This is a genomic window from Ureibacillus sp. FSL E2-3493 (assembly GCF_038077515.1).
Lineage (GTDB): Bacteria > Bacillota > Bacilli > Bacillales_A > Planococcaceae > Ureibacillus > Ureibacillus halotolerans.
This window is the reverse complement of sequence record NZ_JBBOPK010000001.1, coordinates 2,738,601-2,796,271: the sequence shown is the minus strand read 5'-3', so window position 1 is coordinate 2,796,271 and position 57,671 is coordinate 2,738,601. Positions and strand designations below refer to the sequence as shown.

The window sequence follows — 57,671 nt, the reverse complement described above, 5'->3', positions numbered from 1 at the left end:
AGCCCCTTGTTATTGACCTCATATTCAGACCTCCTTCAAATTTGAATATTTTATAATTATAAAGATGGTTAAAATTCCTAGTAACGGCATCAAAGTCCAAACTGATATATATAGAACATAATAATTATTAAAATTAAAATATGACAGAACTATATATAATAAACCACAAATTATAGATATTAAACCAATTCTTCTTCTTAATCTATATTTATTCAAATGAACTGTTGTAAACATTCTTCCTATCTTTTTCCCTAAACTGTGAGTGAAATAATTCCTCAAGAGTAATAATAATAATCCTATATAGAAGGTGAGTAAGGAGTACAAAGTAACATTATTAGTTTTATTAGATAAATTAAAGATTAATGTTACGATTAGTATTAGTGAGATTAATGAGAATAAGTTATGTGCTCTTCCAAATCTATAGTAATTTAGCTGAAAAAATAAAAATGCACAAAGAAGTAAAAAAATTATTAAAGCATAGTAATTTAATATATCCAAAATTTACTCCTCCTTTTTTTGCAAAGACACCAATTTTAAGATGACATCCTCTACAATTGTTGTGTTTAAGGAATAATATACAAACTGTCCTTTTTTAATTTTAGTAACTAACCTTGCTTCATAAAGAATATTTAAGTGGTGTGAAAGACTTGCCATGGAAATTGGGAAGTGTTTTGCAATTTCACCTACATTTAAATCTCTATCTTTTAATAAAGAGAGTATTTCTCTCCTAGTGGGATCAGCTAAGCCTTTAAATACATCGGGCAATATAATACACCTTCTTTAGATATTTAGAATATTATCTAAATAAATTTTTGATTAATTTTAATCAATTGTCAAATACAGGAATTGATAAATGTTAAATAGTAAGTAAATTTAAATTCACGTTAGTGAAGTACACCTATTATTGTGCAAACTCCTTTTTATATGAACCGGTTAGTGATGTGAAAAATGAGAAAATGACGGTTTATAGATGAACATCGTTTTTAGAAAGTCTAATTTTCAAATTAGACTTAGAATATTGACAAAAGATCTGTAGAAGAGGCATATTCTAAGGCATTTTATTGGCAATCAGCAATAATAAAAATCTTTATAAATTTGGTTTGATTCAAAAGGCTGTGACTTAAGAAATTAAGTATTACACCTTTGATGGAGTCTTACAGTTTTTTTACCTTCAAAAAATAGTATTTTTAGGTTAGAGTGATCTGTCCGGTATGTAGACTTTATTAAATTTCTCTTTTTTTACTGCTTTTGTTATAATCATGCAGAGAAAATTGAGAAACGATGTGAGTGAGGAACTGTATGGGTAAACATAATAAGATTGTAATGAATTCGCCAAAAATAATCGTGATGGAATATATTTATGTTCTTCTTGGGGCTGCCATAATTGCCTTTGGATTTAATGCTTTTTTATTTCCAAATCAAGTTGCATCAGGCGGGGTTAGTGGAATTAGTACGATTTTGCACGGTCTTTTTGGATGGAATGCAGGGATTGTGCAATATGCTTTTAATATACCCCTTTTCATAGCTGGTGTTGTTATTTTAGGTAAAAACTTTGGTTTAAAATCGTTTATCGGAACAATCGCATTACCATTTTTCGTCATTTTGTTTGAGGAGATGGATGCGCTCACAACGAATTCGTTACTGGCTGCTCTTTTTGGAGGCATTGTTGTCGGATTAGGTATCGGCTTAGTATTTAAAGGAAAGGCTTCAACTGGAGGTACCGATTTATTAGCCCAAATTATTACAAAATATACCGGGCTCACATTAGGGACAAGCGTTCTAATGATTGATGGTTTGATCGCTTTAAGTGCTGCCATCGTATTTGATTTAGAAAAAGGCCTTTATGCATTAATCGGATTGTATGTGACGACGAAAACAATTGACATTGTTCAGTTAGGATTTAGTCAATCAAAAATGGTCTATATAATTACGAATAAACAAGATGAAATGCGAGATGCTATCTACAAGGAAATTAACCGGGGAGTAACGAAAATGCCAAGCTTTGGTGGATATACTGGTGAACAGCGACTTATGTTAATGGTAGTCGTCTATCAAACAGAGTTCACAAAGCTGAAACAGGTTATTCAAACGGTTGATGCCACTGCATTTGTCATTGTTTCTGATGCGTATGAAGTGTTAGGAGAAGGTTTTAAACGGGTTTAAACAGGTTTAAATTTGGTATAATGACCAATGGTATCCACCTATTTAAAAATTTTGGAGGGGTTCAAAATGAAGAAAACATGGTTAGCACTTGCATTCGGATCTGCACTATTTTTAGCTGCTTGTGGCGGCGGTGACGATGAAGCAAACGATACTAACACAGGTACAGACGAGACAACAACAGAAGAAACAACTGACAATGGGGGTACTGCCGACACTGGAGCAGGTGAAGAGATTGTAATGGACTCTTGTGTTACTTGTCACGGCGGTAACCTACAAGGTATGGGTAACACACCTTCATTAGCTGACGTCGGTACGCGTCTTTCTGAAGATGAAATTTTAGACGTTATTTTAAATGGTAGAGGTGGAATGCCTGGCGGGTTGCTTCAAGGAGAAGATGCGGAAGCAGCTGCAGCTTGGTTAGCTACACAAAAATAAGCTTGAATATAATGTGAAAGACAAAGTCATCCTTGTTGACTTTGTTTTTTTTATATGTTGTGATTTCGTGAAGTCAAGTATATTTTAAATACAAACTTCCTCTATCATGCTAAAATAGTTACTATATGCCAGTAAAAAGGTAGGGGAGTATACTGATGATTCAAGTAACAACAAAAGAGGTAATTGAAAAATTTAATTTAACGTTAGTAAGTGGGCATGAAGGAATCGGCCGATATATTACGACGAGTGATATTTCTAGACCTGGACTTGAAATGGCTGGTTATTTTACCCATTATCCGGCGAACCGAGTGCAGTTAATTGGTAAAACCGAATTATCTTTTTTTGAAATGCTCCCAACGGAATTGAAAAAAGAACGTATGTTAAAACTCTGCTCACAAGATACACCTGCTATTATCGTTTCTAGAGGGATGGAAGTGCCAAAGGAATTAATCGACGCTTCCAATGAAACGAATGTCCCAGTATTATTAACGGATATGAAGACGACTCAATTTTCAGGTCGATTAACGAACTATTTAGAAAGTAAATTGGCTCCTTACGCTGCTGTACATGGCGTTTTGGTCGATGTTTACGGAATCGGTGTATTAATTATTGGGAAAAGTGGAGTTGGGAAAAGTGAAACGGCACTGGAGCTCATTAAAAAGGGCCATCGGTTAGTTGCGGATGATTGTGTAGAAATTAGACAAGAAGCTGAAAATTTAATCGTTGGAAGTGCACCTCCTTTATTGGAACATTTGCTCGAAATTCGAGGTATTGGAATCATTGATATTATGACATTATTCGGAGCAAGTGCAATTAGACCTTATAAACGGATTACTTTAATTATTGAACTGGAAAATTGGGACCCAGATAAAACGTATGACCGTCTAGGGTTAGATGAAGAAAAAATGAAAATTATCGATACAGAAATAACGAAATTGACGATTCCAGTTCAACCTGGAAGAAACGTTTCCGTTATTATCGAAGTTGCGGCTATGAATTACCGTTTGAAAAAAATGGGAGTGAATGCAGCGCAAGAGTTTTCAAGAAGATTAGATGAGATGATTTCTTATCAAGATGAAATAGATGATTACTAACAAAAGGGTTTAGTAGTTTTAACTTGAGAGGGGCTTATGAATGGAACAAATATTACTAGCAATTGATCCAGTGGCATTTTCGATAGGTAGCATCGAAGTAAGATGGTATGGAATTTTAATTGCCAGTGGCATTGTACTAGCGTATTTCGTTGGTCAAAGGGAAGCGGTAAAACGAGGGTTACCTGATGATTTTCTTGCTGATATGTTAATTTGGGCAATCCCTATTTCAATCATTTGTGCACGGTTATATTATGTTGGAATGAAATGGGAATATTATGGCGCAAATCCGGAAAAAATTATTCAAATTTGGAATGGGGGGATTGCCATCCATGGTGCATTAATCGGTGCGGTTATTACTGCTTTTATTTTCTGTAGAAGTCGTGGAATTAGCTTCTTAAAAGTAGCAGATATTGTTGCACCAAGTCTTTTAATCGGGCAAATTATTGGTCGTTGGGGTAACTTTATGAACCAAGAAGCTTTCGGAGGACCGGTTTCCCGTGCGTTTTTAGAAAACTTAATGTTGCCAAATTGGATTATTGAACAAATGTACATTCAAGATTTAGGAACTTATGTACATCCGACATTTTTATATGAATCATTATGGAATGTTTTAGGGCTTATTATTTTACTTGTATTACGAAAAGTCAATTTGCATCGTGGGGAAATTTTCTTCTCTTATATGATTTGGTACTCAATCGGACGTTTCTATATAGAAGGTATGAGAACGGACAGCCTATATTTAGTTGGAGAATTACGTTCAGCACAAGTTGTATCGATTCTCGCAATCGTTATAGGAATTGTTGCCATTATTTATAGAAGAATGAAAGTAAGACCTGCAGTCCGCTATTTAGATCCAAAATAAATTCTATCATCTGTTGTTTTATAGCGATTAAAGGAGCTACGAACTATGAAAGCTTTACTGTTTGATTTTGATGGAACACTATTAGATACGAATGAATTAATCATACAAACCTTTATGCATGTTTTAGAAGAACGATTTCCCGGGCAATATTCGCCAAAAGATTGCATAAATTTTATCGGTCCGTCATTAAAAGAAACCTTTGAACAATTAACGCCAAACGAAGTTGAGGAAATGATTGAAAAATATCGACAATGGAATGAAGCACATCATGATGAATTAGTGAAAGAATTCGAAGTAGTCGTTCCAACTTTAGAACAACTAAAGGAACAAGGTATTCGATTAGTAATTGTTTCAACGAAAAGAAAAGATACGATTGAAAAAGGTTTAAACATAATGGGAGCAAAACATTTATTTGAATTTTGGATAGGCACAGATGATGTAAAACGGGTAAAACCTGATCCAGAACCGGTATTACTTGCCATTGATAAACTAGGTGTAAGTAAAAAGGATGTGATCATGATCGGGGATAACTATCATGATATCGAGGCGGGAAAAAACGCTGGTGTTAAAACAGCTGGTGTTGCCTGGTCGTTAAAGGGAGAGCAATTCTTACAACAATTTAATCCTGATTATATGCTACAACATATGTCGGATTTATTAACGATTGTGAAGGAGTCCTAATTGTATGAGAAGAACGGAACGATATCCTGTTCAAGGTGCAAACTCATTATGGAAAGTATATAAAACGGTATCCTTTTGGAAAGTAATGAAATGTTTTATCTTTATTCAAATTGGTCGTATTACTCCGTTTATGGGGATGAAAAATTGGATATATCGTACGTTTTTACATATGAAAATAGGTGAAAAAACATCTCTTGCTTTAATGGTAATGCCTGATTCGATGTTTCCTGAAAGAATATCAATTGGAAGGAATACAATCATTGGGTATAATACGACCATTTTAGCCCACGAATATTTAATTGAAGAATACCGACTAGGCGATGTGAAAATCGGAAACGAAGTGATGATTGGTGCCAATACTACAATTTTACCTGGTGTTGAAATTGGAGATGGAGCCATTGTCTCCGCAGCTACACTCGTTCATAAAGATGTTCCGCCAGGGAGTATGGTTGGTGGAAACCCAATGCGTATTATTTATACTGCTGAACAAATGGCAGAAAGAAAAAGGTCAGAAAGTTAAAAAAGCATCCAAAGTATTTTCAAAAATACTTTGGATGCTTTTTCTTTTCCTATAGCAATGCTTGATGCTTTAAGAAAAGGAGTATAATAAAATTATTACTATTTATAATTATCAATCTATTTAAAGAGCAATGATGTTGACTATTTATTGAAAATTAGATAAAATACTTTCATATACTAACTCTCTAATTCTCTAGTGTGTTAAAGTGAAATGATGGGAAGTGTCAAAGATGTCAGCGATAAAAATGTTCGAGAAACCATTAGGAATGCGGGATACATTCCCCGTTACATACGAAAAAATAGAAGAAGTTCGTCAAACAGGTCGGAAATTCCTACGTGCCCGTGGATTTGATTTCATTGAAACACCAAGTTTAGAATACTTCGATACTGTAGGAAAAGCATCCGCAATTTATGATGCTTCATTATTTAAGTTAGTGGATAGTCAAGGTAATACCCTTGTTCTTCGTCCAGATATGACAACGCCGATTGCCCGTGTAGCAACATCAAAACTTTTGAAAGAAAAAATCCCATTGCGTTTAGCCTATTTTGCCAATGTTTTTCGTGCTCAACAAACAGAGGGGGGCCGTCCAGCTGAGTTTGGACAAATGGGCATTGAAATTATCGGTGATTCTTCCGTTTATGCAGATGCTGAAACGATTATTACAGCGATTCATTTAATCCAGTCCTTTGGTATCCATTCCTTTAAAATTACAATCGGCCACGCCGGCGTATTAAATTGTATTTTAAAGGATTATACAGAAAGCGATGAGCAAGCAGAAAAACTTCGCACATTATTAGTGGAACGAAATTATGTAGGGTTTGAAGAAGCGGTTGAACAATTTCATTTACCAAAAACAAAGTCCGATGCGCTACTACAGTTTATAAGTGAAGCGACAAATATTGTTTCCATTGAACATATTGAAAAATACGTACGCAAAAATGATGCGTTGGCATATGTGCAACAATTAATGGAATTAGTTTCGAATGCCGATTTATCACCTTATGTTGCTTTAGATTTCACATTATCAAGTCATATGAATTATTACACAGGTATGTTGTTTGAAGTGTTCGCAGAAGGTAGTGGTTTTGCCCTTGGAAATGGTGGAAGGTACGACGGTTTACTTCATCATTTTGGAAGTGAAGTTGGGGCAACCGGCTTTGGAATTCGAGTGGATCGACTTTTAGAAGTTTTACCGACAAAACCAACTTTGGAACAACAAGTAGCGATCATCTTTGAGGAATGTCAATTTACAAAAGCATTGGAATTAGCAAACAGCTTACGACAAGAAGGAAAACTCGTTACAGTTCAATCGAAAAAAGGGCTAATCGATGAAGAAGCCTTTACGAAACAATTTGAAAAGGTTGTCTATGTCAGCCAGGAGGATTAAGTATTATGACTCATTTAACAATTGCGATGCCAAAGGGACGAATTTTTGAAGAAGCTTATCAAATGCTTATTGAAGCAGGTTTTAACTTACCGGAAGAAGTGGAAATGTCCCGCAAGCTTATGATTGAAATTCCCGAAGAAAAAATCCGTTTTATATTAGCAAAGCCAATGGACGTACCTGTATATGTGGAACATGGCGTAGCTGATATTGGAATTGCAGGAAAAGATGTATTACTTGAACTAAGACGTAATGTACATGAATTGTTAGATTTGAAGATTAGTCAATGTTATATCGCCTCTGCCGGATTACCAAATACAACGATGAACGAAATTGCACCTCGCATTGCGACAAAGTATCCGAATATTGCGATGAACTACTATAAAGAAATTGGCGAACAAGTGGAAATTATAGAATTGAACGGTTCCATCGAATTGGCTCCAATGATTGGGTTGGCCGATCGCATTGTCGATATTGTATCGACTGGAAGAACGTTACTGGAAAATGGTCTTGTTGAATATGAACATATAGCGGATGTGTCTTCGAGATTAATTGCAAATCCTGTTAGTTATCGAATGAAAAGTGGACGTATTCAACAATTAGTGACACGGTTAAAAAAATTGGTCAATTAGAGAGAAGGGCTTTTTGTGAAAATAACAAAATTATCGAACGCAATATCTTTAAAACGACAATTGGAGGGTGGCAACGAACAACAGCTATTAACCGTTCGCCAAGTATTGCAAGACGTGCGGAATTTAGGAGATGCAGCCCTTCGCAAATATAGTGAAATGTGGGACGGGATCCAAATAGAAGATTTTCGTGTATCGAAACAAGAAATCGAAGAAGCCGTTTTAAACTTTGACCCACAATTAAAATCAGATTTAGAAGAGGCTGCAGCGAATATCCGTTATTACCATGAAGCGCAAAAAAGGGAAGGTTACAAGCTTCCTTTAGAAAATGGTTCTTGGTTAGCCCAACGTATCGTCCCATTGGATGCAGTTGGATTATACGTTCCAGGTGGATTGGCAGCATACCCGTCATCGGTACTCATGAATGTTATTCCAGCCCAAGTGGCGGGGGTGGAGCGGATTGTGATTACTTCCCCTGCCGGAAAAGATGGGAAGCTACCTGAAGCGGTTCTTGTGGCAGCTTCTATATTAGGCATTACCGAAATTTATAAAGTTGGTGGAGCGCAAGCCATTGCGGCATTAGCCTATGGTACGGAAAGTATAGCACCAGTCGATAAAATTACAGGTCCAGGAAATATTTACGTTGCTTTAGCTAAACGGGAAGTGTTTGGAGAAGTGGCGATTGATATGATAGCCGGTCCGAGTGAAATTGCTGTATTGGCTGATGACACAGCCTTCGCAGATGAAATTGCAGCAGATCTCTTATCACAAGCAGAACACGATGCATTAGCGTGCGCCGTATTAATTACGACAAGTGAACGGTTAGCTCTAGCTGTGGCAGAAGAAGTTGAGAAACAATTAAGAAGTTTACCGAAAGAAGAGATAGCAAGAAAATCGATTGAAAACTTTGGTCAAATTTATATAGCTGACACGATGGAGCAAGCAATTGATGCAGTGAATTCCCTTGCACCAGAACATTTAGAAATTGTGACACAACATGCGGAAGAAGACTCGCTAAAAATCCGCCATGCTGGAGCGATATTTATTGGTAGATACAGTTCAGAGCCAGTAGGGGATTATTTTGCTGGTACGAACCATGTTTTACCGACAAATAGTACAGCCCGTTTTGCCAGCGGATTAAATGTCGATGATTTTATTAAAAGAACAAATGTTGTTTATTACACTGAAAAAACGTGGGAACAAAATGGACCGAAAATTGCCCGACTTGCTCGAATGGAAGGGTTAGAAGGTCATGCCCGTGCCGTAGAATCCCGTGGATGGACTAAAGGAGATTAATAAAATGACAGATGGAAGATTTGCAAAAAAAGAACGGAATACGAACGAGACGAAAATTTATGTTGAAATCAATTTAGATGGAGAAGGAAAAGCAGAGGTTAATACAGGTGTTCCTTTTATGGATCATATGTTGGATTTATTCCTAAAACACGGTTTGTTTGACGGGAAGATCGTTGCCGATGGAGATACGCATATCGATGATCACCATACGACAGAAGATATTGGAATCGTTTTAGGACAAGTAATACGTGAAGCCCTCGGCGATAAAAAAGGAATCAAACGATATGGGAATGCTTTTGTTCCAATGGATGACGCATTAGCACAAGTCGTAATTGATTGCTCCAATAGACCTCATTTAGAATTTCGCGTTGAACCGGAATTAAAACAAAAGGTAGGTACCTTTGACACAGAGCTTGTCCATGAATTTTTATGGAAGTTCGCATTGGAAGCCCGCATGAATGTCCATGTCATTGTCCCTTATGGTCATAATACCCACCATATTATAGAAGCAATATTTAAAGCGTTGGCAAGAGCGATTGATGATGCGGTACAAATTGATCCCCGCGTAAAAGGAGTACCGTCAACGAAAGGGTTGTTGACATGAAAATAGGCGTTATTGATTATGGAATGGGCAATTTATTTAGCGTTGAACAAGCATTAAAAAGACTAGATTGTGATGTTGTTGTATCATCCGATGTTCAACAATTGGCTAAAACCGACGGACTCATTTTGCCGGGGGTTGGAGCATTTCCAGATGCGATGAAACGGCTGGCAGAAACGGGGCTAGATCGATTTATTCAGGAACAAGTAAAGGCGAAAAAACCGCTATTAGGAATTTGCTTAGGTATGCAATTACTTTTTGAAGAAAGTGATGAAGTGACACCTACGAAAGGGTTTGGATTTTTTAAAGGAAAAATCGTCCGCTTCTCTGGTGAAACAGCTAATGGTGAGCAATATCGTGTCCCTCACATGGGATGGAATACGTTGGACTTCCAATCTATCCCGAAATGGTTAGAGGGGAAAGGATTACCGGAAAATCGTTTCGTATATTTTGTTCATTCATTTTATGGAACGAATACGGAGCCGCAACAATTAGTTGCAACTGCAAACTATTTTGATGTGAAAGTGCCAGGAGTTGTGCAAGGAGGAAATGTATGCGGCATGCAATTCCACCCTGAGAAATCTGGGAACTTCGGTGTATTTTTACTTCGCCAATGGTTACAAGGGGTGGGGGTGTCAACATGCTAACAAAACGAATCATTCCTTGCCTTGATGTGAAGGAAGGACGGGTAGTAAAAGGAGTTCAATTCGTAGAACTGCGCGATGCCGGAGACCCGGTTGAGCTGGCAAAATTTTATGATGAACAAGGGGCAGACGAATTAGTATTTTTAGATATTTCTGCTTCCCATGAAGGTCGAGAAACGATGGTAGATGTCGTAAGAAAGACCGCCTCTACCCTTGCCATCCCTTTTACAGTAGGGGGAGGAATTCGCAGTTTAGAAGATATGAAACGAATTTTACGGGCAGGGGCAGATAAAGTTTCCGTCAATACGTCAGCATTAGAGCGACCTGAGTTAATAAAAGAAGGATCTGATTTCTTTGGAGCCCAGTGTATTGTTGTTGCCATTGATGCAAGATTTTCAGAAGAAGATGGGACATGGATGGTTTATACCCACGGTGGACGTAACAAAACGGAATGGCAAGTGGTCGAATGGGCAAAAGAAGCTGTACGTTTAGGCGCAGGTGAAATTTTATTAACGAGTATGAATCAAGATGGGGAAAAAACGGGTTTCGATTTACAGTTAACAAAAGCAGTAAGGGATGCTGTTACCGTTCCAGTAATAGCTAGTGGTGGTGCTGGTAACGCCCAACACTTTGTTGATGTATTAAAAGATGTAGATGCCGATGCAGCCCTTGCAGCATCCATTTTCCACTATAAAGAAACGAGCGTAGCAGAAGTGAAAACTTACTTGCGCGAAAAAGGAGTTTGTGTCAGATGATAAAAGGATTAAAGTTTGATGACAAAGGGTTAATCACTGCAGTTGTGCAAGATGCACAATCTAAAGAAGTATTAACTGTTGCATATATGAATGAAGAATCTCTACAAAAAACGATCGAAACAGGTGAAACTTGGTTTTACTCCCGTTCAAGACAAGAACTTTGGCATAAAGGAGAAACAAGTGGCAATACACAAAAAGTAGTATCCATTAAAACTGATTGTGACAAGGATGCGTTAGTAGTAGAAGTATTGCCTGCTGGTCCAGCATGTCATAATGGAACAACTTCATGCTTTACTGAAACAATTGTACAAAAGGATCAAGTTGGTTCCGTTGACATTATTCCATATTTAGCAGAAGTTATCCGTCAACGTGAAATCGAAATGCCTGAAGGAGCTTATACGACCTATTTATTTGAAAAGGGAATCGATAAAATATGTAAAAAAGTAGGGGAAGAGGCGACGGAAGTTGTAATCGGTGCGAAAAATCGTGATGCGGAAGAAGTGAAATGGGAAGCCGCCGATTTACTTTACCACTTATTCGTATTGCTACAAGAACAAAAAATTAATGTGTATGACGTTTTAAAAGTATTAAAAACTCGTCATGAGGAAAAAAGAGCGAGTACTAAAAAATAATCGTTGAAAAAACAAATTGATTAATTCGAATTTAATGACGTTATTTGTAATTGTGGTATAATGAAAATTAATTTGCCTAGGAACGTACTATTACGTTCCTTTTGCTATGTTACAGTTCTTTTTTACTCGTAACGTATATGGTCGTTACGCCAAGGCGTAATGTATGAAGTTCGGAGGATTTACTTTGGAAAAACAACGTCAAAAAGAGAAATTAAATAATGTTGTATCCTTTATTCCAAATGGAGATTACTATTTTAATAAAGCGCTGAAAGCTATGGATAAAGATCAAATGGATAAAGCGTATAAATATATGAAACGAGCGGCAGAGCTAAGTCCAGATGATGCCCATGTTTTAATGCAATTTGGGATTTTAGAAATGGATGCCCAAAACTTCGAAAAGGCATATGAACTAATACATACAGCATATAGTTTGGATCCTAGTGAGCCTGAACACGTATTTTTCTTAGCGGAAATTTCAGGTTGTATCGGGATGGTACGCGATGCCCAAAAATATGCGGAAATGTATTTGCAAATGGAACCTGATGGAATGTATGTCGTAGAGGCGGAAGAAATATTGGAATTTCTTCAATATGAAGAAGAGGAAATGGAACATATTGATGAAGAAGATTCTGAGAAATTAATTGCCCAAGAAAAAGCTCGTCGTTTAATGGAAAACGGTCAATTTGATGAAGCGATTGAAGTGTTGGAACAATTAATCGAAACCTTCCCAGACTTATGGCCAGCTTATAACAATTTATCTTTAGCTTATTTCTATGTTGGAGAAACGGAACAGGCAAGGGCACTATTAAACAATGTTTTACGAGAAAGTTTAGGAAACTTACATGCCCTTTGTAATTTGGCTGTCATAGCATATTATGAGAAAAATGAATCCGAGTTATCCGCTTTAGTCGAAATGTTGAAGAAAATAAATCCCTATGATTGGGAAAATCGCTATAAGCTAGGAGCTACTTTAGCTTTAATCGGCGAATATGAAGTGGCTTATAAATGGCTACAAAGCATGAAAAGAAAAGGATTCCCGGGAGATGCAGGCTTTTACTTTTGGTTGGCACAATCGGCTTATTTTTCTGGTCATATAGAAGAAGGAAAAGCAGCTTGGAAGTTGTTGGTGGAAATGGATCCGACAAAGGATGGCTATGAACCATGGTTAAATGCATCGGAAGAACATGACGAATCATTAGAAAACAATCGGGAATTTATTATTGAAAAAATTAGTAGTAAATATAGCACCCATCGTATGTTTGGATTTTTCTTACTTAGTAAATCAGCTTATAAGCAAGAAATAATCGCACATCCTAAATTAATCGATCTATCAAAGTATAGTGGTATTGAAAAATTATGTTTAGCCTATGCTCTTCAACATCAATTTACAAACGATAACGATACGGAAAAATATTTTGTTCGTTCTATGGAAGTTGCGGAGGAATTATATAAAAGCTTGAACCCGATTACGTTAGAAGTACAATATTTATTCCAAATGTGGTTTGTATTAAGTGAACGGGCATTGAAAAATGATTATCCATTTAAAAATGTAAAAGCTTTAGCAGCAGCTGTTGAGTATATGTTCTTTTCAACTATTAATAGTAAAAAAGTGACGAAAAAGCATTATGCTGAAAAATATAATATTTCCGTATCAACGTTAACGAAGTATGTGGAGGAATTAATTCACTATTTACCTTTCGACTAACTAGGCAATATATTTGAAGTTAGTTGTGGAATGTCCTAGGATGAAAGATGTAAAGAACAATTTTTTATAACGGTGTGTGTAAAAAATTTTAGTAATACAATGAATGAAAGCGAAGGAAATTTGTCGCTTCTTTATAAGGAGGCTTTTTTAATGGCTGAAGAAAAAATATATGACGTAATTATTATCGGAGCAGGTCCTGCAGGGATGACAGCAGCGGTTTATGCTTCCCGTGCAAATTTATCAACTTTAATGATTGAGCGCGGAATTCCCGGTGGGCAAATGGCCAATACGGAAGAAGTTGAAAACTATCCAGGATTCGAAACCATTTTAGGACCTGAACTTTCTACAAAAATGTTCGAACACGCAAAAAAATTCGGCGCAGAATACGCTTATGGTGATGTTGCTGAAATTATTGATGGTGAAGAATATAAAGTAATTAAAGCAGGTTCAAAAGAATATAAAACACGTTCTATCATTATTACTACTGGTGCCGAGTACAAAAAAATGGGTATTCCAGGGGAAAAAGAACTTGGTGGCCGCGGTGTAAGTTACTGCGCTGTTTGTGACGGTGCATTCTTTAAACAAAAGAATTTAATCGTTGTAGGCGGTGGGGATTCAGCAGTCGAAGAAGGAGTTTATTTAACTCGTTTTGCTGATAAAGTAACGATTGTTCACCGACGTGATAAATTACGTGCTCAAAAGATTTTACAAGATCGTGCCTTTGCAAATGAAAAAGTAGACTTCATTTGGAATCACACATTAAAAGAAATTCATGAAAAAGACGGTAAAGTAGGAAGTGTAACATTAGTTTCAACAGTAGATGGTAGTGAACAAGAATTCCAAACAGATGGCGTTTTCGTTTATATCGGAATGGTGCCACTAACAGCTCCATTTAAAAACTTGGGCATATTAAATGAACAAGGATATATCGTAACAGATGACAAAATGGAAACTTCTGTAAAAGGAATTTTTGCTGCTGGTGATGTTCGTGATAAAATGCTACGCCAAATTGTAACAGCAACTGGTGACGGCAGTATCGCAGCTCAATCAGCACAACATTATGTTGAAGAACTAAAGGAAAAAATTGGGCAAAAGTAATGTGCTTTTAATTTTCCTGTAACTTCCTTGCAATAAAGAATATGTATAATCGGGGGTATAAACTTTGACCCCCTTTTTTTAGTATTTTAGTTGCTTCCGTTATGGAAGCAACTTTTTTTTGTTATTTGAAAATAGCATGAAATCTATTTTATAAACGTATTATTTTGTAAGGTAGTCTCAATAGAGGGTATAATAGAAAACAAAGGGAGTATCAAATGATTTGAGGTGGGTGTAATGCAGCGTATTGCAAATTTATTAGCAATTCAAGATGGGGAAGTATTACTTCTCCAAAAGCCTAGAAGAGGTTGGTATGTTGCGCCAGGTGGAAAGATGGAATTAGGTGAATCCATTTATGAGGCAGCTTTAAGAGAATTTAAAGAGGAAACAAATGTTACCCCAAAAAATTTACATCTTAAGGGAGTCTATACGATGGTTATTAAAGATGGGGAAACCGTTAAAGACGAATGGATGCTTTATACATTTGTCGCCCATGGTATCGAAGGACAACCCTTTGAACAGACAAGGGAAGGGGTTCTAGAATGGCACCCGGTTGATCATCTATCCAATCTTCCAATGGCTGAAGGCGATCGGAAAAATTTATTGTTTGCCGCATTAAATGAAGGGATTCAATATGGTACATTTATATATACAGAGGATTTTGAGTTACTAGATGAGCGGTTGCAAACGTCGAATGAACTTAAGTAGAGGAGATGATCACATGGGTAATAGTCATATCTATACACATGAGATAGTCATTATTACAGGGATGTCCGGAGCTGGTAAGACAGTCGCAGTCCAAAGCTTTGAAGATTTAGGTTATTATTGCATTGATAATTTACCCCCTGCTCTATTAACGACTTTTTTAGCATTAATGAAAGAATCCGAACGAAACATTACACGTATTGCCGCTGTAATGGATATGCGTGGAGGAGAATTTTTCGAATCATTAATCGATGCCCTAGATTTATTGGAAAAGGAAGCATATGTTAAAACACGGGTATTGTTTTTGGATGCTGATAATGAAACCCTCGTTCGACGTTATAAAGAAACAAGAAGATCTCACCCTTTAGCTCCTCAAGGATTACCCCTCGAAGGAATTGAAAAGGAAAGAGCAATGCTTGCTGAACTAAAAGGTCGAGCAAAGTTTGTCTATAATACTTCCCATATGAAACCGAGAGAATTACGAGAACGAATTGGCAATGAGTTTTCCAATACGAACAGGCCAAAGTTCTTTATTAATGTCATGTCCTTTGGATATAAAAATGGAATTCCGATTGACGCAGATTTAGTATTCGATGTCCGTTTTTTAACGAATCCGTATTATGTGGAGGAATTACGTCCAAAGACAGGTTTACAAGAGGAAGTATCATCCTATGTATTAGCTTCTGAAGAAACACAAATGTTAATAACGAAATTAAAAGATTTGTTTGAGTTTATGATTCCGCAATATATCCATGAAGGGAAAGCACAATTAGTGATTGCTTTTGGATGTACAGGTGGTCAACATCGTTCTGTAACATTAGCTGAATATTTCGGGAAACTATTTAGCGATCATTACAAAACTGCCATTACCCACCGTGACATCAATCGCAGAAAGGATTGAAGTAATGAAAAAAAAGAGAACGAATATTGTAGTCATCGGAGGTGGAACGGGCCTTTCAACAATGTTGCGCGGATTGAAAAAATATCCCTTTGACATTACTGCAATCGTAACGGTTGCCGATGATGGAGGCTCTTCAGGTCGACTCCGTGATGACTACGATATTCCGCCACCTGGTGATATTCGCAACGTGATTGCTGCCCTTTCTGATACGGAACCGTTAGTTGAGCAAATGTTCCAGTATCGTTTTTCGCAATCCGTTGAATTAGGTGGTCATTCATTAGGAAATTTAATGCTAACAGCACTAACGGATATAACAGGAGACTTTAGTCATGCGATTGCTGAAATGAGTAAGGTCTTAAAGGTGCACGGGAAAGTAATACCAGCAGCAAATAAAAAAATTACATTGAACGCAGAACTTGTTGACGGATCTATTATTGAAGGGGAGTCTAAAATTCCATCTTCCCATCTTCCAATTAAACGGGTCTATTTAGTGCCTGAAGATGTAAAAGCGCTCCCGGAAGCGATTCGGGCGATTGAGAAGGCCGATTTTATTCTTGTAGGACCTGGAAGTTTATATACAAGTATTATTCCCAATTTATTAGTCAAAGAAATTGGAGATACTTTAGTAAAGGCAAAGGGAAAACGGATTTATATTTGCAACTTAATGACACAAAAGGGTGAAACGATTCGTTATCGTGCCACAGATCATGTTCAAGCGATTTATGATCATGTAGGAAAGCCTTGTTTAGATGCCATTTTAGTAAATGATATTGAACTCCCCTTACCGATAAAAGAAAATTATCGAGAAGAAAATGCAGAACCAGTTCTGATTGATATAGAAAAATTAAAGAGCATGGGATTGGAAGTTATTAAAAAGGAAATCGCAACAATCCAATCTGGGGTTGTCCGCCATGAATCCAATAAAATTGCGAAATGGTTGTATGATTACACATTGAAGAGAATGTAAGTAAGCAAAACGAACTCTAGAATGGAATATATGATATGATTGTTTTCATACATAGGTAAAAGGGGGGAGAAAGATGTCATTTGCTTCCGAAACAAAAAAAGAGTTAACGCAAGTAGAGACGGATGAGCATTGCTTAAAAGCGGAAGTCTCTGCACTTATACGAATGAACGGATCATTATCCTTTACAAATAGACAGCTGAGTTTAGACGTGCAAACAGAAAATGCAGCAATTGCAAGAAGACTGTACACGATTGTTAAAAAATTATATCCATACAATGTGGAACTTTTAGTGCGAAAAAAAATGCGCTTAAAGAAAAATAATGTTTACATTTGCCGGGTTCGGGATGGTGCTCGTGAACTATTAACAGATTTAGATATTTTATCTGGGGATTTTCAATTAAATCATTCCATTTCTAGTTCGTTGTTATCAAATAAAAATCAAAAACGAGCCTATTTGCGTGGAGCGTTTTTAGCAGGTGGCTCTGTAAATAACCCCGAAACTTCTGCTTATCATCTAGAGATTTATTCTTTATATAAAGAGCATGGGGAAGCATTAGCCGATTTAATGAATCAATTTAATTTAAATGCAAAAACAATCGAACGGAAAAAGGGATTTGTCACCTATTTAAAAGAAGCTGAAAAAATTTCTGATTTTTTAGGAATTGTTGGCGCCACACAGGCGATGCTAAAGTTTGAAGATGTACGGATATTACGGGATATGCGAAACAGTGTAAACCGTATCGTCAATTGTGAAACGGCGAACTTAAACAAAACAATCGGTGCGGCTATTCGTCAAGTGGAAAACATCCGATTTATTGAAAATACGGTCGGACTTGATCAACTTCCTGAAAAGTTACGAGAAATTGCACGGCTTCGTGTTGAGTATCAAGATGTGACTTTAAAAGAACTTGGCGAGATGGTTTCCACTGGAACTGTAAGTAAATCGGGGGTAAATCATCGTTTACGTAAAATTGACGAAATAGCGGATGCTTTAAGACGCGGCGAAACGATAAAATAGTGATTGTTCAAAAAATTGTAGTAATCTAACATTGTTCTTTTTATACAATTTAGATAAGATAAAATTATATTATGTACGGTGTGAAAGGGAGTATCGATAAATGGTTGAAACCAATGTAGAAGTGAAATTGAAATCTGGTTTACAGGCAAGACAAGCTGCTTTATTTGTACAAGAAGCAAATCGTTTTAAATCAGAAGTGTATTTACAAAAAGACGAGAAAAAAGTGAATGCTAAATCCATTATGGGGATTATGAGCTTAGCAATTGCAAGAGGAACAACTGTTACACTTATCGCAGACGGTAAAGATGAACAAGAGGCTATCGACGGATTATCATCCTTAATTCAAAGAGAAGAATAACAATGAGAAAACTTGTAAACGCTCGCAACTTTAAGGGGGTGTCTCATACTTAAATGAGACGTCCCTTTTTTATAAAAAAATGGTGATAAGGAAATTCCTTATCACCATTTTGTTTCGATTATTATTTTTTAGAATCTTCGATACGAGTAATGATATTGTCAATTAAACCATATTCTTTCGCTTGTTCTGCTGTCATGAAGTTATCGCGATCTGTATCTTGAGCGATTTTTTCTAACGGTTGACCAGAACGTTCAGATAAAATTTTGTTTAATTTATCACGTAAGAAAAGAATACGTTTTGCAGCAATTTCGATTTCAGTTGCTTGCCCTTGAGCTCCACCAAGTGGTTGGTGAATCATCACTTCAGCATTTGGTAATGCGAAACGTTTACCTGGTTCACCAGCAGTAAGTAAGAATGCACCCATTGAAGCTGCCATGCCGATACAAATTGTAGAAACTTGAGGCTTAATATATTGCATTGTATCGTAAATAGCCATACCAGCTGTAATGGAGCCACCAGGTGAGTTAATATATAGGGAAATATCTTTATCTGGATCTTCTGCTGCTAAAAATAATAATTGGGCAACAATGGAGTTTGCTACATTATCATCAATAGCGCTACCAAGTAAAATGATGCGGTCTTTTAAAAGTCTTGAATAAATGTCATAGGCACGTTCACCGCGATTTGTTTGTTCGATAACTGTAGGAATTAAATTCATTGTAAATCCTCCTTAAAAAGATTTAGTCGTTTACTACGTGCTGAAGCTTTCACTTCAGCTGTACTCATATCATACACAGAATAGTCAAGGAAGGTCAAATATAAACCACTAATTGTGAATAAAATAAATTTAAAATGAAAATTACTATTATTCTATGGGGATAGTAGAGCTATAAGATGGGAATGGAAAAGGCATTCAAACCAATTTTGTGTATGAAATCATTCAGTATTTCTTTAAAAAAATTATCCCTAACTTCAATTTTATAGTTGAATTGTCTTATATACATTTGTATAATAGAAAGGTCATAAATCGACACTATGCTTTTTACTAGAAGTTCAATTTTATACTGAAAATCGTTTTAGTCGATACAAGTGACATATTAAACGTCCTCGTGGTGTAATGGATAACACAGAAGATTCCGGTTCTTCCGCTGGGGGTTCGATTCCCTCCGAGGGCGCCATTTTACTGTTTTAACTATATAATATAATACGTAATACCTTCCTGAATTTTACTAGTTTTAGCAGCCTATTAAAATTCAGAGGGAATGAAACATAAGGGATAAAATGTAATTACTGTACCAATTCATTTTATCCCTAATTCATTCTCTTTAAACTATCATTACCAATTTTTTCATATATAAATTTATGAGCGTCGATAATGGAATAATTTTAGTTTGAGGTTTGAATAAAGAAACAAGATCCGAAAGTTCAATTAGAACTCTCGGGTCTTTTTTTGTATTTGAACATTAATAAGAAATCTAAACAAAACCCCTCTTAAGTCATAAATATTCGACTTTTCTATAATAGTTTCTAGTAAAAAATAACCGATAATCTACAATTTATTTTAAGTATTTAGAAAATTAAATGTTGTATTAAAATTTTGAACTTTATATAATTGGGGATATCTAAACTTATTTTATTTTCAATTTTCTGATTATAGAATAATATGAATCACTTATTTTGAAGGAGGAATACGATGTTAAAGAAAAATTTATTTAAGCTATTGATGCCTTTTGCTGCCGCTTCACTTATTTTAGCTGCATGTGGTGCAGAAGAGAATGGAGCTTCCGGATCATCCGACTCAACAAGTACTGAAGGGGAAACAACGAAACTAGTAGTAGGTACAGATGCTGCCTATGCTCCTTTCGAATCCTTTGACAATAGTGGGAATATTGTCGGTATTGATATTGATATTGTGAAAGCAATAGGGGAAGAAATTGGAGTAGAGTTTGAAATTAATAACGTTGGATGGGAGCCGTTATTCCAACAAATAACAAATGGAGAAATTGATTTAGGTATTTCTGCGATTACAATAACGGATGAGCGGAAAGAAACTTATGATTTCACAGAACCGTATTATGAGGCTACCCAATTAATCGTCACAAAAGAAGATTCGGATATTACTAAACTTGATGATTTAAAAGATAAAAAAATCGGTGTACAAATTAATACGACTGGTCATTACGCAGCCCAAGATCTACAAGGGAAAACAAGCACGAATATTTTACCTTACGAAACAACGCCAATTGCGATTCAAGAAGTGATTAATGGTACTGTAGATGCGGCTATTGGAGATAACGCCGTCATTCTTGAATATATTAAAAACAACCCAGATTCGAAATTAAAAGCGATCGAGGATGATAGTTTTGAAAAAGAATATTACGGGTTAATGGTGAAAAAGGGAAATACAGAAGTGCTTGAACAATTAAATGAAGGCCTTCAAAAAATTAAAGAGAATGGTAAATTGGCTGAAATTACAGGTCAAGAGCTGGATTAATTAGTTGGAGGTGTTTCAGATGAACTTCTTAGATATGCGGTGGGATATTGTCTGGGACTACCGTGAGTTTTTTATAAATGGTTTATGGGTGACGATTATTTTAACGATATGCGGTTATTTAGGAGGTATCGTACTAGGGTTATTACTAGGGTTAGGTAAAACGTCTAAAAAAAGATGGGTTTATTGGCCTTGTAAAATTTATGTAGATCTTTTCCGTGGAACGCCAATGTTAGTTCAAATATTAATCATTCATTTAGCATTTATACCCGCGGTTTTCGGTCAATCCTTTGGTTTTTTGGTTTCCGGTATAACAGCCCTCATTTTAAATAGTGCCGCTTATAATGCAGAAATTATCCGTGCCGGGATTGAATCGATTGATAAAGGTCAAATGGAAGCTGCCCGCTCCCTTGGATTAACGGAACGCCAAGCGATGCGGAAAATTATATTACCTCAAGCCTTTCGTCGAATGATTCCACCATTAGGTAATGAATTTATTGCATTATTAAAGGATTCTTCCCTTGTAACGGTTATTGCTGCGAATGATATTTTATATGCAGCGAAAGTGGTAGCAGGCGCTTACCAACGTTTCTGGGAACCTTACTTAGTGGCAGCAATTATGTATTTAATTTTAACGTATGCTGTAGCGAAACTAATTGCATATGTTGAGAGACGGTTTAGTATCCATTACAATCCGCGGAAAAAACGAGAGGAGCGGATTGCATCATGATAAAAGTAGAAAATTTACACAAAGCTTACGGAAAATTAGAAGTATTAAAGGGAATTAACTATGAAGTCTATGAAAAGGAAGTAGTTTGTGTAATCGGTCCATCGGGTTCTGGTAAAAGTACGTTTTTAAGATGTATCAATTTATTAGAGGAAATTACCGATGGCGCGATTTATATTAATGGGGTTATGGTCAATGATCCGAAAACGAACATAAACGAAATACGAACGGAAGTCGGAATGGTATTTCAACAGTTTAATTTATTTCCCCATATGACAGTGATTGAAAATATTACGATGGCGCCAATGCTCATACGTAAAATGGACAAAAAGGATGGGGAAAACCTTGCCTTGGAACTATTAGATAAAGTAGGTTTAAAGGAAAAGGCGTACAATTATCCTGAACAGCTTTCCGGTGGGCAACAACAGCGGGTAGCCATTGCGCGGGCCCTCGCGATGAAACCGAAAGTGATGTTGTTTGATGAACCAACATCTGCCCTTGACCCTGAAATGGTAAAGGAAGTATTAGATGTGATGAAACAATTAGCCGTTGAAGGAATGACGATGGTTGTTGTCACCCATGAAATGGGCTTTGCCCGAGAAGTGGCGGATCGGGTCGTGTTTATGGATGGTGGGTATATTGTGGAACAAGGAAATCCTGAAGAATTATTTAGTCGTCCTCAAAATGAACGAACGAAAGCCTTTTTAGGAAAAGTATTATAAATGAAAACAAATCCATTTGATGATGCCATCAAATGGATTTGTTTATTTTAGTTTGGCATATCTTTTGCTTTATCTGCTTGCCCGTACATATTTAACATCGTTTGCATATCTTGTGATGAAAGTTGTGGTACTTGGTAGTAACCATTTTTGTTTTGGTAAAGAGATAATTCGTATGCCATTTCGATACAGTTTTGGATAGAGTCTTGTAATACACGACGTACTACTGGGTTTGTTGATTCAAGGGCTGCCGTTGTTTTACCAGTTGCCCCCATTTTATGACAGTTTAATAAGAAGCCTGAAATAATACCGTCATTGATTTCGTTTGCAGAAGTCATCGGTTTTTTCGGTTGGCCAGGTGTTAAACCGTATTTTGTATCGTTACCCATTTGCATTTTGTAAGAACGAGTAGGGTGACTTGGATCTTGTCCTGTTTTGAAACATTCAGCCGTAATATTGTACTCGTCTAACATGAAGGCATATTGTCTATCCAAAATATTTAGAAGTTCTTGGTCTTGTACGTGAGGACGGAAGAAGATAAATGTGTTCATTGCACCAATGGAAGCACTTAGAACTTCATGAACGTCTAACACTTCATGGGCACCATGGTTCATCGAAAGTGGCATATTTCCTTGCATTGCTTGAGATTCATTCATGAATTGATTTTCCATAAATTTTTTCCTCCCAGAATTTAGTGTACAAATTGTACGACATTAGTTTGTGTAAGTTACAATTTGATTATTCAGCTCATTTTTGTAATGCTATAAACAGTTGAACGAATGTGGAGGAAAAGAAAGATGAAAATCAATTTTTATAGTCGACCAAATTGTTTATTATGTGAAGAAGGTTTGCTTACATTAAAGCTTGTCCAAGAAGATATGGATTTTGATATTGAGGTTATTAATATAGAAGAAAATGAACAATTGCATGAAAAATATATGTTGATGATTCCAGTCGTTGAAAAAGATGATCAAATTATACAATATGGAAATTTAGACTATGTTACCCTTTATGAGGCACTTCATCGTTAAAATGAAGTGCTTTGAAAAAAATGGTTGAAATCATTTGTAGATTTTTATAGAAAATTGTATACTTTACGTAGAATATTTTTTTACCCTATGTGGGACGAAAAATATTTAGTGGGACAAAATCTACCCAACTGGAGGTGTGTTTTCATAAAACATGATCCTTATAAGTTAGTTCAGCAACTTATTCCTGAGCTTTCCACAATCTTTCCTTTAAGGTATCGAATACTTCAAATCATTGCAGTATCGGGACCTGTTGGAAGGAGAACGATATTAGATACATTAGATGTTTCAGAACGAACTGTTCGGAATGAAACGACATTGCTGATGAATCAAAATTTAATTGAAACGTCCCAAAAGGGAATGATATGTACCGAAAAGGGATATGAAGCTTTAGAAAATTTAAAAGAAGTTTTCCAAGAACTTTCCGGTTTAAGCTTAAAAGAGAAAAAACTTGCCCAATTGTTAGGGATAGAAAAAGTTATCATCGTCCCTGGAGATGTTGATGCGGATGAAAGTATTAAGCAACATTTAGGAAAAGAAGCAGCTCTCTATTTAACAAACATTGCTAAAAAGGAGCAGAAGGTTGCCATAACGGGCGGTAGCACAATTGCATCACTACCGAAGTTTTTGTCACCGACAAAAACGCTCAGCACGTTAACCTTTGTCGCTGCACGAGGTAGTTTTGGGAATCAAATGAATTTACAAGCTAATACCCTAGTTTCCCAATTTGCTTCGAAATGTGGTGCGGACTTCCGCACATTGTATTTGCCAGAAAATTTAAGTGAAGCAGCCTACGCAACGATGAGCGAAGAGCCCGTTGTGAAAGAAGTGCTTGATTTGTATGAACATATTGATATTGTCATCCATGGAATCGGTACGGCAAAAGATATGGCGAACCGACGTCATTCCAGCGAAGAAATACTCAATTTGTTAAAGGAAAAAAATGCGATTGGCGAAGCCTTTGGTTATTATTTTGATGAGTTTGGTGAAGTAATATACCGAATAAATACGATTGGCATTCAGCTAAACGAAGTGAAAAATAGTCCGCAAATTATCGCTGTGGCAGGAGGCTCGATGAAAGCGAAAGCGATTCAAGCCTACTTTAAAAATGCAGCAAAGCAAACGACGTTAATTACGGACGAAGGTGCTGCAAATGAAATGTTACAAAGTTCAACGAATGAACTTTCCTTATAGCAAGTAAATCACGGATAAATAAGTTTTATTTAGGCTAAACTTTTAAAGGCCTTAAGAAATTTTATAAATAAATTTTTTATTTGGAGGAATTTGATATGGCAATCAGAATTGCAATTAACGGGTTTGGACGTATTGGTAGATTAGTTTTTCGTGAGGCAATTCAATCGAATGAATTTGAAGTTGTTGCTGTAAATGACTTATCAGATGCTCATCAACTGGCTCATCTTTTAAAATTTGACTCAGTTCACGGTATATATAACGGAGAAGTACAATCAGAAGATAATGCGTTCATCGTCGATGGTAAAAGAGTAAAAGTTCTTTCTGAAAAAGACCCTGCGAATTTACCATGGGGTGAGCTAGATATCGATGTAGTAATTGAATCTACTGGTAGATTCCGTTCAATGGAAGAAGTTTCATTACACGTGCAAGCTGGTGCGAAAAAAGCGATTTTATCTGCTCCTGCAAAAGGCGACATGCCAACTTATGTAATGGGCGTTAACCATACGGAATATGATCCAAGTCAAAATGTCATTTCCAATGCATCTTGTACAACAAACTGTTTATCACCTGTTGCGAAAGTATTGGATGAAAAATTCGGCATTAAACGCGGTTTAATGACAACAATTCACTCTTATACAAATGACCAACGTATTTTAGACTTCCCACATAGTGACCCAAGACGTGCCCGTGCAGGTGCTGTATCAATGATTCCAACAACTACTGGTGCTGCCGTAGCGGTTGCGAAAGTTTTACCGCAATTAAAAGGGAAATTAGATGGTTTCTCTATGCGTGTACCAACACCTAACGTATCTTGTGTGGACCTAGTGGCTGAGTTAAATACAACTGTAACACCAGAAGATGTTAATAATGCGTTAAAAGAAGCAGCAAGCGGTGAGCTAAAAGGTATTCTTGACTATAACGAATTACCTTTAGTTTCAATCGACTACAACGGTAACCGTCATTCTTCAACTGTGGATGGATTATCTACTATGGTATTAGATAATAATATGATTAAAGTACTTGCATGGTACGACAATGAAATTGGATATTCTAATCGACTATTAGATTTATCTAAATACATTACACAACAATAAAGAATAGGTTTAATGTGTCATACTTTTTAAAAATATGTGGCATATTTGCCTTGTAGTATATAAAAAGTATAGCCTTTATAATTATTACCATTTATAATAATGGGGGGTAAAAAGCGATGGAGTAAACTACCCATCGCTTTTTTTTCGAAGGTTAGACGTACATTTCACGTCGTAAGGTAAAGGATATATTGTTTATCTTACTTATAAAAAGCAGTTTTAAATACCATAGGAAATCGATTCTCGATTGATTTGAAGGAGGCTTCTTCCATGTTTTTAAAGAAGACAATGAATGATGTAGAAGTAAAGGGAAAACGAGTATTTGTACGTGTGGATTTCAACGTTCCGATGGAGAATGGCGAAATTACAGATGATACACGTATACGCGCGGCAATCCCAACGATCCAACAATTAGTAAATTCAGGAGCAAAAGTTATTTTAGCTTCCCATTTAGGCAGACCAAAGGGTGAAGTGAAAGAAGAGTTACGCCTAACAGCAGTTGGACACCATTTATCGAAACTAATTGGACAACCGGTTATTAAATTAGACGAGTCCATTGGGGAAGAAGTAGAAACAACGGTTGGAAACATGAAAGAAGGCGATATCGTCCTATTAGAAAACGTTCGTTTCCATAAAGGTGAAGAGAAGAATGATGAAGAATTATCTAAATCCTTCGCTAAATTAGCTGACATTTATGTCAATGATGCCTTTGGCGCTGCCCACCGTGCCCATGCATCAACAGAAGGAATTGCGAAATACATTCCTGCAGTATCTGGCTTATTAATGGAAAAAGAATTAGATGTATTAGGGAAGGCTTTATCGAATCCTGAAAGACCGTTTACTGCCATTATCGGTGGCGCAAAGGTTAAGGACAAAATCGGGGTTATTGAAAATCTATTAGATAAAGTAGACCATTTAATTATCGGTGGAGGACTTTCTTTCACATTTACAAAAGCTCAAGGATATTCCATCGGTAAATCCTTATTGGAAGAAGATAAAATTGAGTTAGCCCAAGGATTCATCGCAAAGGCAAAAGAAAAAGGTGTACAACTTCATATGCCAATTGATACTGTTGTAGCGAATGAATTTTCAAAAGATGCCCAAACGAAAGTTGTTTCGATCGAAGACATTCCAGAAGACTGGATGGGTCTGGATATTGGTCCGAAAACAGCAGAACGTTATGCAGAAATTATTAAACAATCTAAGCTAATCATTTGGAATGGTCCTATGGGTGTGTTTGAAATGGACAAATTTGCAAATGGTACAAAAACAGTAGCACAAGCAATGGCTGAAACAGAAGGCTACACAATTATTGGTGGTGGCGATTCTGCAGCTGCGGTAGAAAAATTCGAAGTAGCCGATCAAATGGATCATATTTCAACTGGTGGCGGCGCTTCACTTGAGTTAATGGAAGGGAAACAACTTCCAGGAATCGTAGCATTAAACGATAAATAAAAATGCTTATGGCGGTACATTAAAAGTAGTCGCCAGAGCGGAAATTTAAGGAGGCATTTTCATGCGCAAACCGATCATCGCAGGGAACTGGAAAATGTATAAAAGTTTTGATGAGGCAGTGGAATTCGCAGAGGCAGTACGTGAACAAGTTCCTTCTGAAGACAAAGTAGATGCAGTAATTTGTGCTCCAGCTCTTTATTTACCAACGTTAGTTGATGTAGCAACGGAAACGGATTTAGCAATCGGTGCCCAAAACATGCATTTTGAAAATGAAGGTGCTTTTACAGGGGAAATTAGTCCTTCCCAACTAGCATCCATTAATGTAGACTACGTCATCTTAGGGCATTCCGAACGTCGTGAGTATTTCAACGAAACGGATGAAGCGGTAAATAAAAAAGTTCGAGCAGCATTAATCAACGGGATTGTACCGATTATTTGTTGCGGAGAAACATTGGAAGAGCGAGAGTCTGGTCAAACAGAAGAGAAAGTTTCGACACAAGTTACCGCTGCCCTTGAAGGCTTTACTCCTGAAGAAGTAAAACATATGGTCATTGCCTATGAACCAATTTGGGCAATTGGCACAGGGAAAACTGCAACAGCAGATGATGCGAATCATGTTTGCGGTAAAATTCGTGAAGTCGTTGAAGGGTTATACGGCCAAGAAGCTGCGGAAAGTATTCGCATTCAATATGGTGGTAGTGTAAAACCAGAAAACATTGATGAATTATTATCGAAGGAACATATCGATGGAGCCCTTGTTGGTGGAGCAAGCTTAAAAGTAGATTCTTATTTAAAATTATTGGAGGCGGCAGTCAATGCCTAAACAACCAGTTGCATTAATTATTTTAGACGGTTTCGCATTTCGCGATGAGACCTTCGGAAATGCGGTCGCTCAAAGTAAAAAACCGAATTTTGATCGATACTGGTCCCAATTTCCCCACTCAACATTAACAGCTAGTGGGGAAGCTGTCGGTTTACCGGATGGTCAAATGGGAAATTCTGAAGTAGGTCACTTAAACATCGGTGCGGGCCGAATCGTATATCAAAGTTTAACGAGAATCCATAAATCAATCCGTGAAGGTGACTTTTATAAAAACGAAAAATTTTTAGCTGCGGTCGAACATGCAAAAGCGAATAATTCGAAACTACATTTAATGGGACTTCTTTCTGATGGTGGTGTTCATAGTCACTATGAGCATTTATTTGCTTTATTAAAATTAGCAAAGGCCAATGGTTTAGAAGAAGTGTACGTTCACGGTTTCTTAGATGGCCGGGATGTGGGACCAACTACAGCCATTGACTATATCGAAGAAACAGAAAAGCAAATGAATGAAATTGGTGTCGGAAAATTTGCTTCTATTCATGGCCGCTATTATGCAATGGATAGAGACAAACGTTGGGAACGGGTTCAATTAACGTATAACGCATTAGTAGATGGCATCGGTCAAACGGCCGTATCGGCTAAAATCGGTGTGGAATCATCCTATTCCCGTGATGTCGTAGACGAGTTTGTTATTCCTTTTGTCATTACGGAAGAAGGGAAACCGGTTGCGACAGTTGATACAAACGATGCGGTCGTATTTTTCAATTTTAGACCGGACCGGGCAATTCAGTTATCAACAGTGTTTACGAACGATCAATTTATCGGCTTTAAATTATCTGAGAAACATCCGACAAATTTAAAATTCGTTACGTTTACCCACTATAGTCACGATGTAAAGGCAGATGTAGCGTTTGAAAATGTAGATCTAGTCAATACTGTCGGTGAAGTCATTGCAAGGGAAGGTTTAACGCAGCTTCGTATTGCAGAAACTGAAAAATATCCCCATGTCACATTTTTTATGAGTGGGGGAAGGGAAGAAAAATTCCCAGGAGAGGAAAGAATTTTAATCGCCTCCCCTAAGGTTGCTACATATGATTTAAAACCAGAAATGAGTGCATATGAAGTAACAGATGCCTTATTAGAGTCCATTCGTGAAGATAAGTTTGATGCGATTATTTTAAACTATGCAAATCCAGATATGGTCGGCCATAGCGGTATGCTTGAACCGACGATTAAAGCAATTGAAGCAGTGGATGAATGTTTAGGAAAAGTAGTTGACGCAATACTAGCTAAAGGTGGAGCGGCAATTATTACGGCTGACCACGGTAATTCCGATGAAGTCGTGACGATTGAAGGAGAACCGATGACAGCCCATACAACAAATCCTGTACCGGTTATTGTCACAAAACAAAATATAGTGATTAGAGATGGAGGCATTTTAGCCGACCTAGCTCCAACTATGTTAAAATTGTTAGGTATCAAACAACCACAAGAAATGACAGGTAAACCACTATTTGACTTTATTCAGTAAGCAGTCACACTATCCGGCAAAGTTTCTTGCCGAGATCAAATTGATTAAGTGAGGAGAATTGATTATGCCATTTATTACACAAGTTTATGCTCGAGAAGTTTTAGATTCCCGTGGTAACCCAACAATTGAGGTAGAAGTATTTACTGAATCAGGTGCCTTTGGTCGTGCGATCGTGCCATCTGGTGCTTCCACAGGAGAATATGAAGCAGTTGAATTACGCGACGGTGACAAATCTCGTTATCTTGGTAAAGGTGTATTAAAAGCAGTAGAAAACGTTAATACAATTATCGCGGAAGAGTTAGAAGGTAATTACTCTGTTCTTGATCAAGTTGTGATCGACAAAGCTTTAATCGAACTTGACGGTACTGAAAATAAAGGGAAATTAGGTGCGAACGCAATCCTTGGTGTATCTTTAGCGGTTGCCCACGCTGCTGCAGACTACTTAGATGTTCCTTTATATCAATACCTTGGCGGCGTCAATGCAAAACAACTGCCAGTACCTATGATGAACATTTTAAATGGTGGTGCCCATGCCGATAACAATGTGGACATTCAAGAATTCATGGTGATGCCTGTAGGTGCAGAAAGTTTCCGTCATGCCCTTCGAATCGGTGCTGAAATTTTCCATAGCTTAAAAGCGGTATTAAAAGACAAAGGTTACAATACAGCTGTTGGTGACGAAGGTGGATTTGCGCCAAACTTAGGTTCAAATGAAGAAGCAATTACAGTTATTTTAGAAGCAATTGAAAAAGCTGGTTACAAACCAGGAGAAGAAGTACGTTTAGCAATGGACGTAGCATCTTCTGAACTTTTCAATAAAGAAGATGGGAAATACCATTTAGCTGGTGAAGGTGTTGTGAAGACATCTGAAGAAATGGTGGAATGGTATGAAGAGTTAACTTCTAAATACCCAATCATTTCAATTGAAGATGGTTTAGATGAAAATGACTGGAAAGGTCATAAATTATTAACAGAACGTATCGGCAACCGTGTTCAACTAGTTGGGGACGATTTATTTGTTACAAATACAAAAAAATTAGCTCAAGGTATTGAACAAGGAGTAGGAAATTCTATCCTTATTAAAGTAAACCAAATCGGTACGTTAACAGAAACATTTGATGCGATTGAAATGGCAAAACGCGCTGGTTATACAGCAGTTATTTCTCACCGCTCTGGTGAATCAGAAGACGCTACAATTGCAGATATTGCCGTTGCAACAAATGCAGGTCAAATTAAAACAGGTGCTCCGTCCCGTACAGACCGTGTAGCGAAATACAACCAACTTCTTCGTATTGAAGACCAACTTGGTGTAACAGCTCAATTCCTTGGATTAAAATCTTTCTACAACTTAAAATAATGAACATGCTGGTGTCTTTTAAAGACGCCAGCATTTTTTTATCGTTCAAAGAATTTTATAGTTTTTATTCCTACTATTTTATCTATCACTTCATTGCCTAAACCTTCAAAAATCCGCTTAAACCTTCGTCATTCAACGTTTTTCGCCAACTGTTTTCTATTATCTTTCTACCTTTATAAAAATTAAAAAATATTTTTTAGTTTTTTGTCATATTTTCATAATGTAGAGAATATAAACATATTAGAGAAAAATAATGCAATTGTGAGGGGAATGTGGAGTGATAAAACGATAAGAAGGGTAGATTTCAAATGCATAAGAAACCATTGAAGCAACGAATATTGGAAAGTTCATTATTGTTATTTCAAGAGAAGGGGTACCATGGCGTTACTGTAGATCAAATTGTGGAACAAGCTGGTACTTCAAAGGGAGGGTTTTACCACAATTTTAAATCAAAGGATGAATTACTTTATGAAATTCATGATGTCTTTATTTCCTATGTCATTGAAAAGGCACAGGAATCATATAATCTAAATGCCACTCCAATCACCCGGTTAAGCGGTATATTGCAATCTTTCGTAAAAGTATTTGATCTGTATAAACCGTATATAACGGTTTTTTACGAGGAAAGTGCTTATTTACAAGATGTGTATAAAACGGTTATTAATGACAAACGCGACCGTTATCGCAAAATAATTGAAAGCGTTATCAAAGAGGGGCAAGAAGGCGGTGACTTTCGAAGGGAAATTCCAACGAACATCGCAGCATTGTCCATTATCGGGATGATTAACTGGACGTACAAATGGTATAAATCCGATGGTCCGTTAACGATGGAACAAATTACAGACATCTTTAAAGATTTGATCTTCCATTCGTTAGCAACGGAACAAGGATTTCAAGAAGCACGTAAGTTAAACGAGTTGAACATGGCAACAGGGGTATCAAATAAATAAACCAACTAGTCGGTCTATTTTTTTATAATGCTGAAACCGACTAGTCGGTATTAGGGGGAGAAAAGGATGAATTTTGAATTAACAAAAGAACAATTAATGATACGAGACATGGTACGGGAATTTGCAGAAAAGGAAATTGCACCGTACGCACGAAAATTAGACGAAACATCTTCTTTCCGTGTAGAAAGCTTTAAAAAAATGGGAGAGCTCGGCTTATTAGGTATTCCGTTTCCTGAGGAATATGGCGGTTCTGGTGGAGATACAATTTCCTATGCGATTGCGGTTGAAGAAATCGGAAAAGCATGTGGTGGGACAGGATTAAGTTATGCTGCTGCCATTAGTTTAGGTGCTTCACCAATTTACTACTTTGGAACAGAGGAACAAAAACAAGAATGGCTAGTACCGATGGCGCAAGGGAAAACGTTAGGATCCTTTGGTTTAACGGAGCCAAATGCTGGATCGGACGCAGGAGGAACTAGAACAAAAGCGGTGTTGGAAGGCGACGAATACGTCATTAACGGCGAAAAATGTTGGATTACGAATGCTGGATACGCTCGACAAGTCATTGTTACAGCGGTTACGGGAGAAAGAGAAGACGGCAAGAAAATTATTACGTCCATTATTGTTCCGACAGAAACACCAGGTGTCAAAATTAATTGTAACTATGACAAAATGGGGGTTCGTGCTTCCAACACATGTGAAATTGTACTCGAAAATGTACGGGTACCGAAGGAAAATGTGTTAGGTGACGAAAAACGAGGATTTAGTCAGTTTTTAAGCACGTTGGACGGTGGTCGTATTTCCATTGCGGCATTATCCGTTGGGATTGCTCAAGCTGCCTACGAAAAGGCATTGCAATACGCAAAGGAAAGACAGCAATTTGGAACATCCATTTCAAAATTCCAAGCGATCCAATTTAAATTAGCAGATATGGCGATGGAAATTGAACTCGCACGGAATTTAGTTTACAAAGCAGCTTGGTTAAAAGATAATAAAAAACCTTTCGGCAAAGAAGCGGCAATGGCGAAATTATTTGCCTCTGAAATGGGCTTTAGAGTTTGTAATCAAGCGATTCAAATCCATGGTGGATATGGCTATATGAAAGAATACGATGTGGAACGTCATTTACGGGATATTAAACTAATGGAAATTGGGGAAGGAACGTCCGAAATTCAACGTCTTGTCATTTCAAGATTAATAGGTTGCTAGCATATGAAATAAGGAACGATGAGGAGGAGTTTAATGGCAGATTTAGTTTATCAAACGATTGGTCAGTTGTTAGAAGAAAAAGCACGGCTCTATCCGAATGATGAAGCACTTGTTTATGCTGACCGGGATTTACGATTAACGTATAAAGAGTTGGACGCCCTTTGTGATCAAGTGGCAAAAGGCTTAATGGCATTAGGCATTGAAAAAGGGGAACATATCGCCGTTTGGACAACAAATACACCGGAATGGGTAAGCCTTCAGTTTGGAACAGGGAAAATGGGGGCACCCCTTGTGACAGTGAATACGAATTATCGTTCGACGGAACTGGAGTATTTGCTAAAACAATCGGATTCGACAACCCTCATTTTAATCGAACAACTAAAAGATCATCGTTTCATTGATACGATTTATGAACTATGTCCGGAACTAGCCCATTGTAAACCAGGGGAACTGGAATCAAAACGGTTACCGAAATTAAAAAATGTCATTGTATTAGGGGATCATTCCTACGATGGTGTTTACAATTGGTCAGACATTTTAAATGCCGCATCGCTTATTTCGGATGAGCAGCTAGCAGAGCGAAAAGCAAGCCTCCATTATGAGGATGTCATTAATATTCAGTACACTTCCGGAACAACTGGTTTTCCAAAGGGGGTTATGTTAACCCACTCGAATTTAATTAATAATGCCGTGAACATTGCCGAATGTATGAAATTAACGAATGAAGACCGTCTATGTATTCCAGTACCTTTCTTCCATTGTTTCGGTTGTGTTATTGGAACATTAGCCATTGTTAGTTGTGGTGGAACAATGGTACCTGTACAAGAGTACAATCCAGAAGTTGTTTTACAAACGGTGGAAAAGGAAAAATGTACTGCACTGCATGGTGTACCAACGATGTTCATTAGTGAATTGAATTTACCGAATTTTTCGGATTATGACCTGTCATCGTTACGTACAGGGGTAATGGCAGGCTCCAATTGCCCAGTCGAAGTGATGAAAGCGGTTATTCAAAAAATGGGCATGAAGGATGTCACAATCTGCTACGGTCAAACGGAATCTTCACCTGTGATTACCCAAACGAGGGCAGATGATCCATTTGACTTAAAAGTGGAAACGGTCGGTCGAGCATTGCCAAATGTTGAAGTGAAAATTGTAGATCCAATTACAAATGAAGAAGTGCCTCCGAATACACAAGGGGAGCTTTGTACTCGCGGCTACCATGTAATGAAAGGATACTATAACAATCCGGATGCAACGGAGGAAGCAATCGATGCCGATAATTGGTTGCATACAGGAGATATCGCCACAATGGATGAAAATGGTTACGTCCGTATTACCGGCCGTCTAAAGGACATGATTATTCGCGGTGGAGAAAATATTTATCCGCGGGAAATTGAAGAGTTTCTTTATACATTGCCGAAAATTTTAGACGTGCAAGTGGTCGGGGTTCCAGATGAAAAATATGGTGAAGAAGCAGCTGCCTTCATTATTTTACGTCCAGGCGAAACAGCGACGGAAGAAGAGATTCGGGATTATTGTCATAATAAAATTTCCAAACATAAAATTCCGAAATACATTCTCTTTATCGATAGCTATCCAATGACAGCTTCCGGAAAAATACAAAAATATAAGCTAAGAGAGCAGTTTACTGAACTAGTTAAATAATGAGAGGTGAAGCGAATGATTTCGAAAATTTTAATTGCCAATCGTGGTGAAATTGCACGAAGAATTATTCGAACGTGTCAAAAGATGAACATTCAAACAGTTGCCGTTTATTCAGAAGCAGATGCTAATGCTCTTCATGTGAAAGAAGCAGATGAAGCTTTTGAAATTGGGAAACCGCCTGTTGCTTTAAGCTATTTAAATATCGAAAAAATCATAGAAGTGGCAAAAGAATCGAAGGCTGATGCGATTCATCCTGGATATGGCTTGTTATCAGAAAACGCCCAATTTGCAAAACGTTGTGAAGAAGAAGGCATTCGCTTTATTGGTCCGAAGGCTGAAGTCATTGCTTCAATGGGTAGTAAATTGGAAGCGCGGAAAACGATGCAAAAGGCAGGGGTTCCAATTATCGAAGGAATTGATGTGCCGTTAGAAAACATTGAAGAAGCGAAGGAGATTGCAAATAAAATCGGATTTCCGATTATGTTGAAGGCTTCTGCTGGTGGTGGCGGCATCGGGATGCAACGAATCGATCGGGAAGAGGAATTGGAAAAAGCCTTTGAAGGAAATAAAAAAAGGGCGGAATCATTTTTCGGAGACGGCACGATGTATATCGAAAAACTGATTGAAAATCCTCACCATGTGGAAGTTCAAATTATCGCCGATAGCCATGGCAATGTCGTGCCCCTTTTTGAGCGGGAATGTTCTGTACAACGACGCAATCAGAAGGTTGTTGAAGAGGCGCCATCACCATTTATTTCTGTCGCAACGAGAGAGAAAATGTTGGACGCGGCTGTTCAAGCAGCAAAACATATTGGCTATACGAATGCGGGAACGATTGAGTTTTTAGTCGATGGGGATGAAAACTTCTATTTCTTAGAAATGAATACGAGATTACAAGTAGAACACCCCGTAACGGAAGAAATTACAAAACTAGATTTAGTCGAATGGCAAATTCATGTTGCAAATAACAAGCCATTAACCTTTACGCGGGAATCCATTCAACAACACGGTCATGCCATTGAAGTGCGTATTTATGCGGAAAATCCGAAAACCTTCTTCCCATCGCCGGGAACAATTACGGAATTACAGCTTCCGGAAGGGGAAGGCATTCGTCATGAAATAGCGGTTGAATCAGGCTCAGCCGTCACACCTTTCTATGATCCAATGATTGCAAAGTTAGTTGTCTGGGCCGAGACGAGAGAAATCGCGGTAAGGCGACTAACAGATGCATTGCAACAGTATAAAGTGACGGGGATTGAAACGAATATTCCAATGTTGTTAGACGTCGTTCAAAAGCAACCATTTATTGATGGAATGACGACGACAAGTTTTGTAAACGATTATTATTTACCGCAAATACAGAACGTTAAGAATTAACGCTTAGGGGGCTTCTAGGAAAACTTAGAAGCCTTGATATGAAAAAATTGGAGGGATTTTCTATGACAACAGTAAAAGCAAGTATGGCAGGTACAGTTTGGAAAATTATTGTGACAGAAGGGGAAGAAGTGAAAGCAGGGCAAGATGTGGCCATTTTAGAATCGATGAAAATGGAAATTCCGATTACAGCTGAAGTAGACGGGAAAGTGAAAAAAATCCTTGCCCAAGAAGGCGATTTTATTAATGTTGATGATGATATTTTAGAACTGGAATAGGGGGGTTACGGATGAACCTTCCTCAAAACGTCGTTCTTAAAGAAGTAGGGCCTAGGGATGGATTACAAAATGAAAAAGGTTTAATTGAAACGAAGGATAAAATTCAATGGATTGATCAGTTAAGTGAAGCGGGATTGAACTATATTGAAGTCTCATCCTTCGTCCATCCAAAATGGATTCCCCAATTGGCAGATGCCGGGGAAGTATTAAAGTCGATTAAACGTCAAAAGGACGTTACATACGCAGCCCTTATCCCGAATATCCAAGGGCTCATGCGTGCTCTTGAAGTAGGAATCGATGAGGCAAGTGTCTTTATGTCAGCTAGTGAAAGTCATAATCAAAGCAATATTAATAAAACGATCGATGCGACGTTTCCCGTGTTAAAGGAAGTCGTGGAAGAAGCAAAAAAAGCGAATTTAACCGTTCGAGGTTATGTATCGACGGTTATCGGATGTCCCTTTGAAGGACCAATTGCACCGGAAAAAGTGTTAAGAGTCGTGGATGCCCTTTTAGAAATGGGGGTAACGGAAGTTTCCTTAGGGGATACGATTGGTGTTGCGGTCCCAACCCAAGTGGAACAATTATTAACTCTTTTATTCAACCATTATTCTCCAAGCCTCTTTGCGATGCATTTCCATGATACGCGAGGAACGGCCATTGCCAACATCGTGAAATCCCTTGAAATGGGGATCACGACCTTTGATAGTTCTGTAGGTGGACTTGGTGGATGCCCATATGCAAAGGGAGCAACGGGAAATGTGGCGACAGAAGATGTGCTTTATTTACTTTCGGAAATGGGCATTGAAACAGGGGTACAAATGGAATCCATTATAAATGCCGGATTTTTCATCGAACAAAAAATAGGAAGAAATCTAGTATCAAAGCAAATGGAGATTGCTAGAAAGGAAAGGGGGTAAGCGGATGACGCTCGTTCAATTAAAAACGATTGAACATGGCATTGGAATCGTTACGTTAAATCGAAAAGAAGCGGCCAATGCGATGTCCGTTCAATTACTTACGGAATTACAGGAGACGTTACATGAAATTCATTACAACCCTCAAATTCGTGTCGTGTTATTAACAGGGGATGGAGAGAAGGCATTTTGTGCGGGAGCAGATTTAAAAGAGCGAAAAGGGATGAATGAGCACCAAGTAAAGGAAGTCGTGTCCCTAATTGGTAGTACGGTTAACCAAGTGGAAGCATTACCCCAACCAGTCATTGCAGTGTTAAATGGCGTTGCCTTTGGTGGCGGTTTAGAACTAGCTTTAGCTTGTGATCTACGCATTGCGGCAAGCCACGTGAAAATAGGCTTAACGGAAACATCCCTCGGCATTATTCCTGGAGCAGGGGGAACACAACGTTTACCCCGTTTAATCGGAATTGGAAAAGCAAAGGAACTCATTTATACAGCTAGAAGAATCGATGCGAAGGAAGCTTACGATATCGGTTTAGTGGAGCATGTGGTAGAGCACGAACAATTAATGGATAAAGCGATACAACTTGCTTTAGAAATGGGGAAAAATGCCCCCCTTTCACTGATTCAAGCAAAAACAGCGATTAATAAAGGGCTGGAAGTCGATTTAATGACCGGATTACAAATTGAATCTTTAGCCTATGATCGATTACTCCATACAGAAGATCGATTAGAAGGATTATTGGCGTTTCAAGAAAAACGTCAACCACAATATTCAGGAAAATAACCGAGCAACAAATAAGGGGGAACGGATATGAGTGAATCTATTATCGAAAATAGACATGGCCAATTAAAAGAAACGATTCACCAAGGTGGTCAACAAAAATATCATGAAAAAAATGCAGAACAAGGAAAATTATTTGTTCGAGATCGATTGAGATTATTGTTTGATGATGATTTACAAGTGGAAGACGGCGCCTTTGCAAACTGTATGGCAGGGGATTTACCAGCCGATGGAGTTGTAACAGGTATTGGGAAAATCCACGGACGTACCGTTTGTGTCATGGCCAATGACTCCACGGTAAAAGCAGGTTCTTGGGGAAAACGAACAGTCGAAAAAATTATTCGTATTCAAGAAACGGCTGAAAAGTTAGCATGTCCGCTTATTTATTTAGTCGATTCTGCAGGGGCACGTATTACCGATCAAATTGAAATGTTCCCTGGAAGAAGAGGAGCTGGGCGCATTTTTTATAATCAAGTAAAATTATCCGGGAAAATCCCGCAAATTTGCTTATTATTCGGTCCTTCAGCTGCTGGTGGGGCGTACATCCCAGCCTTTTGTGATATTGTCGTCATGGTCGAAGGAAATGCATCGATGTATTTAGGATCCCCTCGTATGGCGGAAATGGTTATCGGAGAGAAAGTAGACTTAGAAACGATGGGTGGCGCAAAAATGCACTGTTCCATTTCCGGTTGTGGGGATGTGTTAGCGAAAACGGAGCAGGAAGCAATCGACTATGCTCGTAACTATTTAAGCTACTTCCCAAACAATTATCGGGAAAAAACAGCAGTGGCAGAACCGAAACGTCCGGCTGATTTTGAAAAATCAATCGCAGACATTATCCCGGAAAATCAAAATGTTCCATTTAATATGTACGATGTGATCGATCGCATTATTGACGAAGGTTCATTTTGTGAAGTAAAGAAATTATTCGCGGCGGAAATGATTACGGGTCTAGCTCGAATGGATGGGCAAGTTGTTGGAATTATCGCGAACCAGCCTCGCGTAAAAGGTGGCGTATTATTCCACGATTCAGCCGATAAAGCAGCGAAATTCATTAATCTATGTGATGCCTTCCATATTCCACTCGTCTTTTTAGCGGATGTACCAGGCTTTATGATTGGTACACAAGTTGAAAAAGCAGGCATTATTCGTCACGGGGCAAAAATGATTTTTGCCATGAGTGAAGCGACCGTACCGAAAATGACGGTCATTGTACGGAAAGCATATGGTGCAGGGCTTTATGCAATGGCAGGTCCAGCATTTGAACCAGATTGCTGTATCGCCTTAACGACAGCTCAAATTGCCGTCATGGGTCCAGAGGCAGCTGTTAATGCTGTATACGCGAACAAAATCGCCCAATTGCCGAAGGAAGAACAAGCGGCCTTTATTCAAGAAAAACGAGATGAATATAAAGAAGAAATCGATGTCTATCGACTAGCTTCCGAATTAATTATTGACGATGTCATTGAACCGAACCAATTACGAGAAGCGTTGACAACAAGATTACAAGCTTATATGTCAAAATATTTACTGTTCTCCGAGCGCAAACACGGAGTAAGCCCAGTATAAATTTAAAAAGCTGTTTCAGAAAGTCGTCATACTTTCTGCGAACAGCCTTTTTTATTCGCAATCTTTCTGACTTTTCTACAAATTCCGGTTCGAATAACGCTATGATTATATTATAATCTTGTTAGGGGAGAGAAAGGTGCTTCAAAGTACCTAATATGGTGGAACCGGAACCACAAATGGTCAAAGAGGGAAACCTCTATTCAAAAGGGGGAGTACTGTGCTTAAAGTTTATTCAATTATGGTGTTAACGATGTTTCTTTGGGGGATTAATGTATCCCTTTTAAAATTGCTCCTTGTAGAAATCCCTCCGTTGGTTATGCAAGGAACACGTATTTTCATTGCTGGAGTAACACTGTTTCTTATTTTACTCGTAATGAAAAAGAAAATGATTTATAAAGAAATGCCATGGAAGTTCCTTTTATTAGTGAGTTTACTAGGGGTCATTGCCCACCATTCATTACTAGCGACCGGATTATTCGAAACGACTGCCATCAAGTCCTCGCTTATATTAGGTTTAGCACCGTTAATTACCGCGATTATTGCTGTAGCGACAAGGTCGACTTCACTAACGGTGTTACGTTTCATTGGATTTGTGATCGGGTTTATCGGGATAATGGTTGCGGTTGTCGATGACATGTCAGCTGTTACGAATCTGGTTGCAGGTGATTTTTATGTATTAGCTTCGATTATTGTTCAAGCTTTTAGTTTTTTCATCATTCGTCGGATTACGTTAACGATACCACCGCTCGTTGTAACGGCTTATATGTTAACGTTTGGCTCCCTTTTACTCATTTTGTTTAGTGTGTTGACGACACCGAAAGGATTTATTCGTTTTGCCGAGATCGATATGACATTATGGGGAATCTTTTTATTTTCTGCTATTTTTGCGACAGCAGTAGGGCATAGTTTATTTAATTCGATGATTAAACGAATCGGTACTGCCGAAACGGCCATTTTTAATAATTTAAGTACGATTTTCGCTTTAATTGCATCTGTCCTCATTTTAGGGGAAGAAATTCACGTTTCTCAAATTATCGGATGTTTCCTTATTGTGATCGGTGTTTTAATTGGCACTGGTGGGGTAGAAGAATGGTTGAAAAAAAGAAAACAACAGAACGTCGCCGAAACTTTTAGTGAAAAGGCCACATCATCGTCATAACAAAAAGGGTGGAGATGATTTCCACCCTTTCTTTGTGTTGATTTAATTTGTTTTTTCTTCTTCCTTCGCCATTTTCGAAGCCCTTGAACTCCAATAAGTGGCTAAAATTGGTCCGGAAATGTTGTGCCAGAAACTAAAGATGGCACTCGGTACGGCAGAAACCGGATTAAAGTGGGCCATAGCTAATTGGGCGCCTAAACCGGAATTTTGCATTCCCACTTCGATGGAAATCGCTTTTTTGTCTTCGTATTTCATTTTGAATAGTTTGCCAATTAAATAGCCAAATAAATAACCAAGCCCGTTATGGAGAATGACTACTGCGAAAATAAGTAGCCCCGTTTCTAAAATTTTGTCGCGGCTACCACTTACGACAGCAGCAACAATTAATACAATCGCAATAACCGAAACAGTCGGTAAAATGTCTACACTTTTTGCCACAAGTGGTTTAAAGACGAATTGAGCAATAATCCCTAAAATAATCGGAATTAAGACAACTTGTACAACCGACATAAACATAGCTGAGAATGATACCGGTAACCATTCACTAGCGAGTAAATAAATTAAAGCAGGTGTGACTAATGGTGCTAATAATGTTGTAAAGGAAGTAATCGTAACAGATAAGGCCGTATTTCCTTTCGATAAGAACGTCATAACGTTGGAAGATGTACCTCCAGGACAACAACCGACTAAAATGACTCCAACGGCAACTTCCGGTTGTAGTTGGAATAGTTTGGCTAAAGCAAAAGCTAAGGATGGCATAATAACGAACTGGGACACAATCCCAATTAATACCCCTTTTGGTTCCTTCATAATGAGTTTAAAATCTTCAACTTTTAACGTCATCCCCATCCCAAACATGACAATGCCGAGTAATGGCGTTATATAATTACCAAGCCATGTAAAATTATTTGGCATCCAAAGGGCTAATCCGGCAGCTACTAAAACCCAAAGGGCAAAAGTATTTCCGGCAAATTTCCCAATTTTTTGTAAAGCGTTCATATTCGTGTTACCCCTTTTCTATTGAATGGGTATCATTCTAAAAGAATATTTTCGTAATTACAATAAAATTCTGAAAAATAAGAATAATCGTAGTTAAGTGAGAAAAAAAGTATAAAAATGTAGAATAAAAGAGAAAAAATGATAGAAATCAGTAAAGCGTTTTCTTAATATGAATAAAGGCGGTATCATCCTAATTTCATAGATTTACATTCAAATTAAAACTAACACCGTTTTGAAAGATTTCTATTGAATACTAAATTATACCAACCATTTTCCGTCTGAATATTGTATCTTTAGTGGAATTTTGCTATACTGACTATGTTGTGAAGTTTCTATTTCAGGAGGTGGAGTTATGCATACTTTGTTACTAACATTATTGATTATCGTAAGCGTTGCTTTAATCGTGATCGTATTACTACAATCAGGTAAAAGTACAGGCTTATCAGGTGCCATCTCGGGTGGAGCTGAGCAACTTTTCGGTAAACAAAAAGCAAGAGGAATGGATTTAATTTTACATAGAATAACGATTGTTCTTGCCGTATTGTTTTTCATTTTAGCTTTAGTGATTGTGAAAATTTAATCGATTGTACATGATTAAATGGTGAAATTTTCGCCAATCCTATTAGAATAAATGAATTTAATTTACATTATCCAACGCCTAACCGAGCATGGTTAGGCGTTTTAATTTATAATATGAGATGTGCAGAATATGTATACGTAACTATTTTTTGGAGGATTTCATATGCGTAATGCTGAAATAAAACCATTTTTCTTTAAAGCAGGGGAACGGGCCGTACTATTATTACACGGTTTTACAGGCAGTTCTTCAGACGTTCGGATGCTCGGAAGGTTTTTAGAAAAGAAAGGTTATACAAGCCATGCTCCCCATTATAAAGGTCACGGCGTACCACCTGAACAGTTAATCGAAACATCGCCAGAGGATTGGTGGCAAGATGTTGTAAAAGGATATAACACATTAAAAGAGGCAGGCTACGAAAAAATCGCTGTCGTCGGTTTATCATTAGGTGGCGTCTTTTCATTAAAATTAAGTTTATCAACACCTGTGAAGGGAATTGTAACGATGTGTTCGCCAATGGTCATGAGAACAACGGAAAAAATGTTTGATGGCGTTTTAAAATATGCTGGCGACTTTAAACGTTTTGAAGGAAAAGACGAAGCAGTCATCGAACAGGAAGTAGAATCGATTCGTCAACAGGGAATGCCGTCGTTATCGGAACTAAAACAACTTGTCGAAAGTGTTCGATCTGAGTTAGATATGGTTTATGCACCGATTCTCGTCGTACAATCGAAAAATGATGAAATTATTGACCCGAATTCTGCTCATATTATTTATGATGAAGTGGAATCCTTAAGAAAAGAAATCAAATGGTTTGAGCATTCAGGGCACGTTATTACATTAGATAAAGAAAAAGCGTTGCTACACGAAACGGTTTATGAATTTTTACAATCACTGGATTGGGAAGACTAACCGTAAACCCAGCATTGTATTTAGTATTGCAAAAAGGAGGGAAATTATATGACACAAAGTAATGAATTACAAGAGCGTCTATTACAGTTAATGAAGCAAGATGATTATAAACCACTAAAGGTGGATGAACTGGAAGAGCTGCTTGAATTAGAAGATGCGGACGAATTTAAAGAGCTAGTGAAAATGCTTGTCCGCATGGAAGATGAAGGGTTAATCGTACGTTCCCGTTCAAATCGTTACGGATTGCCAGAACGGATGAACTTACTTCGAGGGAAATTCATCGGTCATGCAAAAGGCTTCGGTTTCGTGACGCCAGATGAAGAAGGCATGGATGATATTTTTATTCCACCCCATGAAGTCAATGGCGCATTAAACGGAGATATCGTCTTAATTCGTGTATTAAAAGAATCATCGGGAGACAGAAGAGAAGGTACCGTTACAAAAGTAATTGAACGTAGTAAAACGACATTTGTTGGTACATATCAAGCAAACAGAGGCTTTGGTTTTGTCGTAACAGATGATAAAAAGTTAAACATGGATATTTTCGTAACGAAAGAGGATTCCTTAGGGGCTGTAGATGGCCATAAAGTCGTTGTGGAAATTACGAATTGGCCAGATGATATTAAATCGGCAACAGGAATGGTTACGAAAATTTTAGGTCATAAAAATGATCCAGGTGTCGATATTTTATCGATTCTTTATAAACATGGCATTCCACCTGAGTTTCCACCAGAAGTAGTAGAGGCTGCTGGAGAAGTGCCAGATGAAATTACGGAGGCGGATTTAGTCGGTCGTCGTGATTTACGGAACGAAACGATTGTGACGATTGACGGCGCCGATGCAAAAGACTTGGACGATGCTGTAACCGTTACGAAGTTGGAAGATGGTACGTATAAACTAGGCGTTCATATTGCCGACGTTAGTTATTACGTAACAGAAGGTTCCATTATCGATACGGAAGCTTATGAACGGGCAACGAGTGTTTATTTAACAGACCGAGTGATTCCAATGATTCCTCACCGATTATCGAACGGTATTTGTTCATTGAATCCGCAAGTGGACCGTTTAACTTTGTCTTGTGAAATGATTATTGACCAAAACGGACAAGTCATTGAACATGAAATTTTCCAAAGTGTTATTAAGACGACGGAACGAATGACTTATTCCGATGTGTATAAAATTTTGGAAGAAGAAGACGAAGAGCTAATTAAACGATATGAAAAGCTTGTGCCAATGTTTCAAGATATGAAAGATCTCGCTGCCATTTTACGGAACAAACGAATGGAGCGCGGTGCGATTGACTTTGATTTTAAAGAGTCGAAAGTGCTAGTAGATGAAGATGGCTGGCCTACGGATATCGTTATTCGTGAGCGCACAGTATCTGAACGGTTAATCGAAGAGTTCATGTTAGCAGCGAATGAGACAGTTGCCGAACATTTCCATTGGATGCAAGTGCCGTTTTTATATCGGATTCACGAAGATCCAAAACCAGAAAAATTACAACGCTTCTTTGAATTCGTCACGAATTTCGGTTTAGTTGTGAAAGGAACAGGAAATTCGGTTCATCCAAAAGCGTTACAAGATATTATTACGGCAATTGAAGGAATGCCAGAAGAGCCGGTTATTTCAACAATGTTATTACGTTCGATGCAACAGGCGAAATATTATCCAGAATCGATTGGTCACTTCGGTTTATCGACGGATTTCTATACCCATTTCACATCACCAATCCGACGTTATCCGGACTTAATCGTTCACCGCTTAATCCGTACGTATTTAGTTGAAGGGGATGTATCGAAGGAAACTACTTTCAAATGGGCACAAGTAATGGATGAAATTGCGGATCATACTTCCGAACGGGAACGCCGTGCAGTCGATGCAGAGCGTGATACGGATGCATTGAAAAAAGCACAGTTCATGTCCGATAAAATTGGCGAAGAGTTTGAAGGGATTGTTTCTTCCATTACGAACTTTGGTATTTTCGTCGAGTTACCAAATACGATTGAAGGACTTGTCCACATTAGTAATATGACCGACGATTATTATCATTTCGATGAACGTTCGATGATGATGATTGGCGAGCATACGAACCGCCAATTCCGTATTGGGGATGAAGTGAAGGTTCGCGTATCCAATGTTATTATAGAAGAGTCATCGGTTGACTTCGAAATCGTCGATATGGTGAAATCTTATGGTGGCAGAACGCGAAAAAGTGCACCAAAAGTTATTCATGCAGGAAGAAAAGCCGATGGAGAAGGCCGAAGTAATCGCCCTGGTAAAAAGGAGCGCAACGAAAAAGGTGGCGCTGGACGAGGGAAAGATGAAAAAGCTTCAGGCGGACGTAAAGTAAAACAAAAACAAAAGTTTTACGAAGGCGTTGCGAAAAAATCGAAAAAGAAAAAATCAAAAAGACGATAAACATCGCCCAAGTGTAAGCGAAAGCTTGCACTTGGACGTTATTTTGTTTAAAAAGATAGTATACTTTGTTGGTATTGGTAGATTGGGAGGTGTCCTTTTATGGCAAAAGGAACTGGGAAAGTGTTAGCACAAAATAAAAAAGCAGGCCATGATTACTTTATTGAAGAAACGTATGAAGCGGGAATGGTGTTGCAAGGAACGGAAATTAAAGCCATCCGCGCAGGAAAAGTCCAATTAAAGGATTCCTTCGTGCGTATTCGAAACGGCGAAGCATGGATTTCTAATATGCATATTAGTCCATATGATCAAGGAAACCGTTTTAACCATGATCCACTTCGTGTGCGTAAATTGCTGTTACATAAAAAGCAAATTAATGAATTAATCGGCTTAACAAAACAAGATGGTTACACAATTGTTCCATTAAAAATGTACATTAAAGACGGCTATGCCAAACTATTAATCGGGCTAGGGAAAGGTAAGAAAAACTACGACAAGCGCGATGACATGAAGAAAAAAGAAGCTAAGCGTGAAATGGAAAGAGCATTTAAAGCAAAAAATCAATTCTAAGTTAAAATGATTACAAAATATGAATCATAATCTTCTGCGTAGTGAACAGAGTGAACGGAAGCAAAGCGTGAAATGGAACGTGCGTTTAAAGATCAATTCTAAGGTAAAGTGAGTACGAAAGTTGGTTCTCATTTTTCTGCGGAGTGAACGGAAGCAAAACGGAAATTGGAACGAGCATTTAAGCGAGGAATCAGTTTTAGAGATTCGCTAGTTCTATAGGACTTTGGTTAATAAAGGTACTGTAGGAATAAAGAGATGTGTTGAAGTTTTGCTATAATTATCTTATAATAAGAATACAAATTGCCAGTGCATTAAGGCACAAGCTTATAACGCCTTTTCCCGTATGTGTGTAAACACATCTCCTTATTATAATAGGGGGACGTTACGGATTCGACAGGGATGGTTCAAGCTTGAGCTGCGCGTCGGAGGTCTCGGCTCCGTCATCAACGGAAGTTATATAATAACTGGCAAACAACAAAATTTAGCTTACGCAGCTTAGTCTCGTAGCGCTCCGCCTCTCTATCGCCCATGTAGAGAACGTGGGGCTCAACTTTAGTGGGATACGGACGGTGGTGCCGCTTGAGTCACCGTCAAGAGATTTCCAAGCTAGCGTGCAGGACGCCTGTTTGTCGGCATAATGACACGCGAATTGTAAGTAGGCAAACTACACGCGTAGAAGCTTGAGTATTGGAGTTTCTGGACGCGGGTTCGACTCCCGCCGTCTCCATACATAAAGCGGCTGTAAATACAGTCATATCAACAATTTTTGAGATTAGGGATATTGAACGGGAGTTGAACTCTCGTTCAATATCCCTTTTCTTTTGGTTTACAGTAGATGTAAAATTTTCATCCTGGTGTTGTTTCAGATTTTTATGGATGCTGGTATAAAACTCAACATACTAAAGCAAGTACAACTATATTCTTGTACAAAAAAGGTAACAGTACATTATATTTATCAGGTCATATAGACAACTATTTAGAAAGAAGTTTTTACGATATTAGCTCTATATGGGTAAATATAGAGTAATTAAATTCTAATCTAATTAATTTCAAGTAGGTGTAGATAATTCTATACCTACTTTTATAATTTTATAGAGAAGTTATAAAATTTCCAAATGTACCTTTTTATTAGTGTACTAATAACTTCTACTGTAGAATTAATTGGAAGGAAGCCTTTTTCTTATAACTCTATTTTATATAGAAAAGGTACTTTGTTTTCTTTTATACAAAACGTCTTTTACTCTCAACTGAAAGAAGGTAGAAAACTATGAAAAAAAAGTACTTTATAGTAGTACTGTTAATAATCTTTTTAGGAATAATTTATTTTACCTTTTCAAATTGGAGTATGAAAGGGGTTTCAGACAATGGTACTTGGAGAGTAGTTTATAAAAAAATAAAAGAAATTGAAGCGGGAGGGTCATGGAGAGTATCTGTTACACAAGTAGATGAAAAAGAAGTAAATGTGAAGAAACTTGAATTTCTAGAAAATGATAAAGTGATATCTGAGAGAAATGAATTCTACGAAGGAAGAGATATTGATGGTACCGAATACACTTTGCATCCTTTTTCTTTCCCCGATTTATATTATGGAGATGCACCCAAAAAAGATTTTTCTTACTTCGTCATCATTATATGGGAAGATGAACAGGGCAAAACTCATGAAGACAAAATAGAATTAAAATAAATACAATAGTAAAAACAAGGGCTAAAAAACCCTTGTTTTTTTATGTGCACCTGACATTCGCATTTAACAATGGGGTGAAAATTCCGAAACACGAAGAAAAAAATAGAAGTTAGCCGAGAGCGTAGGTGTCCGTAGTGACGCGCGGTTTGTGTAACCTTAGTTGGAAAGCAAATTATTATTGTTTGATACCATTCATATAATTAATTTGAAGGGCTTATAAACGTTTGAAAAATCATGATTTCGCCTGTTGGATTGGAATTTTGTCTATATAGATAACATCAATTAATTCATTATTTTCTCATTAACGACCCCATCCATATCAATAGACATATTCGCAACTGGAACAATACCTTCCTCGTCCATCTCTAGACTTCTAAAGTATTCATGCGCGACCATTGTTGTTTTAAACTCAGCTGTCGGGTCAATATTTTCTACTAGACTTTGTAATTCTAATACGTCAGTTACGAAAAATTCTTTACGTAAGTTCACTTTGTTCAGACGTTTTGCCGCTAGTTCTTGGTGGAGGCGATATTCTAATCCGACCGCATCGTCTGAGAAAATCATCGCATGGACATCAAATTTAAATGGTACAGAAGCGTCACCAAGTTCATCAATGCGATCTTGGGGGTTCATTCTTCGTGTCATACCTACTTTAAAGATTCGTTCACCGAATGAACCTAAATTTGAAATAACATATACATAACCTGCCTTACCATTAGCTCGTTTTAAAATCTCCTCTTTTTCTTCAGCGATATTCTTTTGTTGCTGCTCTAGTTCTGCTATACGCATTTGAAGTTGCGCGACTAAGGCAGGGTCTGTTTCATTCACTAAAAGTTCATTTGTGCGTTGTAGTTCAACTTCGAATTTTGCTTCCTCTGCTTCCAGTTTTTTCCTTTGCGCTTCTAACTCTTTCCGTTCAGCAGCTTCTTGTCGCATTTGTTCGCGGATTAAACGCTGCTCTTCTTTTTCTTGTTCCCGCTTGATGTAGTATTGATATTCGACTTCTATTGCTTCAATAAATAATGGTTCAAGTTCTGCGAGGAATTTAGAGATGGTTGGTGCAATAGATGCGTTACCATTCGTTGAAATGGCTAAATATTTTCGGATTAGAGCTTTTGCATTATTAAGAGCTTCATCATGTTTGGCATATGTAAGTGTATACAGGATATTTTGAAGTTCCGCTTGTAAGCCAATAACCATTAGTTGATAAATAGTTTGATTTGCTTTCGTTTTATAGCGATCTTTGTATTTATCAAGTAATGCTTCAATTTCCTTCTTAATTTTATTGATTTGTTTACGTAATTCTTTAGAGTTCATTGCATGATAATCAAGTTCGACTAGACTTTTCATTACACTGTCTTCATCATAATCGGATAATAATGATTCTAATTCATCTGGTAAACTCTCTTCATTGAATAATTGGGGGAATAAATCGATTAGATTACGAATACCGTTAAATTCAGTTTTTAATTTTAATAGCTTAGTGCTTTGAGATTTTATGTTTTTTTCTAATTTTTCTTTTTCAATTGCTAGTGCGTCCCGTTCTTCAGCAAATTTTTGGAGTTCTGCAATTTTATTTTGATTTTCAGAAATAATTTTTTCAACAATTTGCTTTCCTTCTGATTCGTATTCATTTCTAATTTGCTTTATATATTGGGTTTTATTTTCTTCAAATATGTTATTAGCATTTGTGAGATTTAACTGAACTTGATTGTATTCAGCTTGAAGCTTGTCCAAATCTGTTTTCAAAATTGATATATCTTGTTGTAGACTGATATTTTTGGAGATTTGTAATTTAATTTTTTCAGATTTTAAAAAGAAATGACGTCCAAACCATAATATTATACCGACTATGGAAGTGAATCCAGCTGTTAAAATACCGGAAACGATTAGTAGAGCAATCATCCACCAACTAAAATACCAAGGGACTTTAATTTTTACTAGCTGAGACTTTTCTTGATTCAATAAAATCGACCTCTTTCTTTAAGTATTTGTTATGTATATTTTACTAATTTGTAATTCACTAAACAATCCATTTAAATACATTATTTGTAAGTAAATGATGGGTTTAATTTTCAATCGACAATTATTGAAGTATTAGTACGTAAAGATGGGTTCGACTCCGCAAGTAACATTAATGGTTCAATGAACGCCAAATCCTTAATTTTGGGTGTTTTTTATTGTTATCTTTCATCTGTTTTCATTTAATTGTAGTTAATAAAAGAATGAATTCATATACTGGATAAATTTGTTATAAATTAATGTGAGGGGCTTTCGCGGAAATGAAGGTGATCCAGTTGTGTATGGCAAAATAAAAATGCAGAGCTTTGCAAAGGAAAAATGCAGAGTCCTTCACTAATTTTGTGCAAAAAAAATAGACTTGCCAGTCACCCCAAGTCCCCGCTACATTAATTGTGTCGAAGCAATTTTGTAGTGGAGGTTAAGAAAGGATGCTAGCAATGTCTGATATTAATTGTATCAAAAAGTTAAGAAATGAAAAAGGTCTTTCAATCTCTGAGATTCAAAGAACTATGAAAATAAATTGGAGAACCGCTAAGAAGTATGCGGATGAAGATCAAATACCGCAGGAAAAATTATTTAAAAAGAAAGGAATGATGTATGAAGAGAAATGGGGAGAGATTGTATCAGATTGGCTATTTGAGGATTCAAAATTAAAGAAAAAGTCCAGAAGGACAAAGAAGCAAATGTTTGAGGAATTAAAGGATTTAGGGTTTCAGGGATCTTATCGAACGGTTTGTTACTTTATCTCTGAATGGAAAAATACACATCAAGAGGAAAAGGACAACGGTTATGAAAGATTAGAACACCCTCCGGGTGAAGCACAAGTGGATTTCGGAGTTATGGAGGCAGTTCAAGATGGAGAAATTGTCGATATTCATGCTTTAGTGATGTCATTTCCGAATAGTAATGCAGGTTATTCAGTGCCTTTACCTTCTGAAAATCAAGAATGCTTTCTATACGGCCTTAACATTCTATTTAAACAAGTTGGAGGAGTACCAAAAAGGATAAGGATAGATAACTTAACTCCAGCAGTCAAAAAAACTAGAACAAAAATTGAAGAAGCCCAACTAACCGATGAATTTATACAATTTCAAAACTATTACGGCTTCGACGTTCAGGTATGTAATCCTCGCAGTGGGCATGAGAAGGGAAATGTAGAGAATAAGGTAGGGTATGTACGTTATAATTTCTTTACTTCGGCACCAATCATGGAAAGTTATGAAAGTTTGACAGATCAATTATTTCATAGATTGGAAGCTGATCGTAATAGAATCCATTACTCTAAAAACGTACGGATAGAAGATTTATGGCAAGAAGAAAAGAAATATCTACTCGCATTGCCTGAAAAGCCATACCCTGTGTTTAAAGAGGAATTTGTTAAAGTTAATAAATACAATGAAATAAAAGTTGATCAGTCGTTAATTCATGTACCAAAGGGTGCCAATTATAATCAGTTACAAATGATACTCACATGGGATCAATTAAAAATTGTTTCACCTAACGGTGAAATATTATTGGATGACTATCGCCCATATATGAAAAAACGTAAAGCTTTACCATGGCTATCCATCATTAAGACATGGATTCAAAAACCGCGAGTAGTGGAATATTCCCGCTACACTAAGTATCTACCAGGAAGAGTTAAGGAGTTTTTGTTAGTTGATAACTTGATTATTCGTCGAAAAAGATTAAATGGCTTAGCAAATTTATTAGTTACTCATGATATGAAGGGTATTAATGAAAATTTTTATGAATTAATTGCGGAGGAAAAGTTGCCTGGTGAAAATGATCCATATGAGGTAGATTGGATTAAATATGATTCATTAGCCCCTATAGAGGAGGTCGCCAATGAAACAAAATATTAGAGAAATCTGCAAAACTTTAAGACTAGCTTATGTTGCGGATGTATATGAAAAAATTAGTTTTGAAAATCCAGAGCAATTCCTGTATGGGGTACTTGATGAAGAATTAAAATTAAGAGAAAATGCCAAAATTAATCGGTTAATGAAAAAAGCTAAATTCTTAGATAAAAAAAGCCTACATACTTACGAGTGGACCGAACAGATTCGGTTCCCTCCCCATTTAACTAAAGAGGAATTGTGTAGTTTAAAATTTATTGAAAACCGACAAAATATAGTTTTAGTTGGTTCACCAGGAACAGGTAAGACTCATTTAGCTACAGGATTAGGTAGAAAAGCTTGTGAACGAGGGTACGAGGTCCGCTTTTATCGAATTGCACACTTGGTTGAGGAATTAGAACAAGCATTGCATAATCACCGTTTATCAGTATTTAGAAAGCGCATGGAGAAGGTAGATTTAGTTATTTTAGATGAAATGGGTTATTTACCATTTAGTAAAGAAGGAGCTGAATTATTATTTCAAATCATTTCGGAGTTTTACGAGCAAAAAAGCGTGATTATTACATCCAACTTGGAATTTAGTCAATGGAACAAAATATTTACAGACTCTCGATTAACAGCAGCGTTAGTGGACAGACTAATTCATCACGCTCATATTATTTCATTTCATGGTGAGAGTTATAGACTGTCCCACGCACTGTCAAAAAGAAACTAATTGGGTGGCAAACTTCTGCATTTTTAATTGCATTTTTCTGCACTTTTCTATTGCAAAATACACCAGTGATGAATTTCAAAGGAATTGAAAAAGCATTAGTTCAATTAATAAAAATTTTACTTTATTTTGCCACGGTATTAATTATGATTTATTTAATATGTAGTATATATAATTGGATTATCAGTTGGTTCTTTAATGAATTTAAAATAAAGGATAAGTTTATGTACTTATTTGGAGATATGGATATTAAGCATCAGATTGCTCTACCATTTTTTGTGGGTATCATTGGTAGTTTTTCTACTTCACTCATCATGTTATTAAAAGGGCAAACAGATGTAAAAATAACATTGTTTAATGGTTCCTTAGAAATCCTTAATTGGATAGTAGCGGTTATTACTGCGTGTTTATTAGGCGGTATAGCGGGTGTTGGGGCAGTCAATATTTTGAATAGTGATGGTTCCGTGACGGAGGTTTTAGTTATCGCTCTTGTCGCAGGGTTGAGTGGAATTACTTATTTAAAAGGCATTGCTTTAATGAGTGGTACGGAAGAAAATGAAATTTTTAATGCAAGAGTGGATGAAGTCATTGATAATGGTCAAGTGCTATTAACATATGGGGAAATACCCAATAATGAAATTTTAGATAGTTGGGAAGATTTTATTCAAACATGGGTCGAATATTATGTTGATCAATTTAAAAACGATAATCCCACACACACGAATGAGGAATTTCACGCATATCTTATAGAGCTAGAAGAATTAATTGATAGGATATGGAAGGGAGATGAGGTGGATGGATAATTTAAAGCCCTCTGATGTAAAGAGTATCAAAAATATTATTCGGAAAGCTCGTAAAGCAAAATCCTTGAGTGAAATTAATCATTACAATGAACAACTAAAAAGAATTGACGCGAAAAATCGTAGAAAATCAGTAACAAATAGTATTCTAGCAAGATATAAAAATAGTGAGTCGTTATAATTTAGATGAAATCGAAACCCTAGAAACCCCTACATATGAAGTGACCCCTAAAGTTAAACAAGGTTATTTCGTTTAGGCAGCTTGGATGAAATGAGTTCGGTATTGCAAGGAACTCATTTTTATTTTTTTCTTCATTCGTTTCTTGTTGTAATACGTTATGTCATTATGTATTTTTAGTTCCGATTTAAATTGTTCTACACTTTTTAATTCCTTTTAAGTAGCGGAATTACGAATTTAGTATGCCAAAGAAATTCTCAATCACTGAGTTATCGTAACAGTTTCCTTTACGAACATACTTAGCACAAAGCCTCTTAATTCAAGGGTCTGGCGATATTCAAATAAATAATTCAAATTATAGTTGTTATAAAAAAGTTTTGAAAGCAACGATATCGAAATAGTAAGAAGTAACTCTAATCCTTATTTGAACTGAACCCTATGAAAGTAGACAGTTTAATTAAAAGGGAGTTCGCCACCTATTTTAAGCGGCGATTAGATGGCTTCGGTATGCTACCGGAGTCATCTTCTTTAATGTCCATTGTTTTCTTGCAGTATTGTAGTAATCCATATAATTTTCTACTATGTATTTCAAATCTTTTAAGCTCTCAGCTTCTTTGTAATCAACTTCATCTTTAAAGTGCCCGAAGAATGATTCCATCGGTGCGTTATCGAGGCAGTTTCCTCGTCGTGACATGGATTGAAGGAGACCCATTTCTTTCACACGCTGTTGGAAATCAGGGTGTGTATAATGAAAGCCTTGATCGGAATGTATCATCGCCTCTGGATGTAGGTTATCATTTATAAATTCTTCTAACTTTTTTAATGTACGGCTGACAATATCCATCTTTAGACTCGTAGATAATTCATATGCCACAATCTCTCTTGTAGCTACATCTTTAACACATGATAAATAGGCAGTTTGTCCACTTCCATATTGTAGATAGGTGATATCAGTTAAGAATACTTTACCAGGCTCATCTTGTTTAAACTGGCGATTTAAATGATTAGGTACTTGGCGATGCACTTCAGTTGCCTTCGCTAATGTACGATAAGGATTGGCACGTCTCACTTTTGAATACAAATTGAATTTGCTCATTAAACGTAATATCTTCTTGTGATTCATTGGGGTTACTAGTAATTCTGTTAAAGTCATATAAAATCCACGATAACCTATTTTTCCATTTGAGGCTTCATAAATATCCTTCAATAATAAATAATCTTGATAGTCTGCTTCATCACGTAGTACTTGCTTTCCATTGTTCTGAAGCCATTTATAATAGCCACTTGGACTAACATTCGCTATTTTACAAAGATAACGAGTCATATTTTTTAATTGATACAGACGAATCGTTTCATTAATTGCCTGATATTTCTCGCTTGGCTTTAGATTCGTTTCTTCTTCGCCTGCCTTTCCATTTCTTCGAGCTTTTTTAGGAGCGTAAGCTCCGCCTCTAATAATCGAATACGCGCTTCTGCTTTTTCTAATTTCTTTTCAGCTGACAAGTGTTCAGCCTTTGGCCGACCAGAACTTGCTTTTCCTCGTCGTTCCTCTAAAAATCCTGATTCTCCAAGTGTTTGATAGGTTTTACGCCAGCGTGCAAGGGAACTTTGAGCTTTCTTTAGACCAATAATTTCTAAATCAAACCCAGCTTCATTGAAGATCTGAGCTGGTCCTTTTCCTAATTGATTTTCCTTAACCGCTTTTATTTTAAATTCGGCTGTATATTGGATGGCGCGATCTGATACTGATGCAACATTTTGGTTTGTTTCTAATAGTCTACGTTGATGTTCATTAAAAATTATCTTACTCATAAAAATTCTCCCGTTCATAAATAGTATGTTAAGTATAACGGGGTAGTTCATTGAAGAAAATAGAAAAACCCCGAATAGGTCCACTTTTTTTAAAGTGTCCACTATTCGGGGTTCAGTTCAATTTAGAGAAGAACTGTTTTTTATTTGCTATTTTTAATCTAACGAGTTCATTTAATCAGGGCAAAATGGTATGGTAAATTGTTTGTTTTTTACAAATAATAGATGGAATGTTGTAAAATATATATGGGGAATGAATTTATCTTGTGATAAATAATTACTATGTAAATGTACCTGATTAGAGGTGTGGAAGATAGTAGGAGACAAATAGATTATAAAAATATTTCAGAGAAGGTTAATACAGTAGCACCATTATTATTAATATCTCTTTTACTGATTAATTTATTTTTTTAAATTTGGATTGTAAACTCGATTCATACGAAGAAAAAAATTTCCTTAATAAAATTCTTATTATAACTAAAAGTGTTTCGGATTTAGATAAGACTATTAAAGATATCAAAAAATTAATTCACAAGCTCAAAGTAAAGATGAATATTATAGAATTTATAGAGGATGAATATGACAAATATATGAGTTTCGTTTTTGAAGTGTTTCTTTGTAAGTCCTATCATAGCGTATGAATTTATAGTAAAAAGAAGACTTTCAAGACAAGAGGAATTGGTTATGCACTTGTAAGAACTGTATCAAAACTTGGATATGCAATATAGAGTTATTAAAAGGTACGCAAGTAAAAAATATGAGTTAGTTATTTTGAGAAAAGAAGGGAGAATGCGAATGGAATTAATATTGCCTAAATATCTAAATGGAAATAGTTTAGAAGAAACACTAAAGGAAATATCTGATGGTAAGAAATTTAAAACAATTAATTTAAGTAAAATAGAATTTATTTTTCCTTACGGATTGAATATATTAATGCATATTTTTGAATCATTAAATACAGTAGAGGAAATAATTTTACCAAATGATAAAATAATGTCTTATTTGAGTCGTATGGATTTCTTTAACCATTTAGAATCAAACATGGAGCTTACAGAAGATACAAAGTATCATATTAAATTACACAGTTTCGGAAGGAATAGTGATAATAAAACTTTGCTAGAGCTTACACGAATTGAAGATTTGAAAGATACATTAAAAGTTATTAGTAAAATTGAAGAAAAGATTCAACAAATACTAAAAATACAACTAAAATATAACGATGCAGAAGTGCAAATGTTTAGAACAATATTTGGTGAGTTATGTCAAAATATTTCTAGGCATAGTTTAGGGCATGGATATGCTTCAACTCAATATATCCCATATTATATGACTCGCAAAAGCGAAATATATCATAATCCTTTGAAACTTGGAATAACAGATTTAGGAATAGGCTTTGCTAAAACCTATTCTGACATTCTTACTGATGAAGATGCACTAATAAGAGCTGTGGTTAATAATGAGACAAGCAAAGAATCTGGTGGATTAGGTTTAAAACATATTAAGGAATACATTAAGAAATTCGGGGGAGAGATATATATTAGGACAGGAACAGCAGCATATTATCAGTCTGGTCAGGGTGGAGATTACGAGCTTATTAAAAATTTAGCATTTTTCCCCGGAAGTCATATTGATGTCACATTGCCTACAAAAAACAATTGACAATTTAACTGATATTTATTACATTCTAATTAAGGGTTTTATAAAGTTTATAAAAGGGTGGTGAGTTTTTGCGTGAAATAGATGTTTCTGCAATTACTAAAGAGACTTTAGAAACTGATTTGTTTGTTACCCGAGAGTTTGGTCAAATATTAGCACCTAAATTTGAAGACATCTTAAAAAGTTCTGAAGAGAATATTTTTATATTTAATTTCAATAATATTAAATATACAGATTTTTCTTGTCCGAATGAGGTGTTTAGACAATTATTAAAAAACCTTAAAAACTTTGGAGATAAATTTATTTTTTTGAAAGGCTTGGATGAAAGTAAAAGAGATAATTTTAATATAGCATTAAATGAAGAGAAACTAGCTATGTTAGAAATTAGTGAAGATAACAGATTTGAAGTAGTTGGACATTTGCCAGACTTCTTAAAAGAAATATTATCTTTAAGTTTGAAGAATAATGAAGATATAACAGCTAGAAAAATTGCTGATTTAAAAGATACTAAGATTAGTACTGCAAGTTCAAAATTATTAACTTTATGGAAGCAAGGTCTTTTAATTAGAAAAGAGATAATTAATGAAGAGGGAAAACAATTTATTTATAGATCAGTTTCTGAGTTAATATTAAAAAATTAAAGGAGAGTAATCTCCTTTAAAAAATATAAGGGCTTTTATAAAAAAAATAAAAACCCCTTAAAGGAGGTGAA

General features: G+C 36.8%; 57 protein-coding genes, 1 tRNA gene, 1 other RNA gene and 1 pseudogene (1 of these 60 only partly in view). 52 read left to right on the top strand and 8 right to left on the bottom strand.

Features of this window, described 5'->3' with window-relative positions; all coding sequences use genetic code 11:
* Nucleotides 1-22, bottom strand: partial view of a hypothetical protein gene (locus MHH69_RS14445; protein WP_122970842.1) — the start only. It extends 479 nt beyond the left edge of the window; 22 of the gene's 501 nt are visible here — the first part of the coding sequence; it begins with the start codon at nt 20-22; the stop codon falls past the left edge of the window.
* Nucleotides 23-501: 479 nt separating this feature from the next.
* A complete protein-coding gene (locus MHH69_RS14440) occupies nt 502-765 on the bottom strand; it encodes an autorepressor SdpR family transcription factor (protein ID WP_174232639.1) in 264 nt (87 codons plus the stop codon).
* A gap of 534 nt (nt 766-1,299) precedes the next feature.
* Between MHH69_RS14440 and MHH69_RS14435 the strand changes: the two genes are divergently transcribed.
* The 20 genes from MHH69_RS14435 (at nt 1,300) to MHH69_RS14340 (ending at nt 18,445) form a co-directional block, all read left to right on the top strand.
* The gene (locus MHH69_RS14435) at nt 1,300-2,163 is read left to right on the top strand and encodes a YitT family protein (protein WP_122970840.1); all 864 of its coding nucleotides are present in this window, start codon (nt 1,300-1,302) and stop codon (nt 2,161-2,163) included.
* Nucleotides 2,164-2,229: 66 nt separating this feature from the next.
* Nucleotides 2,230-2,598: a cytochrome c551 gene (gene cccB / locus MHH69_RS14430; protein ID WP_122970839.1), complete on the top strand. Its 369-nt coding sequence runs from the start codon at nt 2,230-2,232 to the stop codon at nt 2,596-2,598.
* A gap of 155 nt (nt 2,599-2,753) precedes the next feature.
* Nucleotides 2,754-3,692, top strand: coding sequence for an HPr(Ser) kinase/phosphatase (hprK, locus tag MHH69_RS14425; RefSeq protein ID WP_122970838.1), 939 nt, complete (start codon nt 2,754-2,756; stop codon nt 3,690-3,692).
* Nucleotides 3,693-3,732: 40 nt separating this feature from the next.
* On the top strand, nt 3,733-4,554 hold the full coding sequence (lgt, locus tag MHH69_RS14420) for a prolipoprotein diacylglyceryl transferase (protein ID WP_122970837.1): 822 nt from the start codon (nt 3,733-3,735) through the stop codon (nt 4,552-4,554).
* 45 nt (nt 4,555-4,599) lie between these two features.
* Complete coding sequence (gene ppaX / locus MHH69_RS14415) at nt 4,600-5,235, top strand: pyrophosphatase PpaX (protein WP_341362602.1); 636 nt, start codon at nt 4,600-4,602, stop codon at nt 5,233-5,235.
* Nucleotides 5,236-5,239: 4 nt separating this feature from the next.
* Nucleotides 5,240-5,755: an acyltransferase gene (locus tag MHH69_RS14410; RefSeq protein ID WP_122970835.1), complete on the top strand. Its 516-nt coding sequence runs from the start codon at nt 5,240-5,242 to the stop codon at nt 5,753-5,755.
* 229 nt (nt 5,756-5,984) lie between these two features.
* Complete coding sequence (locus MHH69_RS14405; RefSeq protein WP_122970834.1) at nt 5,985-7,142, top strand: ATP phosphoribosyltransferase regulatory subunit; 1,158 nt, start codon at nt 5,985-5,987, stop codon at nt 7,140-7,142.
* Nucleotides 7,143-7,147: 5 nt separating this feature from the next.
* Nucleotides 7,148-7,771: an ATP phosphoribosyltransferase gene (hisG, locus tag MHH69_RS14400; RefSeq protein ID WP_122970833.1), complete on the top strand. Its 624-nt coding sequence runs from the start codon at nt 7,148-7,150 to the stop codon at nt 7,769-7,771.
* Nucleotides 7,772-7,786: 15 nt separating this feature from the next.
* Complete coding sequence (gene hisD / locus MHH69_RS14395; RefSeq protein WP_122970832.1) at nt 7,787-9,064, top strand: histidinol dehydrogenase; 1,278 nt, start codon at nt 7,787-7,789, stop codon at nt 9,062-9,064.
* A 4-nt stretch (nt 9,065-9,068) separates the two neighbouring features.
* On the top strand, nt 9,069-9,668 hold the full coding sequence (gene hisB, locus MHH69_RS14390) for an imidazoleglycerol-phosphate dehydratase HisB (protein WP_122970831.1): 600 nt from the start codon (nt 9,069-9,071) through the stop codon (nt 9,666-9,668).
* Entirely contained in the window at nt 9,665-10,312 is a 648-nt protein-coding gene (gene hisH / locus MHH69_RS14385) for an imidazole glycerol phosphate synthase subunit HisH (RefSeq protein WP_122970830.1), read from the top strand. The genes hisB and hisH overlap by 4 nt, the downstream gene beginning before the upstream one ends.
* Complete coding sequence (gene hisF, locus MHH69_RS14380) at nt 10,306-11,064, top strand: imidazole glycerol phosphate synthase subunit HisF (protein ID WP_122970829.1); 759 nt, start codon at nt 10,306-10,308, stop codon at nt 11,062-11,064. Before hisH ends, hisF begins: the two co-directional genes overlap by 7 nt.
* A complete protein-coding gene (gene hisIE, locus MHH69_RS14375) occupies nt 11,061-11,696 on the top strand; it encodes a bifunctional phosphoribosyl-AMP cyclohydrolase/phosphoribosyl-ATP diphosphatase HisIE (protein ID WP_122970828.1) in 636 nt (211 codons plus the stop codon). The genes hisF and hisIE overlap by 4 nt, the downstream gene beginning before the upstream one ends.
* 184 nt (nt 11,697-11,880) lie before the next feature.
* A complete protein-coding gene (locus MHH69_RS14370) occupies nt 11,881-13,401 on the top strand; it encodes a tetratricopeptide repeat protein (RefSeq protein ID WP_122970827.1) in 1,521 nt (506 codons plus the stop codon).
* A 150-nt stretch (nt 13,402-13,551) separates the two neighbouring features.
* Nucleotides 13,552-14,499 carry a thioredoxin-disulfide reductase gene (gene trxB / locus MHH69_RS14365; RefSeq protein ID WP_122970826.1) on the top strand — a complete coding sequence of 316 codons (948 nt, stop codon included), beginning with the start codon at nt 13,552-13,554 and terminating at the stop codon, nt 14,497-14,499.
* A gap of 234 nt (nt 14,500-14,733) precedes the next feature.
* Nucleotides 14,734-15,204, top strand: a complete 471-nt coding sequence (locus MHH69_RS14360) for an 8-oxo-dGTP diphosphatase (protein ID WP_122970825.1) — start codon at nt 14,734-14,736, stop codon at nt 15,202-15,204.
* Between the two features lie 13 nt (nt 15,205-15,217).
* On the top strand, nt 15,218-16,102 hold the full coding sequence (gene rapZ, locus MHH69_RS14355; RefSeq protein WP_122970824.1) for an RNase adapter RapZ: 885 nt from the start codon (nt 15,218-15,220) through the stop codon (nt 16,100-16,102).
* Nucleotides 16,103-16,106: 4 nt separating this feature from the next.
* Entirely contained in the window at nt 16,107-17,069 is a 963-nt protein-coding gene (locus MHH69_RS14350) for a gluconeogenesis factor YvcK family protein (RefSeq protein WP_122970823.1), read from the top strand.
* Nucleotides 17,070-17,142: 73 nt separating this feature from the next.
* Nucleotides 17,143-18,087 (top strand): DNA-binding protein WhiA, encoded by a 945-nt coding sequence (gene whiA, locus MHH69_RS14345; protein WP_122970822.1) that lies wholly within the window; start codon nt 17,143-17,145, stop codon nt 18,085-18,087.
* A 100-nt stretch (nt 18,088-18,187) separates the two neighbouring features.
* The gene (locus MHH69_RS14340; RefSeq protein ID WP_122970821.1) at nt 18,188-18,445 is read left to right on the top strand and encodes an HPr family phosphocarrier protein; all 258 of its coding nucleotides are present in this window, start codon (nt 18,188-18,190) and stop codon (nt 18,443-18,445) included.
* A gap of 121 nt (nt 18,446-18,566) precedes the next feature.
* Here the strand turns inward: MHH69_RS14340 and clpP are convergent, their stop codons facing one another.
* Nucleotides 18,567-19,163 (bottom strand): ATP-dependent Clp endopeptidase proteolytic subunit ClpP, encoded by a 597-nt coding sequence (gene clpP / locus MHH69_RS14335; RefSeq protein ID WP_122970820.1) that lies wholly within the window; start codon nt 19,161-19,163, stop codon nt 18,567-18,569.
* A gap of 385 nt (nt 19,164-19,548) precedes the next feature.
* On the opposite strand from clpP, the gene MHH69_RS14330 reads away from it, so the two are divergent.
* From MHH69_RS14330 to MHH69_RS14315, 4 genes are all read left to right on the top strand, one after another.
* Nucleotides 19,549-19,623, top strand: a tRNA-Arg gene (locus MHH69_RS14330).
* Nucleotides 19,624-20,138: 515 nt separating this feature from the next.
* Nucleotides 20,139-20,939 carry a basic amino acid ABC transporter substrate-binding protein gene (locus MHH69_RS14325; protein WP_122970819.1) on the top strand — a complete coding sequence of 267 codons (801 nt, stop codon included), beginning with the start codon at nt 20,139-20,141 and terminating at the stop codon, nt 20,937-20,939.
* Between the two features lie 19 nt (nt 20,940-20,958).
* Nucleotides 20,959-21,666: an amino acid ABC transporter permease gene (locus MHH69_RS14320; RefSeq protein WP_122970818.1), complete on the top strand. Its 708-nt coding sequence runs from the start codon at nt 20,959-20,961 to the stop codon at nt 21,664-21,666.
* Nucleotides 21,663-22,385, top strand: a complete 723-nt coding sequence (locus tag MHH69_RS14315; protein WP_341362601.1) for an amino acid ABC transporter ATP-binding protein — start codon at nt 21,663-21,665, stop codon at nt 22,383-22,385. The genes MHH69_RS14320 and MHH69_RS14315 overlap by 4 nt, the downstream gene beginning before the upstream one ends.
* Before the next feature lie 47 nt (nt 22,386-22,432).
* Here MHH69_RS14315 and MHH69_RS14310 read toward each other — a convergent pair whose 3' ends face one another.
* Nucleotides 22,433-23,053, bottom strand: coding sequence for a spore coat protein (locus tag MHH69_RS14310; protein WP_174232638.1), 621 nt, complete (start codon nt 23,051-23,053; stop codon nt 22,433-22,435).
* A gap of 126 nt (nt 23,054-23,179) precedes the next feature.
* Between MHH69_RS14310 and MHH69_RS14305 the strand changes: the two genes are divergently transcribed.
* The 16 genes from MHH69_RS14305 (at nt 23,180) to MHH69_RS14230 (ending at nt 40,766) form a co-directional block, all read left to right on the top strand.
* Complete coding sequence (locus MHH69_RS14305) at nt 23,180-23,413, top strand: glutaredoxin family protein (protein WP_122970816.1); 234 nt, start codon at nt 23,180-23,182, stop codon at nt 23,411-23,413.
* Between the two features lie 108 nt (nt 23,414-23,521).
* Nucleotides 23,522-24,604 (top strand): sugar-binding transcriptional regulator, encoded by a 1,083-nt coding sequence (locus MHH69_RS14300; RefSeq protein ID WP_241559261.1) that lies wholly within the window; start codon nt 23,522-23,524, stop codon nt 24,602-24,604.
* 95 nt (nt 24,605-24,699) lie between these two features.
* Nucleotides 24,700-25,698, top strand: a complete 999-nt coding sequence (gap, locus tag MHH69_RS14295; RefSeq protein WP_122970814.1) for a type I glyceraldehyde-3-phosphate dehydrogenase — start codon at nt 24,700-24,702, stop codon at nt 25,696-25,698.
* A gap of 267 nt (nt 25,699-25,965) precedes the next feature.
* Nucleotides 25,966-27,150 carry a phosphoglycerate kinase gene (locus MHH69_RS14290; protein ID WP_341362600.1) on the top strand — a complete coding sequence of 395 codons (1,185 nt, stop codon included), beginning with the start codon at nt 25,966-25,968 and terminating at the stop codon, nt 27,148-27,150.
* Nucleotides 27,151-27,211: 61 nt separating this feature from the next.
* Nucleotides 27,212-27,973 carry a triose-phosphate isomerase gene (gene tpiA / locus MHH69_RS14285; protein WP_122970812.1) on the top strand — a complete coding sequence of 254 codons (762 nt, stop codon included), beginning with the start codon at nt 27,212-27,214 and terminating at the stop codon, nt 27,971-27,973.
* Nucleotides 27,966-29,504: a 2,3-bisphosphoglycerate-independent phosphoglycerate mutase gene (gene gpmI, locus MHH69_RS14280; RefSeq protein WP_341362599.1), complete on the top strand. Its 1,539-nt coding sequence runs from the start codon at nt 27,966-27,968 to the stop codon at nt 29,502-29,504. Before tpiA ends, gpmI begins: the two co-directional genes overlap by 8 nt.
* 64 nt (nt 29,505-29,568) lie before the next feature.
* Complete coding sequence (eno, locus tag MHH69_RS14275) at nt 29,569-30,861, top strand: phosphopyruvate hydratase (RefSeq protein WP_122970810.1); 1,293 nt, start codon at nt 29,569-29,571, stop codon at nt 30,859-30,861.
* A gap of 308 nt (nt 30,862-31,169) precedes the next feature.
* A complete protein-coding gene (locus MHH69_RS14270; RefSeq protein WP_341362598.1) occupies nt 31,170-31,811 on the top strand; it encodes a TetR/AcrR family transcriptional regulator in 642 nt (213 codons plus the stop codon).
* Between the two features lie 66 nt (nt 31,812-31,877).
* Nucleotides 31,878-33,020, top strand: coding sequence for an acyl-CoA dehydrogenase (locus MHH69_RS14265; protein WP_341362597.1), 1,143 nt, complete (start codon nt 31,878-31,880; stop codon nt 33,018-33,020).
* Between the two features lie 33 nt (nt 33,021-33,053).
* Nucleotides 33,054-34,688 (top strand): AMP-binding protein, encoded by a 1,635-nt coding sequence (locus MHH69_RS14260; RefSeq protein WP_122970807.1) that lies wholly within the window; start codon nt 33,054-33,056, stop codon nt 34,686-34,688.
* A gap of 15 nt (nt 34,689-34,703) precedes the next feature.
* Nucleotides 34,704-36,065: an acetyl-CoA carboxylase biotin carboxylase subunit gene (locus MHH69_RS14255; RefSeq protein ID WP_341362596.1), complete on the top strand. Its 1,362-nt coding sequence runs from the start codon at nt 34,704-34,706 to the stop codon at nt 36,063-36,065.
* A 62-nt stretch (nt 36,066-36,127) separates the two neighbouring features.
* A complete protein-coding gene (locus MHH69_RS14250; RefSeq protein WP_122970805.1) occupies nt 36,128-36,340 on the top strand; it encodes an acetyl-CoA carboxylase biotin carboxyl carrier protein subunit in 213 nt (70 codons plus the stop codon).
* Nucleotides 36,341-36,351: 11 nt separating this feature from the next.
* Nucleotides 36,352-37,257 (top strand): hydroxymethylglutaryl-CoA lyase, encoded by a 906-nt coding sequence (locus tag MHH69_RS14245; protein ID WP_341362595.1) that lies wholly within the window; start codon nt 36,352-36,354, stop codon nt 37,255-37,257.
* A 4-nt stretch (nt 37,258-37,261) separates the two neighbouring features.
* Nucleotides 37,262-38,041 (top strand): enoyl-CoA hydratase, encoded by a 780-nt coding sequence (locus MHH69_RS14240; protein WP_341362594.1) that lies wholly within the window; start codon nt 37,262-37,264, stop codon nt 38,039-38,041.
* Between the two features lie 27 nt (nt 38,042-38,068).
* Nucleotides 38,069-39,607 (top strand): acyl-CoA carboxylase subunit beta, encoded by a 1,539-nt coding sequence (locus MHH69_RS14235; RefSeq protein WP_341362593.1) that lies wholly within the window; start codon nt 38,069-38,071, stop codon nt 39,605-39,607.
* 217 nt (nt 39,608-39,824) lie between these two features.
* On the top strand, nt 39,825-40,766 hold the full coding sequence (locus MHH69_RS14230) for a DMT family transporter (RefSeq protein ID WP_341362592.1): 942 nt from the start codon (nt 39,825-39,827) through the stop codon (nt 40,764-40,766).
* A 42-nt stretch (nt 40,767-40,808) separates the two neighbouring features.
* On the opposite strand, the gene MHH69_RS14225 is transcribed toward MHH69_RS14230, so the two are convergent.
* Nucleotides 40,809-41,765 (bottom strand): bile acid:sodium symporter family protein, encoded by a 957-nt coding sequence (locus MHH69_RS14225; RefSeq protein WP_341362591.1) that lies wholly within the window; start codon nt 41,763-41,765, stop codon nt 40,809-40,811.
* A 352-nt stretch (nt 41,766-42,117) separates the two neighbouring features.
* Between MHH69_RS14225 and secG the strand changes: the two genes are divergently transcribed.
* From secG to MHH69_RS14195, 6 genes are all read left to right on the top strand, one after another.
* On the top strand, nt 42,118-42,345 hold the full coding sequence (gene secG / locus MHH69_RS14220; RefSeq protein ID WP_122970799.1) for a preprotein translocase subunit SecG: 228 nt from the start codon (nt 42,118-42,120) through the stop codon (nt 42,343-42,345).
* Nucleotides 42,346-42,507: 162 nt separating this feature from the next.
* Complete coding sequence (locus MHH69_RS14215) at nt 42,508-43,254, top strand: alpha/beta hydrolase (protein ID WP_122970798.1); 747 nt, start codon at nt 42,508-42,510, stop codon at nt 43,252-43,254.
* 48 nt (nt 43,255-43,302) lie between these two features.
* Nucleotides 43,303-45,672 carry a ribonuclease R gene (gene rnr / locus MHH69_RS14210; RefSeq protein WP_122970797.1) on the top strand — a complete coding sequence of 790 codons (2,370 nt, stop codon included), beginning with the start codon at nt 43,303-43,305 and terminating at the stop codon, nt 45,670-45,672.
* A gap of 99 nt (nt 45,673-45,771) precedes the next feature.
* Complete coding sequence (smpB, locus tag MHH69_RS14205) at nt 45,772-46,239, top strand: SsrA-binding protein SmpB (protein ID WP_122970796.1); 468 nt, start codon at nt 45,772-45,774, stop codon at nt 46,237-46,239.
* 375 nt (nt 46,240-46,614) lie between these two features.
* Nucleotides 46,615-46,969: a transfer-messenger RNA gene (gene ssrA / locus MHH69_RS14200) on the top strand.
* 537 nt (nt 46,970-47,506) lie between these two features.
* Complete coding sequence (locus MHH69_RS14195; RefSeq protein ID WP_341362590.1) at nt 47,507-47,923, top strand: hypothetical protein; 417 nt, start codon at nt 47,507-47,509, stop codon at nt 47,921-47,923.
* 282 nt (nt 47,924-48,205) lie between these two features.
* Here MHH69_RS14195 and MHH69_RS14190 read toward each other — a convergent pair whose 3' ends face one another.
* Entirely contained in the window at nt 48,206-49,888 is a 1,683-nt protein-coding gene (locus MHH69_RS14190) for a GIY-YIG nuclease family protein (protein WP_341362589.1), read from the bottom strand.
* Between the two features lie 494 nt (nt 49,889-50,382).
* Here MHH69_RS14190 and istA point away from each other — a divergent pair, with 494 nt between their 5' ends.
* From istA to MHH69_RS14170, 4 genes are all read left to right on the top strand, one after another.
* Nucleotides 50,383-51,810: an IS21 family transposase gene (gene istA / locus MHH69_RS14185; protein ID WP_338322908.1), complete on the top strand. Its 1,428-nt coding sequence runs from the start codon at nt 50,383-50,385 to the stop codon at nt 51,808-51,810.
* The gene (gene istB / locus MHH69_RS14180; protein WP_122973751.1) at nt 51,794-52,519 is read left to right on the top strand and encodes an IS21-like element helper ATPase IstB; all 726 of its coding nucleotides are present in this window, start codon (nt 51,794-51,796) and stop codon (nt 52,517-52,519) included. Before istA ends, istB begins: the two co-directional genes overlap by 17 nt.
* 68 nt (nt 52,520-52,587) lie before the next feature.
* On the top strand, nt 52,588-53,319 hold the full coding sequence (locus MHH69_RS14175; protein ID WP_341362588.1) for a hypothetical protein: 732 nt from the start codon (nt 52,588-52,590) through the stop codon (nt 53,317-53,319).
* Nucleotides 53,312-53,497: a hypothetical protein gene (locus MHH69_RS14170; protein WP_191708296.1), complete on the top strand. Its 186-nt coding sequence runs from the start codon at nt 53,312-53,314 to the stop codon at nt 53,495-53,497. The genes MHH69_RS14175 and MHH69_RS14170 overlap by 8 nt, the downstream gene beginning before the upstream one ends.
* A 72-nt stretch (nt 53,498-53,569) precedes the next feature.
* Here MHH69_RS14170 and MHH69_RS19350 read toward each other — a convergent pair.
* Nucleotides 53,570-53,689 (bottom strand): annotated as a pseudogene (locus MHH69_RS19350) (IS3 family transposase); the annotation flags it as partial.
* Nucleotides 53,690-53,975: 286 nt separating this feature from the next.
* Nucleotides 53,976-55,306 (bottom strand): IS3 family transposase gene (locus MHH69_RS14165; protein ID WP_341362587.1). Its coding sequence is split into 2 segments (ribosomal slippage): nt 53,976-54,928 and nt 54,928-55,306, totalling 1,332 coding nucleotides; the frame shifts between segments, so codons are not numbered across the junction.
* Between the two features lie 792 nt (nt 55,307-56,098).
* On the opposite strand from MHH69_RS14165, the gene MHH69_RS14160 reads away from it, so the two are divergent.
* Together MHH69_RS14160 and MHH69_RS14155 are read left to right on the top strand one after the other, a co-directional pair.
* Nucleotides 56,099-56,962 carry a hypothetical protein gene (locus MHH69_RS14160; protein WP_341362586.1) on the top strand — a complete coding sequence of 288 codons (864 nt, stop codon included), beginning with the start codon at nt 56,099-56,101 and terminating at the stop codon, nt 56,960-56,962.
* 68 nt (nt 56,963-57,030) lie between these two features.
* Entirely contained in the window at nt 57,031-57,600 is a 570-nt protein-coding gene (locus tag MHH69_RS14155) for a hypothetical protein (RefSeq protein WP_341362585.1), read from the top strand.
* Nucleotides 57,601-57,671: the final 71 nt, after the last annotated feature.

Excerpts from the sequence above, each read along its gene's own strand:
- hisG (WP_122970833.1), top strand. The coding sequence starts at position 7,148 with ATGACTCATTTAACAATTGCGATGCCAAAGGGACGAATTTTTGAAGAA.
- MHH69_RS14290 (WP_341362600.1), top strand. The coding sequence starts at position 25,966 with ATGTTTTTAAAGAAGACAATGAATGATGTAGAAGTAAAGGGAAAACGA.
- tpiA (WP_122970812.1), top strand. The coding sequence starts at position 27,212 with ATGCGCAAACCGATCATCGCAGGGAACTGGAAAATGTATAAAAGTTTT.
- MHH69_RS14325 (WP_122970819.1), top strand. The coding sequence starts at position 20,139 with ATGTTAAAGAAAAATTTATTTAAGCTATTGATGCCTTTTGCTGCCGCT.
- gap (WP_122970814.1), top strand. The coding sequence starts at position 24,700 with ATGGCAATCAGAATTGCAATTAACGGGTTTGGACGTATTGGTAGATTA.
- gpmI (WP_341362599.1), top strand. The coding sequence starts at position 27,966 with ATGCCTAAACAACCAGTTGCATTAATTATTTTAGACGGTTTCGCATTT.
- MHH69_RS14255 (WP_341362596.1), top strand. The coding sequence starts at position 34,704 with ATGATTTCGAAAATTTTAATTGCCAATCGTGGTGAAATTGCACGAAGA.
- MHH69_RS14245 (WP_341362595.1), top strand. The coding sequence starts at position 36,352 with ATGAACCTTCCTCAAAACGTCGTTCTTAAAGAAGTAGGGCCTAGGGAT.
- MHH69_RS14405 (WP_122970834.1), top strand. The coding sequence starts at position 5,985 with ATGTCAGCGATAAAAATGTTCGAGAAACCATTAGGAATGCGGGATACA.
- eno (WP_122970810.1), top strand. The coding sequence starts at position 29,569 with ATGCCATTTATTACACAAGTTTATGCTCGAGAAGTTTTAGATTCCCGT.
- MHH69_RS14410 (WP_122970835.1), top strand. The coding sequence starts at position 5,240 with ATGAGAAGAACGGAACGATATCCTGTTCAAGGTGCAAACTCATTATGG.
- MHH69_RS14340 (WP_122970821.1), top strand. The coding sequence starts at position 18,188 with ATGGTTGAAACCAATGTAGAAGTGAAATTGAAATCTGGTTTACAGGCA.
- MHH69_RS14225 (WP_341362591.1), bottom strand. The coding sequence starts at position 41,765 with ATGAACGCTTTACAAAAAATTGGGAAATTTGCCGGAAATACTTTTGCC.
- MHH69_RS14240 (WP_341362594.1), top strand. The coding sequence starts at position 37,262 with ATGACGCTCGTTCAATTAAAAACGATTGAACATGGCATTGGAATCGTT.
- MHH69_RS14160 (WP_341362586.1), top strand. The coding sequence starts at position 56,099 with ATGGAATTAATATTGCCTAAATATCTAAATGGAAATAGTTTAGAAGAA.
- MHH69_RS14175 (WP_341362588.1), top strand. The coding sequence starts at position 52,588 with ATGAATTTCAAAGGAATTGAAAAAGCATTAGTTCAATTAATAAAAATT.
- ppaX (WP_341362602.1), top strand. The coding sequence starts at position 4,600 with ATGAAAGCTTTACTGTTTGATTTTGATGGAACACTATTAGATACGAAT.
- hisH (WP_122970830.1), top strand. The coding sequence starts at position 9,665 with ATGAAAATAGGCGTTATTGATTATGGAATGGGCAATTTATTTAGCGTT.
- trxB (WP_122970826.1), top strand. The coding sequence starts at position 13,552 with ATGGCTGAAGAAAAAATATATGACGTAATTATTATCGGAGCAGGTCCT.
- MHH69_RS14250 (WP_122970805.1), top strand. The coding sequence starts at position 36,128 with ATGACAACAGTAAAAGCAAGTATGGCAGGTACAGTTTGGAAAATTATT.
- MHH69_RS14265 (WP_341362597.1), top strand. The coding sequence starts at position 31,878 with ATGAATTTTGAATTAACAAAAGAACAATTAATGATACGAGACATGGTA.
- rapZ (WP_122970824.1), top strand. The coding sequence starts at position 15,218 with ATGGGTAATAGTCATATCTATACACATGAGATAGTCATTATTACAGGG.
- MHH69_RS14435 (WP_122970840.1), top strand. The coding sequence starts at position 1,300 with ATGGGTAAACATAATAAGATTGTAATGAATTCGCCAAAAATAATCGTG.
- MHH69_RS14315 (WP_341362601.1), top strand. The coding sequence starts at position 21,663 with ATGATAAAAGTAGAAAATTTACACAAAGCTTACGGAAAATTAGAAGTA.
- smpB (WP_122970796.1), top strand. The coding sequence starts at position 45,772 with ATGGCAAAAGGAACTGGGAAAGTGTTAGCACAAAATAAAAAAGCAGGC.
- istB (WP_122973751.1), top strand. The coding sequence starts at position 51,794 with ATGAAACAAAATATTAGAGAAATCTGCAAAACTTTAAGACTAGCTTAT.
- secG (WP_122970799.1), top strand. The coding sequence starts at position 42,118 with ATGCATACTTTGTTACTAACATTATTGATTATCGTAAGCGTTGCTTTA.
- MHH69_RS14235 (WP_341362593.1), top strand. The coding sequence starts at position 38,069 with ATGAGTGAATCTATTATCGAAAATAGACATGGCCAATTAAAAGAAACG.
- whiA (WP_122970822.1), top strand. The coding sequence starts at position 17,143 with ATGTCATTTGCTTCCGAAACAAAAAAAGAGTTAACGCAAGTAGAGACG.
- MHH69_RS14260 (WP_122970807.1), top strand. The coding sequence starts at position 33,054 with ATGGCAGATTTAGTTTATCAAACGATTGGTCAGTTGTTAGAAGAAAAA.
- MHH69_RS14350 (WP_122970823.1), top strand. The coding sequence starts at position 16,107 with ATGAAAAAAAAGAGAACGAATATTGTAGTCATCGGAGGTGGAACGGGC.
- MHH69_RS14195 (WP_341362590.1), top strand. The coding sequence starts at position 47,507 with ATGAAAAAAAAGTACTTTATAGTAGTACTGTTAATAATCTTTTTAGGA.
- rnr (WP_122970797.1), top strand. The coding sequence starts at position 43,303 with ATGACACAAAGTAATGAATTACAAGAGCGTCTATTACAGTTAATGAAG.
- hisF (WP_122970829.1), top strand. The coding sequence starts at position 10,306 with ATGCTAACAAAACGAATCATTCCTTGCCTTGATGTGAAGGAAGGACGG.
- MHH69_RS14360 (WP_122970825.1), top strand. The coding sequence starts at position 14,734 with ATGCAGCGTATTGCAAATTTATTAGCAATTCAAGATGGGGAAGTATTA.
- lgt (WP_122970837.1), top strand. The coding sequence starts at position 3,733 with ATGGAACAAATATTACTAGCAATTGATCCAGTGGCATTTTCGATAGGT.
- MHH69_RS14320 (WP_122970818.1), top strand. The coding sequence starts at position 20,959 with ATGAACTTCTTAGATATGCGGTGGGATATTGTCTGGGACTACCGTGAG.
- MHH69_RS14215 (WP_122970798.1), top strand. The coding sequence starts at position 42,508 with ATGCGTAATGCTGAAATAAAACCATTTTTCTTTAAAGCAGGGGAACGG.
- istA (WP_338322908.1), top strand. The coding sequence starts at position 50,383 with ATGTCTGATATTAATTGTATCAAAAAGTTAAGAAATGAAAAAGGTCTT.
- clpP (WP_122970820.1), bottom strand. The coding sequence starts at position 19,163 with ATGAATTTAATTCCTACAGTTATCGAACAAACAAATCGCGGTGAACGT.
- hprK (WP_122970838.1), top strand. The coding sequence starts at position 2,754 with ATGATTCAAGTAACAACAAAAGAGGTAATTGAAAAATTTAATTTAACG.
- hisIE (WP_122970828.1), top strand. The coding sequence starts at position 11,061 with ATGATAAAAGGATTAAAGTTTGATGACAAAGGGTTAATCACTGCAGTT.
- hisB (WP_122970831.1), top strand. The coding sequence starts at position 9,069 with ATGACAGATGGAAGATTTGCAAAAAAAGAACGGAATACGAACGAGACG.
- MHH69_RS14270 (WP_341362598.1), top strand. The coding sequence starts at position 31,170 with ATGCATAAGAAACCATTGAAGCAACGAATATTGGAAAGTTCATTATTG.
- MHH69_RS14310 (WP_174232638.1), bottom strand. The coding sequence starts at position 23,053 with ATGGAAAATCAATTCATGAATGAATCTCAAGCAATGCAAGGAAATATG.
- MHH69_RS14170 (WP_191708296.1), top strand. The coding sequence starts at position 53,312 with ATGGATAATTTAAAGCCCTCTGATGTAAAGAGTATCAAAAATATTATT.
- MHH69_RS14305 (WP_122970816.1), top strand. The coding sequence starts at position 23,180 with ATGAAAATCAATTTTTATAGTCGACCAAATTGTTTATTATGTGAAGAA.
- cccB (WP_122970839.1), top strand. The coding sequence starts at position 2,230 with ATGAAGAAAACATGGTTAGCACTTGCATTCGGATCTGCACTATTTTTA.